Annotated in this window: 51 protein-coding genes, 1 tRNA gene and 1 other RNA gene (2 of these 53 running past the window's edge); 35 read left to right on the top strand and 18 right to left on the bottom strand. The window is 70.8% G+C overall.

Annotation, left to right across the window (positions count from 1 at the left end; genetic code table 11):
- The 3 genes in view from gnd to ABTU82_RS11310 are tightly spaced (at most 19 nt apart) and all read left to right on the top strand, a layout consistent with a single transcriptional unit that may run on beyond the window.
- A protein-coding gene (gene gnd / locus ABTU82_RS11300) for a phosphogluconate dehydrogenase (NAD(+)-dependent, decarboxylating) (RefSeq protein WP_407173538.1) crosses the window boundary here: on the top strand, positions 1 to 1,012 show its 3' portion. The gene continues 44 nt to the left of window position 1, outside the view; 1,012 of the gene's 1,056 nt are visible here — the last part of the coding sequence; its start codon lies beyond the left edge, outside the window; it ends in the stop codon at positions 1,010 to 1,012.
- Positions 1,009 to 1,311 (top strand): putative quinol monooxygenase, encoded by a 303-nt coding sequence (locus tag ABTU82_RS11305; RefSeq protein ID WP_116647847.1) that lies wholly within the window; start codon positions 1,009 to 1,011, stop codon positions 1,309 to 1,311. The genes gnd and ABTU82_RS11305 overlap by 4 nt, the downstream gene beginning before the upstream one ends.
- Positions 1,312 to 1,330: 19 nt before the next feature.
- Positions 1,331 to 2,122 carry a hypothetical protein gene (locus ABTU82_RS11310; protein ID WP_407173539.1) on the top strand — a complete coding sequence of 264 codons (792 nt, stop codon included), beginning with the start codon at positions 1,331 to 1,333 and terminating at the stop codon, positions 2,120 to 2,122.
- Positions 2,123 to 2,127: 5 nt separating this feature from the next.
- Here the strand turns inward: ABTU82_RS11310 and ABTU82_RS11315 are convergent, their stop codons facing one another.
- Entirely contained in the window at positions 2,128 to 2,838 is a 711-nt protein-coding gene (locus tag ABTU82_RS11315) for a hypothetical protein (RefSeq protein ID WP_116647849.1), read from the bottom strand.
- A 138-nt stretch (positions 2,839 to 2,976) separates the two neighbouring features.
- Between ABTU82_RS11315 and ABTU82_RS11320 the strand changes: the two genes are divergently transcribed.
- Positions 2,977 to 3,654: a hypothetical protein gene (locus ABTU82_RS11320; protein ID WP_116647850.1), complete on the top strand. Its 678-nt coding sequence runs from the start codon at positions 2,977 to 2,979 to the stop codon at positions 3,652 to 3,654.
- Here the strand turns inward: ABTU82_RS11320 and ABTU82_RS11325 are convergent.
- Both ABTU82_RS11325 and ABTU82_RS11330 read right to left on the bottom strand, forming a co-directional pair.
- Positions 3,618 to 4,916, bottom strand: coding sequence for a glycosyltransferase (locus ABTU82_RS11325; RefSeq protein WP_407173540.1), 1,299 nt, complete (start codon positions 4,914 to 4,916; stop codon positions 3,618 to 3,620). The two genes, ABTU82_RS11320 and ABTU82_RS11325, sit on opposite strands and share 37 nt — an antisense overlap.
- Entirely contained in the window at positions 4,913 to 7,063 is a 2,151-nt protein-coding gene (locus ABTU82_RS11330; protein ID WP_407173541.1) for a glycosyltransferase, read from the bottom strand. Before ABTU82_RS11330 ends, ABTU82_RS11325 begins: the two co-directional genes overlap by 4 nt.
- Positions 7,064 to 7,177: 114 nt before the next feature.
- Here ABTU82_RS11330 and ABTU82_RS11335 point away from each other — a divergent pair, with 114 nt between their 5' ends.
- A complete protein-coding gene (locus ABTU82_RS11335; RefSeq protein WP_407173542.1) occupies positions 7,178 to 8,353 on the top strand; it encodes a polysaccharide pyruvyl transferase family protein in 1,176 nt (391 codons plus the stop codon).
- Positions 8,354 to 8,546: 193 nt separating this feature from the next.
- Positions 8,547 to 9,080, top strand: coding sequence for a bifunctional nuclease family protein (locus tag ABTU82_RS11340; RefSeq protein WP_240606897.1), 534 nt, complete (start codon positions 8,547 to 8,549; stop codon positions 9,078 to 9,080).
- 60 nt (positions 9,081 to 9,140) lie between these two features.
- Here the strand turns inward: ABTU82_RS11340 and ABTU82_RS11345 are convergent, their stop codons facing one another.
- The 4 genes from ABTU82_RS11345 to ABTU82_RS11360 form a co-directional block, all read right to left on the bottom strand.
- A complete protein-coding gene (locus ABTU82_RS11345; protein WP_407173543.1) occupies positions 9,141 to 9,869 on the bottom strand; it encodes a hypothetical protein in 729 nt (242 codons plus the stop codon).
- Positions 9,866 to 10,762, bottom strand: a complete 897-nt coding sequence (locus ABTU82_RS11350) for an ABC transporter ATP-binding protein (RefSeq protein WP_407173544.1) — start codon at positions 10,760 to 10,762, stop codon at positions 9,866 to 9,868. Before ABTU82_RS11350 ends, ABTU82_RS11345 begins: the two co-directional genes overlap by 4 nt.
- Positions 10,759 to 11,121 carry a GntR family transcriptional regulator gene (locus ABTU82_RS11355; protein ID WP_407173545.1) on the bottom strand — a complete coding sequence of 121 codons (363 nt, stop codon included), beginning with the start codon at positions 11,119 to 11,121 and terminating at the stop codon, positions 10,759 to 10,761. Before ABTU82_RS11355 ends, ABTU82_RS11350 begins: the two co-directional genes overlap by 4 nt.
- Positions 11,122 to 11,253: 132 nt before the next feature.
- Entirely contained in the window at positions 11,254 to 11,553 is a 300-nt protein-coding gene (locus ABTU82_RS11360) for a hypothetical protein (protein WP_407173546.1), read from the bottom strand.
- A gap of 164 nt (positions 11,554 to 11,717) precedes the next feature.
- Between ABTU82_RS11360 and ABTU82_RS11365 the strand changes: the two genes are divergently transcribed.
- Together ABTU82_RS11365 and ABTU82_RS11370 are read left to right on the top strand one after the other, a co-directional pair.
- Entirely contained in the window at positions 11,718 to 12,452 is a 735-nt protein-coding gene (locus tag ABTU82_RS11365) for a hypothetical protein (protein WP_407173547.1), read from the top strand.
- A 433-nt stretch (positions 12,453 to 12,885) separates the two neighbouring features.
- On the top strand, positions 12,886 to 13,296 hold the full coding sequence (locus ABTU82_RS11370) for a hypothetical protein (protein WP_407173548.1): 411 nt from the start codon (positions 12,886 to 12,888) through the stop codon (positions 13,294 to 13,296).
- Positions 13,297 to 13,578: 282 nt separating this feature from the next.
- On the opposite strand, the gene ABTU82_RS11375 is transcribed toward ABTU82_RS11370, so the two are convergent.
- A complete protein-coding gene (locus tag ABTU82_RS11375) occupies positions 13,579 to 14,616 on the bottom strand; it encodes an LLM class flavin-dependent oxidoreductase (RefSeq protein ID WP_407173662.1) in 1,038 nt (345 codons plus the stop codon).
- 83 nt (positions 14,617 to 14,699) lie between these two features.
- Between ABTU82_RS11375 and ABTU82_RS11380 the strand changes: the two genes are divergently transcribed.
- A complete protein-coding gene (locus tag ABTU82_RS11380) occupies positions 14,700 to 15,653 on the top strand; it encodes an aldo/keto reductase (RefSeq protein ID WP_407173549.1) in 954 nt (317 codons plus the stop codon).
- A gap of 20 nt (positions 15,654 to 15,673) precedes the next feature.
- Here the strand turns inward: ABTU82_RS11380 and ABTU82_RS11385 are convergent, their stop codons facing one another.
- The 3 genes from ABTU82_RS11385 to ABTU82_RS11395 are packed head-to-tail and all read right to left on the bottom strand — an operon-like array spanning position 15,674 to position 18,872.
- Entirely contained in the window at positions 15,674 to 16,999 is a 1,326-nt protein-coding gene (locus tag ABTU82_RS11385) for a glycosyltransferase family 2 protein (RefSeq protein WP_407173550.1), read from the bottom strand.
- Positions 16,996 to 17,976 (bottom strand): glycosyltransferase, encoded by a 981-nt coding sequence (locus ABTU82_RS11390; RefSeq protein ID WP_407173551.1) that lies wholly within the window; start codon positions 17,974 to 17,976, stop codon positions 16,996 to 16,998. The genes ABTU82_RS11385 and ABTU82_RS11390 overlap by 4 nt, the downstream gene beginning before the upstream one ends.
- Complete coding sequence (locus ABTU82_RS11395; protein ID WP_407173552.1) at positions 17,973 to 18,872, bottom strand: WcbI family polysaccharide biosynthesis putative acetyltransferase; 900 nt, start codon at positions 18,870 to 18,872, stop codon at positions 17,973 to 17,975. The genes ABTU82_RS11390 and ABTU82_RS11395 overlap by 4 nt, the downstream gene beginning before the upstream one ends.
- Before the next feature lie 237 nt (positions 18,873 to 19,109).
- Between ABTU82_RS11395 and ABTU82_RS11400 the strand changes: the two genes are divergently transcribed.
- The 6 genes from ABTU82_RS11400 to ABTU82_RS11425 are packed head-to-tail and all read left to right on the top strand — an operon-like array spanning position 19,110 to position 24,340.
- Positions 19,110 to 20,120 (top strand): glycosyltransferase, encoded by a 1,011-nt coding sequence (locus tag ABTU82_RS11400; protein ID WP_407173663.1) that lies wholly within the window; start codon positions 19,110 to 19,112, stop codon positions 20,118 to 20,120.
- Positions 20,117 to 21,235 (top strand): glycosyltransferase, encoded by a 1,119-nt coding sequence (locus tag ABTU82_RS11405; protein ID WP_407173553.1) that lies wholly within the window; start codon positions 20,117 to 20,119, stop codon positions 21,233 to 21,235. Before ABTU82_RS11400 ends, ABTU82_RS11405 begins: the two co-directional genes overlap by 4 nt.
- Positions 21,232 to 22,230, top strand: a complete 999-nt coding sequence (locus ABTU82_RS11410; RefSeq protein WP_407173554.1) for a glycosyltransferase — start codon at positions 21,232 to 21,234, stop codon at positions 22,228 to 22,230. The genes ABTU82_RS11405 and ABTU82_RS11410 overlap by 4 nt, the downstream gene beginning before the upstream one ends.
- Entirely contained in the window at positions 22,227 to 23,021 is a 795-nt protein-coding gene (locus ABTU82_RS11415) for a glycosyltransferase family 2 protein (protein ID WP_407173555.1), read from the top strand. Before ABTU82_RS11410 ends, ABTU82_RS11415 begins: the two co-directional genes overlap by 4 nt.
- A gap of 27 nt (positions 23,022 to 23,048) precedes the next feature.
- Positions 23,049 to 23,675 carry an SRPBCC family protein gene (locus ABTU82_RS11420; protein ID WP_407173556.1) on the top strand — a complete coding sequence of 209 codons (627 nt, stop codon included), beginning with the start codon at positions 23,049 to 23,051 and terminating at the stop codon, positions 23,673 to 23,675.
- Positions 23,672 to 24,340 (top strand): DUF4166 domain-containing protein, encoded by a 669-nt coding sequence (locus ABTU82_RS11425; protein ID WP_116647866.1) that lies wholly within the window; start codon positions 23,672 to 23,674, stop codon positions 24,338 to 24,340. Before ABTU82_RS11420 ends, ABTU82_RS11425 begins: the two co-directional genes overlap by 4 nt.
- A 139-nt stretch (positions 24,341 to 24,479) precedes the next feature.
- Here the strand turns inward: ABTU82_RS11425 and ABTU82_RS11430 are convergent, their stop codons facing one another.
- The 5 genes from ABTU82_RS11430 to ABTU82_RS11450 form a co-directional block, all read right to left on the bottom strand.
- The gene (locus ABTU82_RS11430) at positions 24,480 to 24,986 is read right to left on the bottom strand and encodes a 2'-5' RNA ligase family protein (RefSeq protein ID WP_407173557.1); all 507 of its coding nucleotides are present in this window, start codon (positions 24,984 to 24,986) and stop codon (positions 24,480 to 24,482) included.
- 204 nt (positions 24,987 to 25,190) lie between these two features.
- Positions 25,191 to 25,275: transfer RNA gene (locus ABTU82_RS11435), tRNA-Ser, on the bottom strand.
- Between the two features lie 70 nt (positions 25,276 to 25,345).
- Positions 25,346 to 27,664, bottom strand: coding sequence for a transglutaminase TgpA family protein (locus ABTU82_RS11440; RefSeq protein WP_407173558.1), 2,319 nt, complete (start codon positions 27,662 to 27,664; stop codon positions 25,346 to 25,348).
- Positions 27,651 to 28,898 carry a DUF58 domain-containing protein gene (locus ABTU82_RS11445; protein ID WP_407173559.1) on the bottom strand — a complete coding sequence of 416 codons (1,248 nt, stop codon included), beginning with the start codon at positions 28,896 to 28,898 and terminating at the stop codon, positions 27,651 to 27,653. Before ABTU82_RS11445 ends, ABTU82_RS11440 begins: the two co-directional genes overlap by 14 nt.
- A gap of 8 nt (positions 28,899 to 28,906) precedes the next feature.
- Complete coding sequence (locus tag ABTU82_RS11450) at positions 28,907 to 29,932, bottom strand: AAA family ATPase (RefSeq protein ID WP_116647870.1); 1,026 nt, start codon at positions 29,930 to 29,932, stop codon at positions 28,907 to 28,909.
- Between the two features lie 113 nt (positions 29,933 to 30,045).
- On the opposite strand from ABTU82_RS11450, the gene ffs reads away from it, so the two are divergent.
- Positions 30,046 to 30,142, top strand: an RNA gene (ffs, locus tag ABTU82_RS11455) — signal recognition particle sRNA small type.
- A 7-nt stretch (positions 30,143 to 30,149) separates the two neighbouring features.
- Here the strand turns inward: ffs and ABTU82_RS11460 are convergent.
- Positions 30,150 to 30,851 carry an NUDIX domain-containing protein gene (locus ABTU82_RS11460; protein ID WP_407173560.1) on the bottom strand — a complete coding sequence of 234 codons (702 nt, stop codon included), beginning with the start codon at positions 30,849 to 30,851 and terminating at the stop codon, positions 30,150 to 30,152.
- Between the two features lie 121 nt (positions 30,852 to 30,972).
- Here ABTU82_RS11460 and pta point away from each other — a divergent pair, with 121 nt between their 5' ends.
- From pta to ABTU82_RS11500, 8 genes are all read left to right on the top strand, one after another.
- On the top strand, positions 30,973 to 33,126 hold the full coding sequence (gene pta, locus ABTU82_RS11465; RefSeq protein WP_407173561.1) for a phosphate acetyltransferase: 2,154 nt from the start codon (positions 30,973 to 30,975) through the stop codon (positions 33,124 to 33,126).
- Positions 33,123 to 34,397 (top strand): acetate/propionate family kinase, encoded by a 1,275-nt coding sequence (locus tag ABTU82_RS11470; RefSeq protein ID WP_116647873.1) that lies wholly within the window; start codon positions 33,123 to 33,125, stop codon positions 34,395 to 34,397. Before pta ends, ABTU82_RS11470 begins: the two co-directional genes overlap by 4 nt.
- 74 nt (positions 34,398 to 34,471) lie before the next feature.
- Positions 34,472 to 35,209 (top strand): HAD family hydrolase, encoded by a 738-nt coding sequence (locus ABTU82_RS11475; RefSeq protein ID WP_116647874.1) that lies wholly within the window; start codon positions 34,472 to 34,474, stop codon positions 35,207 to 35,209.
- A 42-nt stretch (positions 35,210 to 35,251) separates the two neighbouring features.
- A complete protein-coding gene (locus ABTU82_RS11480; protein ID WP_116647875.1) occupies positions 35,252 to 37,789 on the top strand; it encodes a glycoside hydrolase family 65 protein in 2,538 nt (845 codons plus the stop codon).
- A gap of 159 nt (positions 37,790 to 37,948) precedes the next feature.
- Positions 37,949 to 39,379, top strand: a complete 1,431-nt coding sequence (locus ABTU82_RS11485; protein WP_407173562.1) for an ice-binding family protein — start codon at positions 37,949 to 37,951, stop codon at positions 39,377 to 39,379.
- A gap of 51 nt (positions 39,380 to 39,430) precedes the next feature.
- Positions 39,431 to 41,644, top strand: coding sequence for a DNA polymerase III subunit gamma and tau (locus ABTU82_RS11490; RefSeq protein WP_407173563.1), 2,214 nt, complete (start codon positions 39,431 to 39,433; stop codon positions 41,642 to 41,644).
- Between the two features lie 2 nt (positions 41,645 to 41,646).
- Positions 41,647 to 42,240 carry a recombination mediator RecR gene (recR, locus tag ABTU82_RS11495; RefSeq protein ID WP_116647877.1) on the top strand — a complete coding sequence of 198 codons (594 nt, stop codon included), beginning with the start codon at positions 41,647 to 41,649 and terminating at the stop codon, positions 42,238 to 42,240.
- Positions 42,237 to 43,187 carry a DMT family transporter gene (locus ABTU82_RS11500; RefSeq protein ID WP_407173564.1) on the top strand — a complete coding sequence of 317 codons (951 nt, stop codon included), beginning with the start codon at positions 42,237 to 42,239 and terminating at the stop codon, positions 43,185 to 43,187. Before recR ends, ABTU82_RS11500 begins: the two co-directional genes overlap by 4 nt.
- Before the next feature lie 18 nt (positions 43,188 to 43,205).
- Here ABTU82_RS11500 and ABTU82_RS11505 read toward each other — a convergent pair whose 3' ends face one another.
- Entirely contained in the window at positions 43,206 to 43,694 is a 489-nt protein-coding gene (locus tag ABTU82_RS11505) for a hypothetical protein (protein ID WP_407173565.1), read from the bottom strand.
- Between the two features lie 176 nt (positions 43,695 to 43,870).
- Here ABTU82_RS11505 and ABTU82_RS11510 point away from each other — a divergent pair, with 176 nt between their 5' ends.
- From ABTU82_RS11510 to ABTU82_RS11560, 11 genes are all read left to right on the top strand, one after another.
- Entirely contained in the window at positions 43,871 to 44,422 is a 552-nt protein-coding gene (locus tag ABTU82_RS11510; RefSeq protein WP_116647879.1) for a YegP family protein, read from the top strand.
- Positions 44,415 to 46,082 carry a serine/threonine protein kinase gene (locus tag ABTU82_RS11515; protein WP_407173566.1) on the top strand — a complete coding sequence of 556 codons (1,668 nt, stop codon included), beginning with the start codon at positions 44,415 to 44,417 and terminating at the stop codon, positions 46,080 to 46,082. The genes ABTU82_RS11510 and ABTU82_RS11515 overlap by 8 nt, the downstream gene beginning before the upstream one ends.
- Positions 46,083 to 46,254: 172 nt before the next feature.
- A complete protein-coding gene (gene pstC, locus ABTU82_RS11520; RefSeq protein WP_116647881.1) occupies positions 46,255 to 47,322 on the top strand; it encodes a phosphate ABC transporter permease subunit PstC in 1,068 nt (355 codons plus the stop codon).
- Positions 47,319 to 48,812, top strand: coding sequence for a phosphate ABC transporter permease PstA (gene pstA, locus ABTU82_RS11525; protein ID WP_407173567.1), 1,494 nt, complete (start codon positions 47,319 to 47,321; stop codon positions 48,810 to 48,812). The genes pstC and pstA overlap by 4 nt, the downstream gene beginning before the upstream one ends.
- Positions 48,809 to 50,437 carry a phosphate ABC transporter substrate-binding protein PstS gene (gene pstS, locus ABTU82_RS11530; RefSeq protein WP_240606903.1) on the top strand — a complete coding sequence of 543 codons (1,629 nt, stop codon included), beginning with the start codon at positions 48,809 to 48,811 and terminating at the stop codon, positions 50,435 to 50,437. The genes pstA and pstS overlap by 4 nt, the downstream gene beginning before the upstream one ends.
- A gap of 210 nt (positions 50,438 to 50,647) precedes the next feature.
- On the top strand, positions 50,648 to 53,242 hold the full coding sequence (locus ABTU82_RS11535; RefSeq protein WP_407173568.1) for a hypothetical protein: 2,595 nt from the start codon (positions 50,648 to 50,650) through the stop codon (positions 53,240 to 53,242).
- Positions 53,243 to 53,310: 68 nt separating this feature from the next.
- Complete coding sequence (locus tag ABTU82_RS11540; protein ID WP_165817969.1) at positions 53,311 to 54,432, top strand: substrate-binding domain-containing protein; 1,122 nt, start codon at positions 53,311 to 53,313, stop codon at positions 54,430 to 54,432.
- A gap of 32 nt (positions 54,433 to 54,464) precedes the next feature.
- Entirely contained in the window at positions 54,465 to 55,526 is a 1,062-nt protein-coding gene (locus tag ABTU82_RS11545) for a WxL domain-containing protein (protein ID WP_407173569.1), read from the top strand.
- Between the two features lie 123 nt (positions 55,527 to 55,649).
- Positions 55,650 to 56,777, top strand: a complete 1,128-nt coding sequence (locus ABTU82_RS11550) for a COG1361 family protein (RefSeq protein ID WP_407173570.1) — start codon at positions 55,650 to 55,652, stop codon at positions 56,775 to 56,777.
- Positions 56,774 to 57,592: a COG1361 family protein gene (locus ABTU82_RS11555; RefSeq protein ID WP_407173571.1), complete on the top strand. Its 819-nt coding sequence runs from the start codon at positions 56,774 to 56,776 to the stop codon at positions 57,590 to 57,592. Before ABTU82_RS11550 ends, ABTU82_RS11555 begins: the two co-directional genes overlap by 4 nt.
- Positions 57,589 to 57,671 carry the 5' end (the start) of a sortase gene (locus tag ABTU82_RS11560; protein ID WP_407173572.1) on the top strand. The gene runs 928 nt beyond the window's last position, so 83 of the gene's 1,011 nt are visible here — the first part of the coding sequence; the start codon lies at positions 57,589 to 57,591; its stop codon lies off the right edge, out of view. Before ABTU82_RS11555 ends, ABTU82_RS11560 begins: the two co-directional genes overlap by 4 nt.

Here is a 57,671-nt window from a genome sequence, read left to right on the forward strand (position 1 = left end):
CGTCCGACGGCTGATGAACGACGGACACGAAGCCGTCGTCTACGACGTGAACCCCGACACGGTGACCGCGCTCGCCGACGAGGGCGCCACCGGTGCGTCGTCGTACGCCGACCTGGCGTCGAAGCTGCAGTCCCCGCGCGTCGTGTGGCTCATGATCCCCGCCGGCCTCACCGGTCAGGTCGTCGACCAGATCGCCGAGGTGCTCGAGCCCGGCGACATCATCATCGACGGCGGCAACTCGAACTACAAAGACGACGTGCGGCGCGCAGCCGCCCTCGCCGACAAGGGCGTCCAGTACGTCGACGTGGGAACGAGCGGCGGCGTCTTCGGCCTCGAGCGCGGCTACTGCCTCATGGTGGGCGGGCCCGACGAGGCCGTCGCCACGATCGAGCCGATCCTTCGCACCATCGCCCCGGGCGTCGGCGAGATCGCCCGCACGCCCGGGCGCACCGGGGAGGTCGCACCCGAGGAACAGGGGTGGCTGCACTGCGGGCCGTCGGGCGCCGGACACTTCGTGAAGATGGTGCACAACGGCATCGAGTACGGCATCATGGCCGCGCTCGCCGAGGGACTCAACATCCTGCACAACGCCGACGCGGGCAAGCGCGAGGCCGAGCACTCGGCCGAGATCGCTCCGCTCGAAGAACCCGAGTTCTACCAGTTCACGATCGACACCCCGAAGGTCGCCGAGCTGTGGCGTCGCGGGTCGGTCATCTCATCGTGGCTGCTCGATCTCACCGCCGCCGCGCTCGAGCAGAACCCCACCCTCGACGGCCTCGCCGGCCGCGTCTCCGACTCGGGCGAGGGCCGATGGACGGTGAAGGCCGCCGTCGACACCGGTGTTCCGGCTCCCGTGCTCGCCGCGTCGCTGTTCGAGCGTTTCGCCTCGCGCGGCGAAGACCACTACGCGAACCAGATCCTCTCGGCGATGCGCCTGCAGTTCGGCGGACACCAGGAGCTCCCCGCCGGCGACGTTCTCGAAGCCGGCGCCCGGAAGGCCGATCAGGGATGACGTTCGTCAACGCGGGCACCCTCGGCGCCGAGCCGGGAAAGCGCGACGAGCTCGCCGCGCACCTCACGCGGCGAAGCCCCGCTCTCGCCGACGCCGGATGCCTGGCATACGAGGTGGGCGTGATCGACGATGAGCCCGACACGGTGTTCGTCGTCGAGATCTGGACGGATGCCGCGGCGCACCGCGCCTCGCTGGAGCTGCCCGACGTGCAGGCCTCGATCGCGGCGGCGCGGCCGTTGCTGTCGGGGGAGTTCGGCGGGTTCCGCTTCGACGCGGTCGGGTCGCCGCTGCGCGACTGACCGAGGTGGACGAGGGGTCATGGACGATCGGACGAGCGCGGAGCTGACGTCGCTGCGCGCGCGGGCGTACGGTCGGGGGACCGGTCTCGAGGACGATCGCGAGGCGCTCGACCGGCTGGCGGAGCTGGAGGAGCTCTCGCTCGCCGAACGTGCGCCGGCGCCGCCCCCGAGCGAGACGTACGCGCCCGATGCCGCGGGGGAACCCGTTCGTGGCGCCGATCCGGAGGTGTCGATCGACGGCGCCGTCGTCGGCCCCGAGGCGGAGGAGGAGGCGCCCGAGCCTCGGCGGCCCCTCATCTGGTGGACGCGTCGGCGGATCGCCGCGGTGGGTGCGTTGGGGCTGGTCGCGGTGATCGTCGCGGTCGCGGCGATCTCGGCCGCCTTCACGTACCGGCTGCAGGCCGACCCTCGTGAGATCGCGGTGCTGCAGATCGACCCGAGCGCCGAGTGGCCGGAGATGATGGGGAACCGTCCGGACGGGAGCGAGATCTTCGAGGAGTTCTACGGTCTGCGGGCCTTCGTCCAGGACAACGCACCGCGCTTGTCGGCCGTCGACGTGTGTCTGTCGGTGATCGAGGCGTCGGCGGTGACCGGGCGGAGTTCCTATAGCAACTTCTACATCGGTGCGTGCGGGGCCGGCGAGTTCCCGGCCACGGTCTCGATGCTCGTCAACAGCACCGCTCCCGACGAACTGCAGGAGCGCTTCCCGGCGGGCACCTCGTTGCAGTTCATCCTGCGCGGCGACGAACTGGCCGTCTTGAGCTCCCCGCCGGCGCCCGTCGCCGTCGACGAGGCCGCCGACGCGGGCTGAGCCAGTCAGACCACGTAGGCGACGACGTTCTCGGAGAGACGTACCGGGTCGCCGAAGGCGGATCCCTGCACGTCGCCCACGTAGACGGTCACGCCGCCCACGCCGCTGAAGCCGACGCTTCCGCGGCCCGTGGGGTTCTCCGAGCAGCCCGCGCCCGAGAGCACGTCGGAGCCCGCGACCCGCACGAAGACGCAGACGCCGGCCACGTCGGCCGGTCGCGCGAGGAAGACGTCGTAGCCGTTCAGTCGGGCGATGAAGCGGGTCGACGACAGGTCGATCGATTCTGCGACGGGATCCTCGGGTGCCGCGGCGATCACGTCCTCCTCGGTCTGCGGCAGGAGGAGCTCGGAGAAGTCGTCGGGGGCGGCGGGAGTGGCGACGACGAGGCCGGCGGCGAAGGCGGCGCCGCCCACCGCCGCGGCCACGACCGTGGCCGAGACCGCGGCGCGCCACCGGGAGCGGCGCGGCGCGTGCTCGGCCGGCGCGGGGGGTGTCGGCTCGTAGCCGGACGTGTCGGGGATGTGCTCGTCGCGCATGGCCGGAGTCGTCTGGCTGGTCGCCGGGTCGGCGGCAACGGATGCGGCGTCGCTCAGCGCCCCCGGGTCCCGGAATGCCGCTTCGAGCTCGTGGAGGCGTGCGATGTCGGCGTCGCTCGGGTGACCGCCGGTGCCGTAGACGCGCTCCCGCAGCCGTCGGAGTTCGTCGTCAGGCGTCATGCGACCAGTCTCGCGCAGCATCCCCTCTCGCGAACACACGGGTTCGGCGCCAGCGCACGGCCTGCGCACGGGCCGCGGCCGTGTGCTCGGGCACAAGCCGTGTGCGGGGGCGATGGGGCGCGCGACTACGCTGGTGCAGTGACCCGAGCGATCGTCGTGCTGCCGTGGCGCCCCGCGCCCTCCCGCATCCCCGCCTACGAGCGCGTGCGCGACTGGTACGCGATGCAACTGCCGGAGCTCGAGGTCACCACGATCGACACCGACGATCAGCCGTTCGTGCTCGCCGCGTGCCGCAACAAGGCGATGCGCGACGCGCCCGATGACACCGTCGTCGTCATCGGCGACGCCGACACCCTGCCCGAACCCGCCCCGCTGCGCGCCGCGATCGCGGCCGCACGGCACAGCGACCGCGTGCACCTGCCCTACGACGAGTACCGCTGGCTGGGCCGCCCCGGGTCCGCGCAGTTCGACGCCGGTGTGCCGCTCGCCGACTGCGAGTACGAGCTCGTGCTCGGCGCCTGCTCGGGCGTCTACGTCGCGACCCCGCGCACGTGGGCCGCGCACGGCGGGCAGGACGAGAACTTCCGCGGGTGGGGTTTCGAAGACGCCGCCTGGTTCCTCGCGCACGAGACCCTCCTCGGCGGTCCTCCCGTGCGGCACGCGGGCCGTGTCTACGCGCTCCACCACACCGGGGAGGTGCGTGCCGGAGCGCAGTACGACCTGAACGCCGCCCGCATGGAGCGATACCGGCAGGCGGCGGGCGACCCGGCGGCGATGGCTCAGCTGGTCGCCGAGGTGCCGGTCAGCGCCGCGTAGGCGATCGCCGGACCCGGTCGCTCCTGCTGCGCGCGGGCGATGTCGGCGAGGGGCGAAGACCTCGACCGCAGCACGGCGTCGATCGCCGCCGCAAGGTCGGCGGCATCCGCCCGGTTCGGGTCGAGTGCACGCCCGAGTCCGGTGCGTTCGATCGCCGCTGCGCCGGCGAACTGGTCGGTCGAGAAGGGCAGCACCATGAGCGGCACCCCCTGGCCGACGGCCTCGGTCACGGAGTTGTTGCCGCCGTGCGTGACTCCCGCCGCCGCTCGCCCCAGGAGGCGCACCTGGGGGAGGAACCCGCGCACGAGCCAGTTCGAGGGGATCGGGCCCAGCGCCGACGTCTCGGTGGCCCCCGTCGCTATCGCCGCACGCAGCCCGAGGCTGCGGAGCGCATCGGCCACCCGCGCGAGCACGTCGTCGCGCACCGAGAGGAAGCTGCCGAAACTGACGTAGACGAACGGTTCGTCGTCGGCGAGCCAACGCTCGACCTCGGCGTCGGCGGCCTCGTCGCGGCGCGTCGAGCCGAGGAAGGCGTGGGCCGGCAGTGCGCGTCCGTCGCCGTTCGCGAGCTCGGCGGGGTAGTTGTACAGCACGAGGTCGCCGTGGGAGGCGAAGGCGTCGGGGATGCCGGATGCTGAGGGGTCGAGCTCTCTCGCCGCGGCGTTCCACTGGTCGGTGAAGCGTCGCGAGACCTCGGTGCACAGCATCCGCAGGTCTTCGAGCTCGGGGGCGTCGGGCGCGAAAGCGGCCGGCCAGGCGGGAGGGAAACCGTAGACCTCGCCGGCGACCGGGAGGGCGCTCGGGTGACCCAGCACCACATCGGCGTAGGAGATGCCCGCCGTCTGCAGCGCCAGACGCGCACTGAAGGCGAGATGGTCGACGACGATCGCGTCGGGGGCGACGTCGTCGATGACCTCGAGCGTGCGTCGGGCGCGCCCGACCGGGTCCCACATCAGGTCGGTCAGTCGCTCGCGGGCCTGGTAGGCGAGGGTGGGCACCATGCCGCGTCGCGTCGCGTCGAAGAATCCCTGGAGCGAGGCCGCTTCGTCCGTGGGCTGTTCGCCGGGGCGCATCACGCCCGCGTTCGAGCCGCGCCCGAGCGGCAGGTCGACGCGGCGCAGTCCGAACTCGTGAACGATCGGCTCCGTCGCCGGGCCGGTCGCCACGACGACGTCGTCACCGGCGTCGCGCCAGGCCGTGGCGATCGTCGCGAGCGGCAGCAGGTGCGAGGCGTAGTCGGGCGTGATGACGAGCAGTGTCATGCGACCGGACCCACGGTGCGCAGCAGCTCCGCCTCGGAGGCGGCGACGCCGCGGTAGACGGGGCCGAGGGCGGCGGCCATGCCCTGGATCGTGAAGCGCGCGGCGACCATGTCGTGGGCCCGCCGGGCGAGGTCGTCGTCGCCGCGTGCGGCGAGGTCGAGTGCGGCGGAGATCGCCGCCGTCAGCATCGCGGGATCCCACGTGGCCGTGAGCACCCCGGTGAGCCCGTCCTCGACATAGGTCGCAGGCCCGCCGGCGTCGGGGGCGACGACCGTGAGCCCGGTCGCCATGGCCTCCAGCAGGGCGATGCCGAACTCCTCCTTCAGGCTCGCGCAGACGTACACGCCGCGCGGTGCGATGATTCCGGGGATGCCGAACCGCACCGCCGCGAGCCACCGGGCGGCGACGTCGTTGGGCTGATGTCCGGCGAGCAACAGCCCTGCCTCGGCACGACGGTCGGGGGAGACGACGGCGTCGATGCGCTCGAGCTGCTCGCGCTCGTCGAGCGAGGGGTGCTCGAGGTCACCGCCGATCACGAGCAGATTCACGCGTTCGGCCAGGGCGCTCGTCGCCCACGCCTCGACGAGGGTCGCCATGCCCTTCACGCGATGCAGGCGCCCCACGGTGGCGATGATCGGCAGCCCGCGACGGTGCGCGGGGAGGGCCTGGATCAGAGCGTGCAGGTCGGCGAATCGATCGTCGCCCGCCGGGGTGATCGCGTGAGCGGATGCGTCGACCACCGCGCGGTCGACGACCTCCAGGTCGACGCCCTCGGCGACGATGGTGTGCCGCTCGGGGTAGGAGGCGATATCGATCCCGACGAGCTCGCGCATGTCGCGGGCGAGTTCGGGCCGGGGGAAGAGCACCGTGTGCGCGGCGTTCGCCGCCAGGTTCTGCACCAGCCGGGTGCGGAACCAGAAGTGCTCGCGCAGATCGGTCTGACCGAACGTCGTGCGGGTGAGGTCGCCCGAGCGGTCGAGCGCCTGGATGATCGAGTGCGGGTCGGGCGCGACGGTGAACACCACGGGGATGCCGAGCTCGCGGGCGACGTCGACCGCGGCGAGGCTGCCCACATCGGCCATGCGCAGGTGCAGCACGTCGACGCGACCGGCGGCGCGAAGGAGGCGCCGGATGCCGCGACGCGCGGTGACCCGCAGGGGCCAGGCGGCGGCCGACGGCACGGCGGACGGAGCCAGCGGCACATGCCCGTAGACGTGGCCGGTGTCGCCGCCGACGGAGAGCAGGTCGGCGGCCGCGCGCGGCACGGCGCCGCGAGAGAGAGTCAGCACGCGATCGACGTGCGCCGCGGGATCGGCCACGAGCGCGTCGCCGAGGCGGACGAGCAGGGTGGCGATGCCGCCGTTGTCTCCGGCGCCGGCCGACGACAGGGTGGGGTCGATGTCGGCGTGGAGGAAGAGCTGGGCGACGGTGAGTGCGCCCTCCGTCTCGATGTTGCGCTGAGGAACCACCTGCAGGTCGATCACCGACAACCGCGCCACTTCGGCGAGGCGTCCCTCGCGCTCGATGAGGTGCTCCAGGCGATCGGCGATGTAACGGGCCCCCGTCCGCTGACCGAGGGCGGCCACCGCTGCAACGCGGACGTCTTCGTGCTCGGCTTCGTCGAGCGCGATCTCGAGCAGCTGACGCTCGGCGATCGACTGGCGAACGAGTCCGAGCGTCTCGACGAGACGCGTGCGCGCGGGAACGTCGGCGACGCCGAGGAGAGCGCTCTCGATCGCGACCGCGAGGGTCTCGCCGATGGCGCCCGACCAGTTCTCGAGCGTGGTCTGTGCCAGCATCCCGGTGAACCCGCCATCGGTGACGAGACCGAGAAGCCGACCGACCGCGTCGTAGCGCGGGAGCGTCTCGGCCAGCGCCCACGCGGCGTGCTCGCGGATGAACGGACGTTCGTCGGAGAGGAGGTTGCTCAAGCTCTTCGATGCCTGCTCATCGAAGACGGCGGCCAACGCGTGGACGGCGGCGATCGCGACGACCTGGTCGGATCCCGCCACGGCCCCCAGCAGGATGCGGAGCGTGCGCACGCCGGGATCGCGTCGCGCCTCGAAGGCGAGATCGTCGGCGAGGCGTATCGCGTCGATGATGCGGGGAGCGCCGGCGACGGCGTCGAGCGTGGTCTGAATGCCCATGTGCGGCTTCTTCTGTAGAGCGTGCCGCGATCGCGGTCGTTTCGAATGGTATCCGGCGAACCTGACGCACAAGTAGCGTGGAGAGGTTCTTCACATCTACCCGGAGGTTGTTGTATGTCCGTCATCGTCATCGGAGACATCGGCGTGGTCGATGGGATGATGCACATCGGCGACGAGGCGATGTTCGAAGCCGCCGCGACCGAGCTCTCCGCCCGGGGAGTCGACGTCGTGGGGGTGTCGTCCGCGCCCGACGAATCGGCCGCCCGTTACGGCGTCGGCGCCGTCCCCCGCCTGGGCTTCGCCGGTCTTGATCGCGCCGCAGCCGCCGCACGGTCGGAGCTGCTGGTGGCCGCCGCATCCGGTCGTCTCGCACTTCCGACAGGCGACCCCGCGACCGCCGTCGTCGAGGCCGTCCAGGCGGCGACGGGCGTGCTCGTGGCCGGCGGCGGCAACCTCGCCTCGCGGTGGCCGGTGCACATCCACGAACGCGGCACCCTCGCCGCGATGGGGCGGAGCCTCGGCCTCCCCGTCGTCGTGAGCGGCCAGACGCTCGGCCCCGACCTCATCGATACCGACGCCGCGGCCGTGCGCGAACTCCTCGGCACCGCGGCGCTCGCCGCCGTGCGCGAGCCGACGTCGGCAGCGCTCGCCGCGTCGTGGGACGTGCCGGTGCGCCTGGGCGTCGACGACGCGTCGTTCCTCGGCGGCGACGGAGCGGACGAGCGGTCGGGCATCGTGGTGAGCGTCTCGGGCTGGTTCGACCATCGCCCGCCGGCCGAGGTCGAAGCATCCATCGCCCGTCTCATCGACCACGCGGCGAGCGTCGTCGGAGGTCCCGTGCGCTTCCACGCCCACTTCGGCCCGCTCGATGCCGACGCCGAGCCGCGCGGCGACGCGGCGCTGCACGAGCGCATCCGCGCGCACCTCACGGCGCCGAGCGAGGTGGTGCCCACCGGCGACTCGCTGCATTCCGCCGCGCTCGCTCGCAGCGCCGCCCTCTTGATCACGAGCCGGTACCACCCGGCCGTCTTCGCGGCGCCGGCCGGTGTGCCGACGCTCGGGCTCGTGGCCGACGCCTACACGCAGATCAAGCTCAGCGGTGTGCTGGGCCACTGGGGCGAGCCTGCCACGGCCACGCTCGACGAACTCGACACCCGCGCTCGCACCCTCGTCGAGGGGCTGGATGCGGCGCGCCCCCGCATCCGCGACGAGGCCGACGCGCGGCGACCCGCCCACCGCGCCGCGTACACCGCCTGGTGGGACGACGTCGCCGGCGTGCTCGCCCCCTGACCCCCGTCCCTCTTCCCCAGCCCCGTCCCTCTTCCCCTGTCGCGAATGGCGAGCGGCACCCACCATCTGCGACGGGCGAGCGTTCCACAGTGCGCTCGCCTGTCGCGAATAGTGGGACTGGCCCGCCGAAAGCGACAGGGGAGCGCCGTCCGCGACGGGCGAAGCCACCCCACCCAGAGGGAACGGTCGTACGATGGCTGACAATCGCAGTTCGAGCGCGACGGGAGGCACCATGGTTCAGGTCAGGGTGATCGGCGTCGCGCGCGACACCGAGCAGCAGCACGTCATTCTGCTCAAACCCGTCGACGAACCCGCAGCCGAGGGGCGGATGCTGCCGGTCTGGATCGGCGAGCAGGAGGCCACCGCGATCCTCGTGGCCGTGCAGGGTTCGATCACGCCCCGGCCGCTCGCACACGATCTCATGGCGAGCATGCTGCACGAGCTCGAGGCCGAGGTCGAGCGCGTGGAGGTCACCCGCATCGAAGACGGCACGTACTTCGCCGAGATCACGCTGTTCACCCCTCACGGGCTCCGCGTGATCGACGCCAGGCCGTCCGACGCGATCGCGCTCGCGTCGCGCACGCACACCTCCATCTGGGTGGCCGACGAGGTGCTCGACGTCGCGGGCGTCGAAGACACGGTCTCGGAGCCGGCGGCCGACGAGCACGAGGTCGACGAGTTCCGCCGGTTCCTCGAGGGCATCGACCCCGAGGACTTCAGCGACTGACCCGCTGTTCGTGCCGTGATGAGTCGGCCCGGAGAGGTGCGACGAGCCCCGCCTCGGATCTCACCGCACCGAGGCGCGACGCAGGAACACGTACTGACCGGCGATCGACAGAGCGATGACCACGACGGAGGCCACCGCGAGCCACCACGGCTGGAACGCGTCGAAGACGGGTACGAGCACGATGGCGACGATGCCGAGGGCGATCACGGCGGCGGCGGCGAGTGCGGTGGGTCCGAGAGCACCGAAGCGCACCCAGGCGGCCGCCATGGCGCCGCCGACGGAGAGCACCAGCAGCGCGCCGAGGAACGCGGTGACGGCCAGCTGGAACGGGTTGCCCGAGCCGAGCACCACCACATCGGTCACATAGATGTGGAAGAACCAGTGGCCCGTCGCCTGTTCGAGGCCCAGCAGCACGAGCAGCAGCGCCGTGACGTAGAGCGAGAGAGCGATGTGCGTCAGCACCGTCCCCGCGACGAAGGTGCGCCGCGTGCTGCCGAGAGAGAGCGCGAGCGGGAAGGTCAGCGAGACGGTCTGCACGCCGATCCAGCCGAAGAATCCCGGGAGAGCCCACGTGACGGCCGGATTGTTGCGGCTGTTCGCGACCCATTCGGCGCTGCCGGGCTCGAACCCGAGACGCCAGAAGACGACCGCGATGATCGCGGTGATCACCAAGACCAGGAGCATGATGCCGGGAGGGGTGAGCAGCAGCATGGCGCGCTGGGCGAAGTGCAGCCGGAAGACGTCGACAGGCCCGGAAGCGCGGGAGGGGGCGAGGGCTGTGGCGGTCATGCGTGCGTTCCTTCCAGGGATTCGGCCTCGACGCCGTAAGCCGCGACGAGGTCTTGCAGGGTCGCGGGGGAGACCTGCGCACCGGCGCGGGTCGCACGCTCCGTGATGCTGTCGGCGTCGGTCGCCTCGACGACCACCGAGCTGAGTCCGCCGACGGTCCGGCGCTGCAGCACGCGATGCCCGGCGGCGAGGTCGTCGACGGTGGCGGTCAACCCGCTCAGAGTGATCGCGCTGCCGCGGAGCTCGTCGGCGGCGGCCTCGCGTACGAGTCGGCCCCCGTCGACGATCACGACGTGCTCGAGCAGCGGTTCCATCTCGTCGATGAGGTGCGTCGACACGATGATCGTGCGGGGGTGGTCGATGTAGTTCTGCATGAGGGCGTCGTAGAAGAACCGGCGGGCCGTAGCATCCAACCCCAGATACGGTTCGTCGAAGATCGTCACCGGGGCGCGGGACGCGAGCCCGAGCACGATGCCGAGCGATGACGCCTGACCTCGCGACATCTTCTTGACCGTGGTCTTGCGAGGCAGCCGGAACCCCGACACCAGCTTCTCGGCGACGTCGGCGTCCCAGCCCGCGTGGAAGAGGGGCGCGACCTCGAGCAGGTGACGGAGCGTGAAGTCCTCCGGGTAGCGCTGGTTGTCGCGCACGAAGCTGATCGACGACATGACCGCCGCGCGCTCGAAGGGATCGGATCCGAGCACCCTCACCGAGCCGGAGTCGGCGCGGTCGTGCCCCGCGATGATCGACATGAGCGTGGTCTTCCCCGCTCCGTTGCGACCGAGCAGCCCCGTGATGGCGTTCTGGGGGATGTCGACGGTGATGGCGTCGAGGGCTCGGACCCGGCCGAAGTGCCGGGAGACCTCCGACAAGCGGATGGCGGGCTGTGTCATGACGCGGACCCTTCGTGATCGATGATGCGGTGGACGTCTTCGAGGTCGAGGCCGAGCGAGCGTGCCTCGGTGAGCAGCGGGGCGACGAACGCCGCGCGGAACGCGGCGGTGCGTTCGTCGCGCACGCGCTGGCGGGCGCCCGCGCTGACGAACATGCCGAGACCGCGGCGCTTGTGCAGCACCTCGCGGTCGACCAGCACCCCGAGGCCCTTTCCCACCGTGGCCGGATTGATGCGGTGGAAGGCGGCGAGCTCGTTCGTCGAGGGCACCTGCGTGCCCTCGGGGTAGGTGCCGGCGAGGATTCCGTCGGCGATGCTCTCGGCGATCTGCTGGAAGATCGGCTTACCGTCGTCGAGCATGCAACCCCTTTGGTTCGTTACTTGAGTAATGAACCTACGAGGCTCGACAGGGTGTGTCAAGTCCCCCCAGCCGAAGGCGCCGTGGGAGTCGAGCAGGCGCGGACGAGCGGCCCGCCGATGCGCGGTGCGGCCTCAGGGGTCGGAGAGGTATCCCGTGGCGGGGTCTATCCCGGCCAGGAAGTCGCGGATGGCGCGCACATGCCACTCCTCGCCGACCGGCGCGCCACCGCCTGACACGCTGAAGCCGTACCCGGGATTCGGCCCCGATATCCAGTCGTAGTGGTGCGACCCGTCGCTCTCACGTCGGCGCACGCCGAACGTCTCGCCGTCCACGATGACCGCGCCGAGATCGGTGTAGGTCTCGGGGTCGGGCAGCGCCGACGACGGGACGTAGACCCAGGCGTCGTCGGAAGGGCCTGCGTCGCTCGTCATGCGCCCGACCCTACCGAGAGGTCGATCGTGGCTTATCCGCTGAGAGTCGCCGTCTTCGACGTCCATCCGAGTGCGGGCGCGACGTACTTCGCGAACGACTCGACGATGCGGAGGTTGAACTCCACGCCCAGCTGCGTTGGGATTGCGTAATGCGTAATGGGCATATGGCATCGGAAGCGTTAGTTGAGGACGCCCGTAAGCGTGCGGTTATCTATGCGCGCATTAGCAACGATAAAGAAGGCCGCGAGGTCGGTGTTGATCGACAACAGGCCCCGACGTACGGTGACACGGCCACGGGGGCAACCGTATACACAGACGAGTCCCACGGGTATGTCGTGGGCATTGGGGCGGGCGGAACTAACGCAGGGTACGTCGTCCTCGAGAACGACTCTGCGCCTACCAGCCACGAATTTGCTATCGGTACGGATGGTGACTCGCTGTCGCTCCTCGAGGACGGTAGCGCGCTGGTGTCCGATAGCAGCGGTGCGGGTATCAACCTGATCGCGGCACCTTGGGCTCGGGATGCGAACGGTGTTGAACTGCCGACGCATTACACAGTCGAGGGCAACGTGCTTACGCAGCACATCGACACCGCCGGCGCCGTTTTCCCCGTCGTAGCAGACCCAACAAGCGAGTGTGGCATCGGATGGTGCTCGATTTACTTCAACCGCACCGAGACTTCCGCGATTGCCGCTGGCTCAGCAGAGGGTGCCACCGCGGTCGCCGCAGGCTGCGCCGCGGTCAACATCATCATTGGCGGTCTCTGCGCAGCGGGGTTTGGTCTTACCGCCGCCGTCGCTAAGGGGATCAATGATGCTGGAAACTGCTTGGGCTACAACTTCAATCCGATTTATCATGGGCCGTTCGTCGAGCCGCGAGGCACGAACCACTGCCCGTAATTTCGATAAGATGGAGAGATGATTATGCTCGTTGATCGGATCACTCCGCGGCTGTACCGATGGGCGTTTATTGTGATCGGTGTGCTAGCGGCTATCGCTACGGTTCTTGGCGTCATGGGAATGACGCCTCCCTACATCGGAATAGCTCTTTTCGTTCTCTTCGCAGTAACGCTCGCTGCCGCAGCGGCAGCGGAAGCGCGTCGTCGCTCTGCGTCGAGGCCGTCTAGTACGCGCTAGTTCCGCTCGAGTAGTACGCCCAGCTAGCTGCATCTGTATGCAGCTAGCTGGGCGTAGCTCTGTCTCCGGAAGCGTCGGTCCAGTGGCGACGGCATCACGTTGCCAGCCGCATCGCCGTCCTGAGCCTGAACGGTCTCCCGCGCTGGTAGCTCAAGCCCGCTGATATTCCTCTTATCCACACAACAGGAGGACTTTCATGGATACCAAGAGAACGAACGCAGGTGATTACGCTGACCGATCGCGTGCCGACGCTGCCGACGACCAGCGCGAGCAGCGCCACCTCAACGAGGCGAAGACCAAGCGCCGGGTGACTCTGATCGCTATTGGCATCGGCTTACTCAGCTTCAGCCTCATCGGCGTGCTGGCTGCCGCGACCCTCACCCCCGCTACACCGCAACCGAAGCCGGGTGCAACGGCCACCCGCATCCCCGAGGCGACCAACCCAGATGGTAAGCCCGGGCAGACCGTCATCACTGGCGAGAAGGAGTTTTGGGAAGCCGATGGCAAGGCCTATGCGGTTGACCTCGAGAAATGGCACCTCGCGCCCGCACCGACCGCGCCGACCTCTAAGGACTTCACTGCCGTTGAACAGCGAGCGAGTCGCTAACAGCAGGACAAAGTGGGACTCCGCACGGATGCCCATCCCCGACACCACTCCCCATCTACTCGCAGCTTCTGAGCAAGACCTCGCTCTGGAGGCCTTCCTGTGGGAGGGGGGGAGAGCGATGAAGGACTGGGAAAACTGTGGGGCGGACACCAATGTGGGTGTCCGCCCCTTCTTCTGTCCTCACGCCGCACGCCGCTCAAATGCGCTCCACCCGCGGACTACGGCGGTCTCGCAGGGTGAGTGCGAAAAGTGCGTGGATGTGCGGGCGCGGCGCACGTGCTGTTAGGTCGTTGCCTGCCGTGTCCCCTGCCATCCGAGTGCGGGCGCGACGTACTTCGCGAACGACTCGACGATGCGGAGGTTGAACTCCACGCCCAGCTGGCTCGGGATCGTGAGCATGAGGGTGTCGGCGGTGCGGATCGCGGCATCGTCGAGCAGCTGCTCGACGAGCACATCGGGCTCGGCCGCGTAGGTCTTGCCGAACGTCGAGCGGGTGCCGTCGATGATGCCGACCTGGTCGCCGTCCTGGCGGCCGCCGAAGTACATGTGGTCTTCGGCCGTCGTCAGCGGAAAGATGCTGCGGCTCACCGATGTGCGGGGAGTGCCCGCGTGGCCGGCGTCGCGCCAGGCGGCGCGGAACGCGTCGATCTGCTGCGCCTGCAGTTCGTCGAAGGGCAGGCCGCGGTCTTCGGTCAGCAGGGTCGACGACATCAGGTTCACACCCATGCGTCCGGCCCATTCGGCGCTGTCGCGGTTACCCGCACCCCACCAGACGCGCGACCGCAGGCCCGGCGATTGCGGCTCGATGGCCTGGCGGCCCACGCCGCCCCCGAACGGGCTGTGCGGATCGCGGTCGGCCAAGCCCTCGCCGTCGATCGCGCGAAGGAACGTGTCGAAGTGCTCGCGAGCGATGTCGGCACCGCGCGGGTCGGTCGACCCGGTGTAGCCGAACGCCTCGTAGCCGCGCACGACCGACTCGGGTGACCCACGGCTCACGCCGAGGGCGAGCCTTCCGTCGCTGATGAGATCGACCGCCGCGGCCTCTTCGGCAAGGTAGAGCGGGTTCTCGTAGCGCATGTCGATCACGCCGGTGCCGAGCTCGATGCGCTGCGTCTTCGCGGCGATCGCCGCGAGCAGCGGCATGGGCGATGCCTGCTGGCGCGCGAAGTGGTGCACGCGGAAGTAGATGCCGTCGGCGCCGAGCTCGTCCATGCCCTGGGCGAGGTCGATCGCCTGATGCATCGAGTCGCGGGCGGTGAGCTGATGGCCCCCGCCGAGCGGGCCGTAGTGACCGAACGAGAGTGTGCCGAAACGTTCCATGCTCACGACAACGGTCGCGGCCGCCGGAGTATTCCGATGAATGGATGCGGGAATAGCCGCGCGTCACGCGCGTTGACGCGAACATGTCACGAATCGGTAACAGCGACCTCGACGTCCTTCCTCTCTCCCTCGGCGGCAACGTGTTCGGCTGGACGGCCGACCGCGACACCTCGTTCGCCGTGCTCGATGCGTTCCACGCGGGCGGGGGAGACTTCATCGACACCGCCGATGCGTACAGCGCCTGGGCGCCGGGCAACTCGGGCGGCGAGAGCGAAACCCTCATCGGCGAATGGCTGGCCTCGCGCCGCCCCGAGAACGTCGTCGTGGCGACCAAGGTGAGTCAGCACCCGCAGTTCCGGGGGCTGTCCGCAGCGAACGTCCGCGCCGCCGCCGAAGCCTCGCTGAAGCGCCTGGGCGTCGACACGATCGATCTCTACTACGCCCACTTCGATGACGAGAGCGTGCCGCTCGAAGAGACCGTCGCCGCGTTCGGCGACCTCGTGAAGGACGGGCTCGTTCGCTACACGGCCGTGTCGAACTACACCGGCCCCCGTATCCGCGAGTGGATCGGCTACGCGCAGGCCGCGGGCAGCGCCCTCCCCGTCGCGGTGCAGCCGCACTACAACCTCGTGCACCGCAACGAGGTCGAGGAGGGCGTGGTGCCCGTGGCCGAGGAATTCGGCCTCGGACTCGTGCCGTACTCGGCATTGGCGAGCGGCTTCCTCACCGGCAAGTACCGCTCGACCGACGCGACGGGCCAGTCGTCGCCGCGCGCTCAGGGGGCGGCGAAGTACGCCACCGCGCAGGGACTGACGATCATCGACGCCCTCGAGGGCATCGGCAAGGCGCACGGCGTCTCGATCGCATCGACCGCTCTCGCGTGGCTGCGCGCGCAGCCGACGGTCGTCGCGCCGATCGCGAGCGCCAGCCGCGTCGACCAGGTCGGCGGCCTCCTCGACAGCGCGCGCGTGGATCTCACCGCCGACGAGATCGACGAGCTCACCCGCCTGTCGGAGTGGAACGCCGACCAGGGCTGACCCGGTCAGGCCCGACCCCGCTAGCGCAGGTGGTCGGGCCCGGCCCAGCCGCCGACGTGCGGCTCGACGCGCGGGTGCGGGCGGAGCGGGAAGGCCCCGTCGATCGCGATCGAGCCGACGCGCACCGCCGCCTCGTCGCCCCAGCGGGCACGCCGCGCGCGCGACCGACGACTCACGGCTCGAGCGAGCACGACGCCCTCGCTCGAGCGGATCTCCAGTTCGTCCTCATCGCCGGTGCCGAGCGCGCGCAGACGCTCGAGCAGGGCTTGGTCGGCCGGGAGCACGACCGGGCCCGCCAGGTCGACCTCGACGCGAGCGGCGGGAGAGGCGGGGTCGATCGCTCTGACGCGAGGGTCGGCGGCGAAGACCGGAGCCGGCGCCCCGTGCTCGAGCTCGACCCGGGCGCGCGGAAACGCCGCGAGCAGCGCATCCACGCAGACGAACGTGGCCGCGTCGTCGAACCGCCCGTGGAGGCGGAACACGATGTCGGCGACGGGGGAGAGCACTCCCGTTCCCCGCGAGCCGTCGACGGGGATGCGTCCGCTCAGCAGCAGCGTCTGCACGTTGCCCCGGCGCACCCGTTCCTCGGGGTCGGCCATCCGCCCCGCCCACTCCGGACCGTCGTGCCACGCGACCGCGTCGGGCACGTGGGCGAAGATCGCCCCGATCTGCCACGCTCGGTGCGCCCACTCCCAGTCTTCGCCGCCGTACTCGTCGAAGCTCTCGTCCATTCCGCCGATCTCGTCGAAGAACCAGCGGGTGCAGGCGAAGGCGGCCCCGATGATGTACCGGTACGAGCGGTCGTCGGCATCCAGCAGATCTCGCGAGCGCTCGTAGGCCTCGGAGAGCCACGCGGGTTCCGGCAGCCGGTGGGCCGGTCCGGCCGTCTCGATCGGCGCGTCGACGGGCTGCTCGGCGAGCTCTGCGTGGCGACGGCGTCCGACCGTGACGGTCTCGGGCAGCAGCGCCGGAAGCCGCGTCATCCGCCGCACGTAGCCCGGCTCTGGCGACGTGTCGGCGTCGAGGAAGCAGAGCACGTCGCCGGTGGCCCGGGTCACCCCGAGGTTGCGGACGGCCGCGGCACGGAATCCGCGATCCTCCTGGCGCACGAGGTCCACTCCGGAGGGCACGTCGGGCGCCACGGCCGAGCCGTCATCGGCGACGACCACCTGCATGAGGGCGGCCGGATAGTCCTGGCGGGCGAGGGCGGCGAGGGTGCGGGCGAGCTCCCCGGGCTGCTCGAAATGCGTGACGATGACCGTGACCGACGGCCAGGGGTTGGGCGCCGCATCCGCCACCAGATCCCACCGGTTGCCGGGCACCGTCGTGCCGAACGGAGGTCTCACCACGCGAGCCCCGCCCACCAGTCGAGGTAGGCCTCGGCGACATCGCGCCGTCCGTGCGGCACCGTCGCGGTCGACAGCCAGGTGGATTCCGGATGCTGCGCCGCCCGGCCGACCGCGGAGGTCAGCGCTTCGGGGTCGGCGACGGTCACCGTGCCGGGGCGGAGCGCGGCCATCTCGGCGATGTAGCGGTTCGCGCTCGCCACGGGCCGGCGCCCGGCCGCAATCCACGAGCCGAGCGAGCCCGAGGCCGAGACGTGGCGGTGGGCAACGACGGGAACGCCGGTCGTCCGGCAGCGTCGCAGCAGTTCGCCGTCGTCGAGGTACCCCGTGACCTCGACCGCGACGCCCTGTGACGCGGCTCCCCGCACGAAGGCCTCGAGGTCGGCGGCGTGGCCGTCGGAGGCACGACCGAGGATCGACAGCGATCCGATCCCGGCGCCGGCGGCCGCCCGCAACGCTTCGTCGTGCCCCTTACCGGGGTAGAAGAACCCGAGCACTCCGACGCTCGCGTGGGTCGCGTGGGGCTCTCCGGCGGCAGCCAGGTCGACCGGCAGCGGGATCACGCCCACGCGCTCCGCACGCACGTCGTGCTCGCGGAGCAGCTCGGCCTCGTGCCGGCTGTTGACGACGACCCCCACCGCGCTTCGCGCGACGGCGCGGTAGCACGCGAGGCGGCGCGGGAGGTTGCGCTCGCCGTCGGACGGCTGCGGCACGTCGTGGAACGTGACCGAGAGCGGATGCTGCGCGGCCAGCCGCGTCACGATCGTCGCCGCGTCTTCGGGCGAGCCGGCCCACAGCCGATCGGTGAACTGCAGGTGGAGGGGAGTGCCGACGGCGAGGGATGCCAGCTCGCCGCGGAGCACCGCCAGGTCGGAGAATCCCGCGTCGGCGATCGCGTCGGCCACGTCGCGCGCGTAGGTCGCGACGCCGTGCTGATCGACGTCGTGCACGACCACCCGGGGGAGCCGTGCCGTCATCCGCGCCACCTCCGCAGCAACGGGGCGAGGCGGCCCACGGCGCGCTCGACGTAGATCGGGTGGTCGCGATACCAGGCGCCCTGTGCCTCGCGCACCTCGGCGGCCGCGACCCGCTCTCCTGCGATCAGCCAGAAGTCGGTGGGTTCGTCGGCAAGGCCCCAGGCGTCGGCGACCCACGCCTCTCTCGGCGCCTGCACGCCCGCCAGCAGCGGGCGACCGGGGTCGGTCGGCGAATGGGGCGAACCGAGCGCCTCGAGCACGCGCGCCCCGAGCCCGAGCCAGATCGGGTTGCCGGGGTGGTTGACCGTGCGCATGTGATCGAAGGTCGGCCGGGAGAACAGATCCGATGCGGCGACGTCGAGGTCGTCCTCGCGGCGACGCAGCTCGGCCAGCGCGTCGCCGGCGACCGCGCGCACCGCATCGCGATCGAGTCGCTCCGCAAGCGGAAGACCGGCGGCGAGCGCCAGTTGCCGGACGTCGAGGTAGTCGACGTACGGCGGGAGCTCGGGCACCTCCGGCACCCGGATCACCCATTGGAAGGGCTGCAGCCCGGTGTAGCGCACGATGGGAACGGTCACCGCGCGTGCCCCGGCAGGCAGGAGCGCGCGCAGCTGCCCGGTGCCCAGGGGCAGGCCGTGGTAGTCGTCGCGCACCGGTTGAGCGACGAGGAACGGCGCCCGCGAGATCAGTCGGTGCAGGAGCGGCACCTCGCTCGGGGCGATCTCGTGCACGGGCGGCACCCGCACCGTGGGAGTGCCGGGCGTGTCGATGACGATCCGCAGCGACTCCGCCTGGCAGTTGCCGACCACGACTCCGGCGCCGGCGGGGGCGTCGCGGAGACCGTAGAACTCGCCGTAGTGGAGTCGTCGCCCCTCGTCGTCGGAGGCTTTTACCACCGGGGTCGCCGATACCGCAACCGCCGGATGGGGAAGTGACGCCGGACTCATAGTGAGAAACGTATATCGTCGGAGTCGTCGCCTCCCTCGCCGAGGGATCGCGTTGCGAGGACTCCGCCCGTGCGGTAGGCCGCACGCGAGAGCTTCACAGCGAGGAGGACGACCATCGGTTCCCAGGCTCAGCCGTTCGTCCGCGTCGCCGCGGTTCCCGCGCAGCATCCGTACTCCCGGGCGATCATCGATGCCGATCGTGTCGCCGTCCTCGCCGACCCGCCCCCGCCGGGCGCCGCTGCCGGCCAGTGGTGGCCGCCGCAGATCCTCGATGCCGAGTGGATCCGTCGGCACAGTGACGAGTTCGACCTGCTGCACCTGCACTTCGGCGCGGAGTCGTACACGCCCGAGCACGTGCTCGCCGCCGTCCGGGCCGCCCAGCAGGCCGGCAAGCCCGTGGTCTACACGGTGCACGACCTCGAGAACCCGCAGCTGGCCGACCAGTCGGGGCACGTCCGCATGCTCGACGCGATCATCCCTGCCGTCGACGTGCTGGTGACCCTGACACCCTCGGCGCGCGATGAGATCGCCGAGCGCTGGGGGCGCGAGGCCGTGGTCATCTCCCACCCCACGCTGCTCGAGACGGGCGCCGTGACGGGGCGCCCGCGCCACGGTCGCCGGATCGGCGTGCACCTGCGCGACCTGCGTCCGAACATCGATGCCGTCGGCGTGGTCACGACCCTGGTCCGCGCCGTGGCCGAGCTGCGAGCAGCCGGGGGCGACGTCGTCGGGATCGTCCGGCTCAACGAGAGCGTGCGCGACGAGGAGACGGCGCGCATTCTCGAACACCTCGCCGGTGACGGCGTGGAGATCGTCCGCGCCGCGCGGCTCTCCGACGACGACCTCGCCGCGGCGCTCGCCGATCTCGACGCGTGCGTGCTGCCCTACGCGCACGGCACCCACTCGGGGTGGCTCGAGCTGTGCTACGACCTTGCGGTACCCGTGATCGGGCCGCGCGGCGGACATTTCCGCGATCAGCATCCATCCGACTACACCCGGTACGACATCGGCGACCCGCTCTCTCTCGCCGCCGCGATCGAGCACGCCACGCTCCCGGCGTGGTCGGCCCCTGGCTCCACGGCCCGCATCGCCGAGGTCGCGGCGCGTGCCGTCGACCGCGCGGCGCAACGCGTCGACGTGCGCGCAGCGCACGCCGATCTGTATCGAGACCTGACGACGCACAGGTCTGCCGCGTGACGGGGCGGGCACTGCGCGTCGCCGTCATCGCGCCGTCGCGGCATCCCATCCGCCAACCGCACCCCGGGGGCCTCGAGGCGTGCGTGTGGGAGCGCGTGCGGGGTCTGCGCGCGCGGGGTCACGAGGTCACGCTCTGCGGGCCCGACGGGTCGGACTTCCTCGACGGACCACCCGAGTTCGTGCTGCCGCGTCCGCACTGGGCGAGCGACGAGGAACCCTCCGACACCGCCTACCCCCGCGGCTACCTCGAGCGGATCGACGACGCGATGGAACGGGCCATGGGCCACCTCGCGCGCCACCGCACCCGCTTCGACGTGATCGACAATCACAGCCTCCACGGCGCCCCCATCGCGTGGCGCGACCGGGTCGGCATCCCCATGGTCACGACCCTCCACACCCCGCCGCTTCCCGACATGATCGCCGCGGCGCGGTCGACGGCGGGCGCCGAGCACCGGTTCCTCTCGGTCAGTCGGCACACCGCTCGGGAGTGGGACGCCGCCGGGGTCGAGTCCACGGTCTTCCCCAACGGCGTCGACACCGACCGGTGGACGGCAGGACCCGGTGGCGACCGCTGGGTGTGGTTCGGCCGCATCGTGCCCGAGAAGGCGCCGCACCTCGCCATCGACGCCGCCCTTCTCGCCGGCAAACGCATCGTGCTCGCCGGCCGGGTCGGCGACGCCGAGTACTTCGAGACCGAGGTGAGGCCGCGTCTGGGCTCGCAGGCCCGCTACGTCGGGGCCCTCCGCCAGAGCGCCCTCGCCCGACTCGTCGGCCGAAGTGCCGTGGCCCTCGTCACCCCGATGTGGGACGAACCGTTCGGGCTCGTCCTCGCCGAGACCCTCGCCACCGGCACACCGCTGGCCGCGTTCGACGCCGGGGGCGTGCGCGAGGTCGTCGCCGCGGCGCCCGGGGCCATGGTCGTTTCGCGCGGAGACATCGACTCGCTCGCGCTGGCGGCCGCCGAGCTCGCCGAGAGGTCGGCCCTCGAACCGGGTTTGCGGGTGCAGATCCGGGCGGCCGCCGTCGCGCAGTTCTCTCTCGAACGGCGCCACACGCAGCTCGAGGGGCTGCTCGCCTCGGTGTCCGTGGGCGCCCAGCGTCTCGAGGTCGCATGACCGCGGTCGGCTGGTACGTGCACCATCACGGGCGCGGTCACCTCACGAGGTTCGAGGCCGTGCGTCCGCACCTGCCCGGTCGGGTCGTCGCGTTCTCCTCGCTCGAAGCGCCGTCCGACCTGCCGCCCGACACGCGATGGGTCGAGCTGCCCCGTGATGACGCTGCGTACGTCCGCAACGGCGAGAGCATCGATCCGCGCTCGTCCGACCCGACGGCGGGGGGTCTGCTGCACTGGGCGCCGCTCGACCACCCGGGGCATCGGCGACGGCTCGCCGCGATCGCCGCAGCATCCATCGATCTCGACGCGTTCGTGGTCGACGTCTCGGTCGAGGTGGCGCTGTGGGTGCGGCTGCTGGGTCTTCCGACCGTCGTCGTGACGCAGCCCGGAGACCGCACGGACGGCGTGCACGCCCTCGCCTATCGCGCGGCAGACCGCATTCTCGCGCCCTGGCCCGAGGGGTCGGTGCCGTCGGTCGCCCTCGACGAGGCGCGCGACCGTGTCGCGTGGGTGGGCGGCGTCTCGCGGTTCGCCGGGCGCTCCCGCACCGTCGCGCGCGAGCCGCGGTCGGTGCTGGTGCTCGGCGCCGCGCTCGCCGGCGGGGCACTCGAGCGCGCCCGCGCCGAGGCCACGAACGCCGGGTGGACGTTCCGCACGGTCGGAACGGATGCTGCGCAGTGGAGCGCCGACCCGTGGGACGCCCTGTGCGCGGCCGAGGTCGTCGTCAGCGCAGCCGGCCAGAACAGCGTGGCCGACCTGGCCGCCGCCGGCGCGCGCGCCGTGGTGATCGCGCAGGAGCGCCCGTTCGACGAGCAGGCGGCGACCGCGGCGGAGCTCGACCGAGCGGGGCTCGCCGTGGTGTCGCACCCGCCGGAGCCCGGCGAATTCGTCGATCTGCTCGACCGGGCCCGCGCGCTCGACCCGCGGTGGGAGCGGTGGCGCACCGACGGTGCGCCCGAGCGCGCCGCGGCCGTGATCGCGTCGGTGAGGCGATGACGACGGCGGTGCTGACCGTCGCCTCGCGGGCGAGAGCCGCGCACGTCGAGCGTCAGCGCGCGTTCCTCGCGCAGCTCGATCGCTCCGACGTGCTGCGGGTGGAGGCCTGGCTCGACCCCGAACCGCCCACCGGCGACGGCGTTCTCGTGCACGTGCCGCCGGGGGAGTTCGGGTTGCGCGTGGGCGAGGGGCGAAACGCCGCTGCCGCCACGGCGATCGCCGCCGGCGCAGACCTGTTGATCTTCCTCGACGCCGACTGTCTGCCGGGTCCGGGCCTGATCGAGCGCTACGACGCGGTGGCTCGCGAGCCCGGCCTCTACGCCGGGCCCGTGACGTACCTCGCCGAGGGCACCGTGCCCGAGAACCTCCGCGCGCTCGAGGGGCTGACGCGACCGCACGCGGCGCGACCGTGGCCGGCCGACGGCGAGGTGATCCGCGCCGACCCGGCGGCCTACGACCTGTTCTGGTCGCTCTCGTTCGCCGTGTCGGCGTCGACATGGGAGGAGCTGGGCGGCTTCTCCGAGGCGTTCCAGGGCTACGGCGCTGAAGACACCGATTTCGCCTGGCGCGCGCGAGAGATGGCCGTGCCGCTGTTGTGGGTGGGTGGCGCGCACGCCTACCACCAGTGGCATCCCACCTCCGATCCGCCCTGGCAGCACCTCGACGACATCCTCCGCAACGGTGCCGTCTTCGCCCACCGATGGGGTCGCTGGCCGATGAGCGGCTGGCTGGAGAAGTTCGAGCAGGCCGGCGCGATCACCCGCGACGGGGAGGGCTGGCGCCGCGTCTGACGCGTGGTCGCGGGCTACGCTCGAGACGTGGGGCGCTCCGGGATCTACGTCGAGACGACGATCCGGGCACCGATGGAGACCGTGTGGTCGCTGTCGCAGGACGCCGCGGCCCACCCCCGCTGGGACGTACGGTTCTCGCGGATCGTGCCCGTCCCCGGTGACGACGGACCGACCCACTTCACGTACGAACGGGGCGTGGTGGTCCACACCGTGCGCGGCACCGGCGTGAGCATCGGCGAGACCGAGCGCCCCGACGGCTCACGCACCTCGGCCCTGCGGTTCTCGACCGAAGATCGGCTCTCACCCATCCGCGAGGGGCGGGGGTACTGGCGCTACATCCCGACCGCAGGCGGGGTGCGCTTCGTGACCGGATACGACTACGACCCGGGGTGGGGGCGGGTGCTGGACGCCCTCGTGCGCCCGGCCCTCGGCTGGGCCACGGCGTGGAGTTTCGACCGCCTCCGCATCTGGGCCGAACGCGACGAGCCGCCCGAGCGGTGGCCGCTGCGCAGCATCCTGTGGTTCTGGCGTCCCGACCGTCCGCGGGCGGCCCGCTGCCGTCGCGCGCCGGCGGGCGGTCGTCGCCGTGATGACCAGCTGACGGATGCGCCCCCGACGCTCGACGACCTGCCCGCGCCGAGGCGGCGACGATGACCTCGATCTTCGAGACCGCCCTGGGCGCCGACTTCCAGCGGCTCCACCCCATGCTGCAGCGACGGTTCGGCGTCGGTCTCGAGACCGGCGAGGCGTGCGTCGGACGCGGGGTGATGGATCACATCCGTCGTGGTCCGTGGTGGACCGTGCCTTTCCTGCAGATCGGGCGACTGCGCAACATCCTCATCCCCGATACCGGTGTCGCGGTGCCGTTCGTCATCGAGAACTACCCGTACCTCGACCCGTTCGGCCGTGAGACGGTCACCTTCGTGCGCGAGTATGCGGTCGGCGAGCGCGTGAGCCGCTTCGACGCGACCATGATCCTCGACGACGGCCGCATCATCGACTATCTGGGCACCCACCAGCACCTCGCGGTCGACCTCGATCTGTCGGTCGACGACGACGGCTCGCTCGTGCTCCGCTCCGAGGCCCAGCGGTTCTACGAGGGGCCGATCGCCTTCCGCTTCCCGATGCTCTTCAGCGGACGCGCGCGCCTGCGCGAGACCTATGACGACGTCGCCGGGGTGTTCCGCATCGACCTCGAGGTGCACAACGATCGCCTCGGCTTCCTCTTCGGATACCGCGGCTCCTTCGCCTGCGAGTGGGTGGCCGCCTCCGACGCGCCGGAACGACTCAAGCCCCGCCGTCACGAGCACCGCACCTGAGCGGCGTCCCGCCCCGGCGAGGCGGCGACATCGGTTCAGAACGCAGGAGGAACGGCGTCGATCTGCGCCCGACCCGGCTCTCTTGCCGCATCCTTCCTGGATTCTGAACGCAGGCGGCGTGCGAAGTACCGTGGCCGCCTCACCGCAGGTCGGTGACGGTGGCGGAGGCGGCGTCCCATCGCCGGAGCGACAGCCCGAATCCGACGTGGGGGCCGCCGAGCAGGGCGAGCGCCTGGGGGAGGGTCTCGAGCCGCAGCCGGCGCGCGAGGGTGACGTGCGGGGTCCAGTCGCCGGGCGCGGTGTGCGCCGCATCCGCTCCCGGTCCGGCGGCGGCGTGGACGGCGGCGTGGAGGGAGACGAGCTCGGCGCTCGGCGCGACCCGCCACGCGAGGACTCCGCGGTCGCCGTGGCCGAAGACGACCGGTTCGGCGAGGGTTACGGGGACGGGCAGCCGGGCGATGGCGTCGTGGAAGGCGAACGTCGCGAGCTCGGGGCGCACGAGCAGCGTGACGTGCGGGCGGTTCGTGGGGGAGTGGTACGCGCCGAGGCTCGACATGCCCGCCGCAGCAAGACCGTGCCAGTCGGCGCGCACCCGCGCCTCGGTGTCGGGGTCGAGAAGAAGCTCGATGCTGACGACGTCGCTCATGTCTCCAGCGACAGTACCGTCGCCTGCCGCTGCCCCGGCCGGCCTGAGTCGAGGGCAATCGGCCCGCGCGCGGGCAAACGGCGCCTGATTGCCCGCGCCCGGGCCGAAAGCCCGCGTCTCGGGAACGCTGCCCGCCAGGAACAGCCGCAGGCCCGATACAGAGAAGAAGACGCCGCCCCTGACGGGACGACGTCTTCTCTGCGGCGGAGGATAGGGGATTCGAACCCCTGAGAGCTTTCACTCAACACGCTTTCCAAGCGTGCGCCATAGGCCACTAGGCGAATCCTCCATGGCCTCGAAGGGCCGACGAACATCCTACCCCGGGTGCGGCACCGACCCGTGCCCGGCCCGGCGGATGCTCAGGCCGTCGTCTCTCGCGGGGGCCGCGTCCTCCCGCTCGCGAAGGCGCTGCCGGGCCGGATCACGAGCGAGCGTGGCAGCACTCGCGCCACGAATCGGCGGAGGGGCGAGGCGGCGCCGAGCAGGCTCGCGCGGGTCGACTCGACCGCATCCGCCCAGTGCGCGCCGTCGGCCGTGCGGTGATCGCCGGCGTAGCTCACGCGTTCGATGGCGCCGACCAGCGTCGCCACCGCCGCGGCATCTGCGCCGTCGTCGACGAGGCGGGCGCCGAACACGCGCGGCGATTCCGACGCGGGCGCCGGGATGCCCAGGTCGATCGCGAGCTCCTGCACCGATCCCCACGCGGCGGTCGCCTCGCCGCGTCCTGCGGCCGACAGCAGCCTCCGGCGCCGCACCTCGCGCGTCACGCCGGGCGCCGCCAGCACGAGCAGCAGGGCGAGCGACGCCGCGAGGGGCCAGAGGGCGACGGATGCGGCGGAGCCGCCCCGCCCCGCCGACGTGCCGTCCTGGTCGTCGAGGGGGTCGAGACCGGCCGAGGAGGTCGGCGTCGGAGTGGCCGTCGGCACCGGTGCACTGGGCGCCGTCGTCGGGATCGAACCGGGCGCCCCGGTCGTGCCGGAGGCGAAGTTCGTCGGGCTTCCGAGGCTGTTGGTCGGCTCGAAGGCAATCCAGCCGATCCCCTCGAAGTGCACCTCCGGCCAGGCGTGCAGCTGGGTGCTCTCGACCGAGTAGACGGTCTCGCCGTCGTCCTGGGTTCCCGCGCTCGTGCCCGGAAGGTAGCCGACGACGATGCGCGAAGGCATGCCGAGGGTGCGCGCCATCACAGCGAATGCCGAGGCGAAGTGCACGCAGTAGCCCCTGCGGGCATCGAGGAAGTCGGCGATCGCGTCGACTCCCGTGCCGTCGAAGCCGTCCGAGACGGGGGCGTCGAGTGAGTACCCGAACAGCGGACCGCGGAACCACGACTGCAGCGCGACGAGGGCGTCGTAGTCGCTGCGGGTGTCGGCGGTGACCTCCTGGGCGGCCTCGGCGATCACCGACGGGATCTCGTCGGGAAGGTCGTAGAGCGTGAGGTCGCCGGTGCCGCCGGCCGACCGCGCGCGGATCTGCTCGAGGGTCGGCCGCGGAAGCGACGCCGAGACGTCGTAGGACTGCCCCTGCACCGACCCCGACGGCGTGTCCACCGTGCGGTTGTCGGTCTGGATCGACCATTCGCCGTCGAGTCCCGATACGTCCGTCGCCGGATACGACACCGGCGCCCACCGGCTGTTGAGGTTCACGATGTCGACCGTCGTCGACGAATCGACGATCTCGATCCCCTCGTCGACGGTGACGGCCGCGAGATCGGATGCGGCGTCATCGAGCCCGACGGCATCGCCCCCGTCGGGCTGCCAGACGGCGCCGTCGAACTCCGACAGCGTCGCCACCCGCAGGTAGGGCGCTCGCGCCTCGGTCGTGCTCAGTTGCAGCACCTCGACCGCACCCGGCTGTCGCAGGTCGTCGCCGAGCTCGAGGGTGGGGTCGATCGTGGCGCCGCCGATGTTGCCGCCCGATCCGCCCGCGCGGGCGACGGGCGAGGGGAGGAGGGGCGCCGCGACCATCGCGACGATCACGGCGACCGCACCGATACCGAGGGCCGCGCCCGGCGCCACCGGCGATCGGCGGGCCGCAGCGGCGGTTGCGGGCGCGGCGGCGATCGCGGCCGCCCGTTGCCGCGCGCGCGTGTCGACGGCGAGGAGGAAGAGGATGCTGCCGGCGAGGAAGACGAACGCGATGATGTCGACGTCGCCGGGCACGGCGATCGACGGGATGATCGAGACGGCGATGACGCCCACCGCGGCCAGGAGCGGCATGCGGGCGGTCACCACGACGTGATCGAGGGCGACCGCGAGCAGGCCGATCGAGGCGACGATGAGGAACGACAGCGCAGCTCCCGCCTCGAGGGGAGCGGCTCCGAGGGTCACGTCGTCGACGGCCGTGCGCACCAGCACGTTCACGAGGGAGACCGTCTCGGGGGTCGGCACGACGCCGAGCAAGCCCGTGCCGCGGCCGAAGACCGCCGTGACGACGGCGACCCAGACCACGAGTTCGACGATGCTGACCACGACCGCAGGCAGGCGCAGGCGCCGCAGCGCGAAGCCGACGCCCAGGATGATGCCGATGAGGCCGACGCCCCCGGCGACCCACGCCCCCGGGTCGACGACGCGCAGGAGCGGCATCATGGCGGCCGCGAGCGCGAGCCACAACCCGAGGGCGAGCGCGAGGTCGACCGTCGCCGGCCGCGGTGCGGCGGGCGGGCGCCGCTCAGGCCCCGACATGCGTCGCCCCCCGCTGCATCGCCGTCTCCCAGGCGTCGCCGAGCTCGGCTTCCGAGAACGCCGCCCCCGTGTGCCAACCGCGGTCGTGCAGGCGCGCCAGCGCATCGGACGACGGAGAGGCGGCGATCACCACCGGCATCGACGAGTGGTGCGCGAGAGGCGCGAGGGACAGGGCGTCCTCGACGCGGAGGCGACCCGTGACGACGATCACCGGACCCGTCTGGTGGCCCGCGAACATTCCCGCGGTGCGCGCGATGCCGTCACCGCGCCGGGCGGTGAGGGTCGCGAACTGCGTCGCCAGAGCGTCGATCTCGTGCAGATCCCCACCGGGCACGGGTTCGGCGAGGGCGGCGCCGTCGGTGTCGAGCACCTCGACCGTGTAGCCGTCGCGCACCAGCCGGGCGATGATCGAGACGGCGGCGGCCACCGCGGTCTCGAACGCGTCGTCGGCGCCCGGGGCCCGGAGGGCCTCGGGACTCCACTGAGCGGCGCTTCGGTCGAGGATCACGGTGGCCTCGGGGCTCGTCTCCTCCTCCTCCTGCCGCACCATGAGGGTGTCGCGGTGAGCAGTGGCACGCCAGTGGATGCGTCGCATCGAATCGCCGGGGGCGTACGGCCGGGCGACGAGGTTGTCGGCGCCCTGCCCCAGCTGGGTGCTGGCGGTCTCACGGGTGCCGCCCGTCTCGCCCGACGACCCCCGGAAGAACGGGAGATCGACCACGCGCGGGGCGACGGTGACCTGCGTCTTCCCGCCCAGCCGCAGGCGCCGGCGCGCGAGACCGAACGGGTCGGTGACGGTGAGCCCGAACGGGCCGAGGGGATGGATGCCGCGCACTCGCCCCTCGACGGTGTAGCGCAGCTCGACGGCGCGCTCGCCGCCGCGCATCGCCGACCCGACCGCGGGGAAGACGCCGCGGGCGCGGGCGACGAGGCCCGCCGGCACCGTGTCGTCCCAGGTGCCGGGCGAGGTCGGCAGGGCGTTGCGCACGGCGATGCGCACGGTCACCGTGCTCTCGCGCCCCACGGTGGCGACCTCGGGGGAGAGCGAGCGCGAGACCGCGTCGATGCGGCGCGTGAACCAGAGCGAGACCACGCTGAGAACCAGCACCGCCACGAGCAGCGCGGCGAAGTAGACGAGTTCGATGAGCCCGGCCTCGTGTGCGACGACGAAGCCCACGACGGAGAGCGCGAGCGCGCCGGTCCCTCGCAGCGTGAGCGGCCAGACCCGCCGCACGAACCCCCTCATGTCCGGACGGCGAGGGGCACCCGGACGCTCGCGGCGACCTGGGCGAGGACGGCGGCGACCGCTTCCGCGCCGGATCGTCCGCCGGCCGCCGCGCGGGTGGGGATGAGGCGGTGGGCGAAGACGGGGGCCAGCAGCGCGGTGAGGTCATCGGGGATGACGAACCCGCGCCCGTCGAGGGCGGCCCGCACCTTGGCGGCGCGGATCAGCTGCAGCGTGGCCCGCGGGCTCGCGCCCAGGCGAAGATCGGGGTGGGTGCGGGTGGCGTGGGCGAGGGCCACCGTGTATTCCTCGAGCGAGGGGGCGACGTGCACGGCGCGCGCCCAGGCGATGAGGTCGCGCACGCGTGACGCGGTGACCACCGGCTCGACGCTCTCGAGGGGGTTGATCGTGTCGCGCTGGCGCAGCATGAGCGCTTCGGCCGCAGCATCCGGATACCCCATCGAGATGCGCATCATGAAGCGGTCCCGCTGCGCCTCGGGAAGGGCGTACGTGCCCTCCATCTCGAGCGGGTTCTGCGTCGCGACGACGAGGAACGGATCGGGCAGCACGTGGGTGCTGCCGTCGACGGTGACCTGGTGCTCCTCCATCGCCTCGAGGAGGGCCGACTGCGTCTTGGGCGAGGAGCGGTTGATCTCGTCGGCGATGACGATGTTGGCGAACACCGCCCCGCGCTTGAACTCGAACTCGCGCGCGACGGGGTTGAACACCGAGACCCCGGTGATGTCGCCCGGGAGGAGGTCGGGGGTGAATTGGATGCGGTGCACACTCGCATCGACGGAGGCCGCCAGGGCGCGCGCGAGCACGGTCTTGCCGACGCCCGGCACGTCTTCGATGAGGAGGTGCCCCTCGGCGAGCAGGGTGATCAACGCCGTGCGGACGGCTTCGGGCTTGCCGTCGATCACCCGCTCGACAGACCGCGTGATCCCGCCGGTGAGGGCTTCGAACGAATCGGCCGTGATCGGCTGGCCGTCCGACTCCTCACGCGTGATTCGGCGTCGAGTGGCCGAGACGGTCTGATCCATGCGTCTTCCCCCGGGTGCGGACGGCGGGGCCGTTCCCACCGTTACGCAAGCGTAACCTCTGGCCGCGGGCCGGGGCCGGGAGGTGCCTGTGTGCGAAGTCGGTTAGACTCGTCGTCGGCTCTCCGCGTGGCGGCATCCAGGCCAACTCCCCCAGGACGGAAACGTAGCAAGGGTAACCAGGCTCTACCGGGTGCGCGGAGAGTCTTTTCTTTGCCCGTCAGCCGGTCGTCGAGCCCGTCGGTGCGTCCGTCCGGAACGGGCCGTCGAGCACCGCCCACTGCAACAGCATGATCGTCTTCGCGTCCTGGATGCGGCCGTCGCGGATGCGGGCGAGGGCCTCGTCGATGTCGAGCTCGATCAGTTCGATGTCCTCGCCCTCCTCGACGAGGCCCCCGCGGTCGCCGTCGCGCGATCCGCCGTCGTAGGCCGCCGCGTAGAAGTGCAGCCGCTCGGTGACCGAGCCCGGGCTCATGTAGACGTCGAAGACGTGCGCGATCTCCCCGATCGCGACCCCCGTCTCCTCCTCCGCCTCGCGCCGGATCGCCGTCTCGGGATCGTCGTCGTCGAGGAGCCCGGCGGCGGTCTCCACCAGCATCCCGTCGGGGTGGTCGTTGACGTAGACGGGGTAGCGGAACTGCCGGGTCAGCAGAACAGTGCGCCGCCCGGCGTCGTACAGCAGCACGGTCGCGCCGTTGCCGCGGTCGTAGGTCTCGCGCTGCTGGGTCGTCCATTCGCCGTCGGAGTCCTGGTAGTCCAGCGTCGTCTTGCGCAGCACGTGCCAGCTCGACGCCAGCAGCTCGACGTCGCGCACGCGCACCCGGGGGTTGCGGTCGAGGTCGAGCCCCGTGCGGTGCAGGCCCGTGCGCCCGCGCGCGTCGGGAACGTCGGCGCCGGGGCGTACTGAGGAATCCGTGCTCACGAGGTGCTCCCGTCCGGCCCGCCGTTGCGATCGTGCGTGCGCCGTCTCACGCTACCGAGTGTTCTCACGAGGTCGAGAGATCCCCAGGTTCGCGCGGCCTGTCGCCGCCTACGCTGGAGTCGTGGCGCAGAGCATCTACATCACCTCGGCCGAAGGACACTCCGGCAAGTCCAGCGTCGCGCTGGGCGTGCTCGACGCGCTCAGCCGCGCGACTCCGCGGGTGGGGGTGTTCCGGCCGATCGCGAGATCGACCGTGGAGCGCGACTACGTGCTCGAGATGCTGCTGGCCCACGACGGCGTCGACCTCGACTACGACGAGTGCGTCGGCGTCACCTACGACGACGTGCGCGCGGATGCCGACGCCGCTCTCGCTCGCATCGTCGAGCGCTACAAGGCCGTCGAGGCGCAGTGCGACGCGGTCGTCATCATCGGCTCGGACTTCACCGACGTCGGCAGCCCGGCAGAGCTCGCCTACAACGCGCGGATCGCGGCGAACCTCGGGGCGCCCGTGCTCCTGGTCGTCGGCGGGCGTGCGCATCAGGGGCTCAGCGAGCACCTCGGCGCGAGCCTTCCCCGCACACCCGACGAGATGGGGCAGATCGCCTCGCTCGCGCTCGTCGAGGTCGTGCACGAGCGGGCCGAGATCTTTGCGGTGATCGCCAACCGCGTCGACCCCGAGGCGCTGGACGAGACCATCGCCGCCGTGAAGGCCGTCGCCGACGCTCAGCCGTTGCGCACCGCCGCGTCCGCAACGGGGATCCCCGTGTGGGCACTCCCCGAAGACCGGTTCCTGATCGCCCCGTCGGTGCGCGGCGTGCTGCGTTCCGTCGACGGCGAGCTGCTCAAGGGCGACCCCGAACTCCTCACCCGCGAGGTGCTGGGCGTCGTCGTGGCGGGCATGTCGATGGTGAACGTGCTGCCGCGCCTGACCGAGTCGGCGATCGTGGTCATCCCCGCCGATCGCACCGAGGTGGTGCTCGCCACCCTGCTCGCGAACGCGTCGGGCACGTTCCCCTCGCTCGCCGGAATCGTCCTGAACGGCGGGTTCGCGCTCCCCGAGACGATCGACACGCTCATCGACGGGCTCGGCTCGTCTCTTCCGATCATCGCCACCGACCTCGGAACGTACGAGACCGCGGTGCGCATCATGAACACGCGCGGCCGGCTGGCGGCCGACTCGCAGCGGCGCTACGACACCGCGCTCGCGATCTTCGAGAAGCACGTCGACATCTCGGAGCTGACCCGCACGCTCGGGGTCGCGCGGCCGTCGGTCGTCACCCCGCTGATGTTCGAGTACGCACTGGTCGAGCGCGCGCGCTCCGACAGACGGCGCATCGTGCTGCCGGAGGGCGACGACGACCGCGTGCTGCGTGCCGCGGCGACGGTGCTCGCGCGGGGCATCGCGGATCTCACGATCTTGGGCGAGGAGATCGAGGTGCGCAACCGCGCGATCGAGCTCGGGATCGACATCCGCGACGCGGAGGTGCTGAGCCCCTTCGACGCGGTGCACGTCGCGAAGTTCGCCACCGAGTACGAGCGCCTGCGCGCCCACAAGGGCGTGACGTATTCGCAGGCGGCCGACACGGTGACCGATGCGTCGTACTTCGGCACGTTGATGGTGCATCTGGGCATGGCCGACGGAATGGTCTCGGGTGCGGCGCACACCACGGCGCACACGATCCGGCCCGCGTTCGAGATCATCAAGACCCGACCCGGCGTCTCGGTCGTCTCGAGCGTCTTCCTCATGGCGCTCGCCGACCGCGTGCTGGTGTACGGCGACTGCGCGGTGATCCCCGATCCGACGAGCGAGCAACTCGCCGACATCGCGATCTCGTCGGCCGCGACCGCCGAGCAGTTCGGCATCGAGCCTCGCGTGGCCATGCTGTCGTACTCGACGGGGGAGTCGGGCACCGGCGCCGACGTCGAGAAGGTGCGCGCGGCGACCGCGCTCGTCCGCGACCGCGCCCCCGAGCTGCTCGTCGAAGGCCCCATCCAGTACGACGCGGCCGCCGACGCCGCCGTGGCGAAGGCCAAGATGCCCGATTCCGACGTCGCAGGACGCGCGACGGTGTTCGTCTTCCCCGACCTCAACACCGGCAACAACACCTATAAGGCGGTGCAGCGCTCGGCCGGTGCCGTGGCGATCGGCCCGATCCTCCAGGGGCTGAACAAGCCGATCAACGACCTCTCGCGCGGCGCTCTCGTCGACGACATCGTCAACACGATCGCGATCACCGCCATCCAGGCCCAGAGCGAGAAGGGGGATGCTGCGTGAGCGCGGTCCTCGTCGTCAACAGCGGTTCCTCCTCGCTGAAGTACCAGCTGCTCGATGCCGACACCGAGGAGGTGCTCGCCTCCGGTCTGATCGAACGCATCGGCTCGTCGACGGGCGCGGGCGGCGATCAGGGCATCGCCACGCACACGGTGACCTCCGCCGCGTTCCGTCGTGCCGATTCGGCACTCGCCGACGGCCCGGCGGCGGCGCCGACGGTGCTCGACGCCACATCGACGATCGAGCGCGCGATCCCCGACCACTCCGCCGCGTTCGAGGTCATGCTCGACGCCTTCGCCGAGTACGGACCCACCCTCGACGAGTACCCGCCGGTCGCGGTGGGGCACCGGGTCGTGCACGGCGGAGCCCGCTTCTTCGAGCCGACCCTCATCACACCCCTCGTCGAGATCAACATCGACGAGCTCTCGGTGCTCGCACCACTGCACAACCCCGCGAATCTCGCGGGCATCCGTGCCGCTCGGAAGGCGTTCCCCGACGTCCCGCACGTCGCCGTCTTCGACACCGCCTTCCACCAGACCCTCGCCCCGGCCGCCTACACCTACGCCATCGACGCCGCACTGGCCGAGGCGCACCGCATCCGGCGCTACGGGTTCCACGGCACCTCGCACAAATTCGTCAGCGAAGCCGCCGCCGCCTTCCTCGACCGCCCGCTCGGTGAGCTGAAGCAGATCGTGTTCCACCTCGGCAACGGCGCCTCCGCGACCGCGATCGACGGGGGCCGCTCGGTCGACACGTCGATGGGCCTGACCCCGCTCGAGGGACTCGTGATGGGCACGCGGTCGGGCGACCTCGATCCGGCCGTTCTCTTCCACCTCGCCCGCCGTGCCGATATGTCCACGGGTGACCTCGACGACCTCCTGAACAAGAGGTCGGGCATGCTCGGCCTCGCCGGGGTCAGCGACATGCGCGACATCCAGGCGGGGGTCGCGCGGGGCGAGGGCGCCGCCACGCTGGCATGGAACGTCTACATCCATCGCCTGCGCGCCTACGCCGGCGCGTACCTCGCCCAGCTCGGGGGTGTCGACGTCATCTCGTTCACCGCCGGGGTCGGCGAGAACGCGCCCGATGTGCGCGCCGGGGCCCTGGCGACCCTGGGGTTCGCCGGGATCGAGATCGACCACGAACGCAACGCGGCCCGCAGCCGCGGCATCCGCGTCATCTCCACCGATGCGTCGCGCGTGACCGTGCTGGTCGTCCCCACGAATGAGGAGCTCGAGATCGCCCGTCAGACCCTGGACGTGGCCCGCACCTGACCGCTTGCCTCGGGCCGCTACGCTGTACGCACGGCACGACGGAGAGCCGCCGCATCCGTTCCCCAGGAGGTCCCGTGCCCGACGAGCTTTCCGCGCTGCCCGACCTCGCCGCGTACGAGGCGGTGCTGTTCGACCTCGACGGCGTGCTGACGCCGACCGCCGAGGTGCACATGCACGCGTGGCGGGTGATGTTCGAGAAGCTCTTCGCCGACTGGAACATCTCGCGGCCCTACACCGACGCCGATTACTTCGAGCACCTCGACGGCAAGCGCCGCTATGACGGGGTTGCGAGCCTGCTGCGCAGTCGCGACGTCGAGGTGCCGTGGGGCGAGCCGAGCGACCCGTCCTCGGCCGACACCGTGAGCGGCATCGGCAACCGCAAGAACGACGTCTTCCGCGAGGTGCTCGAGAACGACGGCATCGCCCCCTACCCGGGCTCGCTCGCTCTCGTCGAGCAGCTGCGCGCCGCCGGAGTTCCCGTCGCGGTGGTGTCGAGTTCGAAGAACGCCGAGGACGTCCTGACCGCCGCCGGCATCCGCGACCTCTTCCCCGTCGTGATGGACGGTCTGATCGCCGAGCGCGACGACCTCGCCTCCAAGCCCGCCCCCGACGTCTTCCTCGAGGCGGCACGGATGCTGGGGGTCGACCCCGCCCGCTCCGCCGCCGTCGAGGACGCCATCAGCGGCGTGCAGTCCGCAGCATCCGGGGGCTTCGCCCTCGTGGTCGGCGTCGACCGCGGCACCGGCGCCGAGGCGCTCCGCGAGGCCGGGGCGACCGTCGTCGTCGACGATCTCGCCGCCTTCGTAGACTGACCCACCGAGGAAACCCGAATCTCCCTCACCGGAAGGCATTCCATGATCGATCGCGGTCGCTTCCCCGTCGACGAGTGGCGTCTCGTCGAGACCGAGGGGTCGCTCGACGACGCCGGGGTCACCGAGACCCTGTTCTCGGTCGGCAACGGCTATCTCGGGTTGCGCGGCAACCATCCCGAGGGGCGGTTCGCGCACGAGTCGGGAACCTTCATCAACGGGTTCCACGAGACCTTCCCCATCCGCCACGCCGAGCAGGCCTACGGGTTCGCCGAGGTCGGCCAGACGATCGTCAACGCCCCCGACGCGAAGGTGATGCGGGTGTACGTCGACGACGAGCCGTTGTCGTTCGACGTGGCCGACGTCCGCGAGTACGAGCGGGTGCTCGACATGCGCGAGGGTGTGCTCCGTCGGCGCCTGCAGTGGTGCACGCCGTCGGGCAAGCTCGTCGAGCTCGAGGACGAGCGCATGGTGTCGTTCGACGAGAAGCACCTCGCCGTGCTGCGCATGACGGTGACGGTGCTCAACTCCGACGCCCCCGTCACGATCAGCTGCCAGCTCATCAACCGCCAGGACGGCGAGGGCATCTACGGCGGCCGCCCGCCCGGCAAGGCCACGGCCGGCTTCGACCCCCGCAAGCAGGACAAGCTCGAAGACCGCGTGCTGCAGCCCCTGGAGTACTGGCAGGACGGCGACCGCACGGCGCTGAGCTATCGCGTGGCGGAGTCGGGCATGACGCTGGCCGTCGTCGCCGACCACCTCATCGACACCGAGAACGACTACACCGCGCGTCGACTGATCGAACCCGACATCGCCAAGAACGTCTTCCGCGTGCAGGCCAAGGCGGGCGTGCCGACGACGGTCACCAAGCTCGTGAGCTACCACACGTCGCGCGGCGTGCCCGCCGGCGAGATCATCGACCGCTGCCGCCGCACCCTCGACCGCGCCCAGTCCCAGGGCGTGGGCGCGGTCTTCGCGCGGCAGCGCGCGTGGCTCGACGCGTTCTGGGAGCGCTCCGACGTCAAGATCGGCGGCCACCCCGATCTGCAGCAGGCCACGCGCTGGTGCCTGTTCCAGCTCGCGCAGGCCGCCGCCCGCGCCGACGGGCAGGGTGTGCCCGCGAAGGGTGTCACGGGATCCGGGTACAGCGGGCACTACTTCTGGGACACCGAGATCTACGTGCTGCCCTTCCTCGCGTACACGACCCCGCTCTGGGCGCGCAACGCGCTGAGGATGCGCTATCTGATGCTGCCGGCGGCGAGGAAGCGCGCCCACCAGCTGAACGAGGCGGGCGCGCTCTTCCCCTGGCGCACGATCAACGGCGAAGAGGCCTCCGCGTACTACGCCGCCGGCACCGCGCAGTACCACATCAACGCCGACGTGGCCTTCGCGCTGGCGAAGTACGTGCGTGCGACGGGCGACGTCGACTTCCTCGATTCCGAGGGCGTGGATATCGCGGTCGACACCGCTCGACTGTGGGCGACCCTGGGCTTCTGGCGATCGAGCGACGGCGTCCACGACGGCGACGGCGACTCGTTCCACATCCACGGGGTCACCGGCCCCGACGAGTACACGACGGTCGTCAACGACAACCTCTTCACGAACGTCATGGCGCGCTTCAATTTGCGCTTCGCCGCGCGCACCGTCCGCGAGATGGAGGAGGCCGACTTCCACGCGTACACGCGGATGGTCGAGCGTCTGAACCTCGATCCGTCCGAGCCCGAGCTGTGGGACCGCGCCGCGGACGCGATGCACATCCCGCACAGCGACTCCCTCGGCATCCACCCCCAGGACTCCGTGTTCCTCGAGCGCGAGATCTGGGACCTGGAGCACACCCCCGCCGACCAGCGGCCGCTGCTCCTCCACTTCCACCCGCTGGTGATCTACCGCTACCAGGTGCTGAAGCAGGCCGACGTGGTGCTGGCGCTGTTCCTGCAGGGCAACCACTTCACGGCGGGGGAGAAACTCGCCGACTTCGAGTACTACGACCCGCTGACGACCGGCGACTCCACGCTGTCGGCGGTCGTGCAGGCGATCCTCGCGGCCGAGGTCGGCTACCAGGACCTCGCGCTGGAGTACTTCCGGGAGTCGATCTTCGTCGACCTGGCAGACCTCCACAACAACGCGGCGGACGGCGTGCACGTGGCGTCGGCCGGAGGGGTGTGGACCGCACTGGTCTCGGGATTCGGAGGCATGCGCGATCACTTCGGCGACCTGACCTTCGACCCGCGTCTCCCGGCCGCGTGGCCGTCGCTGTCGTACGTGCTGCACTGGCACGGCACACGCCTGAACATCACGTTGACGGCCGACGCGATGACGGTGGAGGCAGGCGAGGGAGATCCGGTGGACTTCTCGGTGCGCGGTGTCGGGTATTCGGTGCACGGTGGCTCCACCGTCGTCGCGCCGCTCGACGGGCAGGGGCCGATCATCCCCGGAAAGCCCTCGATCCGGCAGTTCGCCGATGCTCGACGCGAGGACGGGTCGCTCCTGTCGGCGTCTGTGCCCACCGTCACCGCGTCCATCCCGATCATCACCGATGAGGCCGACATCGCTGCAGAGCCGTCGCTCGGCGTCGACGCCTGATCGGCTGTGCGCCGTTTCCGCGGGATCACACCAGCCTGTGAGATCGCCTGTGATCTATGAATTCCCTGAGTATTTGACGAGGCCCCCGCTAGCGTGATAGATGGCCCATCTCGGGTCATTGTTCCCTCGCATTTCACGGGGGCTGATAAGGCGGTTCCCATGGGGACCCAAATATTCGTACGCCGTCAATCCGTGGGTTCCGTGCGCGCCGCGCAATCGGCGGCCGTCGCGCTCATCGTGAGCGGCCTGGTGCTCGTGGGTCTCACGGTCGGTGGCTCGAGCGCCGTGGCCGCGACGAGCGTCGGACTCGGCACGACCGAGCCCTACGTCGTGCTCGGCGGGCAGTCGGTGACGAACACCGGAAACAGCACCCTCGACGGCGACCTCGGCGTGTACCCCGGCACGTCGATCACCGGCTTCCCGCCTGGACAGGTCATCGGCGGTGGCGCGCTCCACCAGACCGACGCTAACGCCCAGCAGGCCCAGATCGACCTCGTCACGGCTTACAACTCCGCGGCCTCCCAAGCGCCCGACGCCACCATCACGGCCGACCTCGGCGGCCAGACCCTCGTCGACGGGGTCTACTTCTCCGCCTCGACGGTGGGACTCACCGGCACGCTGCGCCTCGACGGCCAGGGCGACTCCGGATCGGTGTGGGTGTTCCAGGTCGGTTCCGCCCTGACCACGGCCACGAGCAGCGTGGTGGAACTCATCAACGGAGCCCAGGCGTGCAACGTGTTCTGGCAGGTGGGCTCGTCGGCCACCCTCGGTACCGATTCGACGTTCGTGGGCACGATCCTCGCGCTGACGTCCATCACGCTCGAGACCGGCGCGACCGTCGACGGCCGAGCGCTCGCCCGCAACGGCACGGTGGCCCTCGACGACAACACGTTCGTCGATCCGGGCTGCGACGCCGGCCCGAGCCCGTCACCGACGGTGACGCCTACCGTGACGCCGACGGTCACCCCGACGGTGACGCCTACGGTGACGCCGACGGTGACGCCTACCGTGACGCCGACGGTGACGCCTACCGTGACCCCGACGGTCACGCCGACCGTGACCCCGACGGTCACGCCGACCGTGACGCCGACGGTGACCCCGACCGTGACGCCGACGGTCACCCCGACGGTCACGCCGACCGTGACGCCGACGGTCACGCCGACGGTGACGCCGACGGTCACCCCGACGGTGACGCCGACCGTGACCCCGACGGTCACGCCGACGCCGACGGTCACCCCGACCGTGACCCCGACGGTCACGCCGACGGCGACGGTCACCCCGACCGTGACACCGACGGTCACCCCGACGGTCACGCCGACGGTGACCCCGACGGCCACGCCGACGGTGACGCCGACCGTGACGCCGACCGCGACACCGACCGCCACGCCCACGGCCGGTATACCGCTGCTGCCCACGTCCGGCCCGACGGCCGGTGCGCCCACCGGCCCGGTGGTCGACGGCGGCGGCATGCTGCCTGCCACCGGTAGCGACGGCAGCAGAGCATGGATGCTGCTGGGCGCCGCGGCCGCGTTCCTGCTCGGCGGTTCGATCCTCTTCACGTCGCGTCGTTTCACGTCGCGTCGAGGCTGAGGCAACGCCCCCTCCGGACGGTATGTCGGCGGCAGGTCGTAGGCTGGGTACGTGACCACAGCCCTCTACCGCCGCTACCGCCCGGAGGCGTTCGGCGAGATGATCGGGCAGTCCCAGGTCACCGATCCGCTTATGACGGCGCTCCGGGGCGACAGGGTCGGCCACGCCTATCTGTTCTCCGGCCCGAGAGGGTGCGGCAAGACGACGTCCGCCCGCATCCTCGCCCGGTGCCTCAACTGTGCGGCAGGACCCACCGACACTCCGTGCGGCACCTGCGACAGCTGCGTCGAGCTCGGGCGTGGCGGCGGTGGTTCGCTCGACGTGGTCGAGATCGACGCGGCCAGCCACAACGGCGTCGATGACGCACGCGACCTGCGCGAGCGGGCGATCTTCGCCCCGGCACGCGACCGGTTCAAGATCTTCATCCTCGACGAGGCCCACATGGTCACCCAGCAGGGTTTCAATGCCCTGCTGAAGCTGGTCGAAGAGCCGCCCGACCACGTGAAGTTCATCTTCGCGACCACCGAGCCCGAGAAGGTGCTCGGCACCATCCGCTCCCGCACGCACCACTACCCGTTCCGGCTCGTGCCGCCGGCGGCCATGCTCGAGTACGTCCAGGAACTCTGCGAGACAGAGGGCGTCTCGGTGCAGGCCGGTGTCCTCCCGCTCGTGGTGCGCGCCGGCGGAGGGTCGCCTCGCGACACCCTCTCGCTGCTCGACCAGCTCATGGCCGGTTCCGATGTCGCCTCCGACGGCGCCGTCGAGGTCGCCTATGAGCGCGCCGTGGCGCTGCTGGGTTACACCCACGCCGAGCTCCTCGACGAGGTCGTCGACGCTTTCGGCGCGCGCGATGCGGCCGCCGCGTTCGCCGCGGTCGATCGCGTCATCCAGACCGGACAAGACCCGCGACGTTTCGTCGACGACCTGCTCGAGCGCCTCCGCGACCTCATCGTCGTCGCGGCCACGGGGCAGAGCGCCGGGTCGGTGCTGCGCGGCATCTCGGCCGAAGAACTCGAGCGCATGACTCGTCAATCGGGTCATTTCGGCACGCAACGGCTCTCGCGCACAGCCGATCTCGTCGTCACGGCGCTCGACGAGATGACCGGCGCGACATCGCCGCGTCTGCACCTCGAACTCCTCGTGGCCCGAGTGCTCGCCGACGCGGGTGCCGTGTCTGCCCCCGCGCCCGTCGCGGCACCGACGGCGGCCGCACCCGCAGCTCCCGTGTCGGCGCCGCAGACCCCGAGGGCGCCCGCGCCGGCGCCCGCGCCGGCTGAGGCCGGCCGTCCCTCGGCTACCGCACCCGAACCGGTGGCGCCGTCCGAACCGTTCAGCGAACCCGAGCCGCCCGCCGACCGAGAGCCCCCGACCGATTCCGATGCGCCGCCCGAGCCCGAGCGCGAGTTCGCCCCTCCCGCCGCGGCGGGGCCGCTCACCGTGCAGCGCCTGCGCGACGCGTGGCCCGAGGTGCTCGCCCGACTCGAATCGATCAGCCGCACATCGTGGTTGATCGCGTCCGGTGCGCGGGTCGCGGCTCTCGACGATGACGTGCTCACCCTCGCGTTCGCCAGCGCGACCGACATCGCGGCGTTCAAGAAGCGCACCGCCGGAGCCGGTCCGAGCGAAGACCTCCGCCAGGCGATCATGGGGGTGCTCGGCATCCGCGTGAAGTACATCGCGAAGCACGAGGGCGATGCCGGCGGCCCCGGTGACGCCGGTCCTTCCGCCTCGCCGCCTCCCGCGCCCGACCGTCAGGCGCGCGAATCGCCTGTCGCGCCCCCCGCCCCGCGCTCGAGCGCGGTCTCCGCGCCGTCGGCAGCTGCGCCCGTGACGGACTGGGCGGTCGCGCCGATCCCCACCACTCCCGAGGTCGACCCCGGCACGGCATCGCCGTCCGCGTTATCCGGCCCGCGCACGTCCGCCGCGCCCGGCGCACGTGCGGTCGGCCAGTTCCCGGTCGACGACGAGCCCGAAGAGGCATCGTCGGTGCGGGTGGCCACGCTCGAGCCGGTGCGCGACGGCTCGGTGCTCCCGGATCGCGACGTCGAGGCATCCGCGGTCGTCGACGACGACCCCGAAGACGAGCTCCCGCCCCCCGACGACGCGGTCGACGCTCCGGTGCCGCCGGTCGTCGCACCGCGCATCGCCCCGGTCATCACTACTCGCGGCGGCGTTCAGCGAGTGGGGGAGGCTGTCGTGCGCCAGGTGCTGGGCGCAACGTTCGTGCGTGAAGAGCCGTTCGAGTCGCCCACGAGGTTCGTCTGACCATGTACGACGGCATCGTTCAAGATCTCATCGACGAATTCGGGCGCCTGCCCGGCATCGGTCCCAAGTCGGCGCAGCGGATCACGTTCCATATCCTGCAATCGCCGTCCTTCGACGTCTCGCGCCTGTCGATCCTGCTCGGAGAGGTGCGCGACAAAGTGCGCTTCTGCGAGATCTGCGGCAACGTCTCGGAACAGGATCGGTGCGGTATCTGCCGCGACCCCCGCCGCAATCCGACGCTCATCTGCGTCGTCGAAGACGCGAAAGACGTCGCGGCCATCGAGCGCACGCGCGAGTTCCGCGGTCTCTACCACGTGCTCGGCGGGGCGATCAGCCCGATCGCGGGCATCGGACCCGATGACCTGCGCATCACCTCCCTGATGCAGCGCCTCGCCGACGGAACCGTGCAAGAGGTCATCCTGGCGACGAACCCCAACCTCGAGGGCGAGGCGACGGCCACCTACCTCAGCCGGCTGCTGCACACGCTCGAGATCCAGGTGACGCGACTCGCGTCGGGGCTCCCCGTCGGCGGCGACCTCGAGTACGCCGACGAGGTCACCCTCGGCCGGGCATTCGAAGGACGACGCACGCTGTGACCCTGGCACCGGTGGCCGGGTTCCCGACCCGCTTCACCGCACGTGCGTGGTTGCTGTTCATCGCCATGGCGGTGCTCTGGGGCATGCCCTATCTCTTCATCAAGGAGGCCGTCGACTCGCTGTCGCCGCCGGCGGTGGTGTGCATCCGCACCCTCGGGGCGGCGCTGCTGCTTCTGCCGTTCGCGCTGCGTCGCGGCGTGCTGGGTCCTGCTCTGCGCGCGTGGAGGTGGGTGCTGGTGTTCGCCCTCCTCGAGATGGCGGGCCCGTTCGTGCTGCTCGCGCACGCCGAGCAGACGCTCCCCTCGGGGATCACCGGGCTCCTCGTCGCGACCGTGCCGCTGTTCGGGGCTCTCGTCGCCTTCACGCGCGGCGACCGCACCGCCGTGCGCCCCGCGCGACTGATCGGACTCGGCCTCGGTTTCGCGGGCGTCGCGCTCGTCGTCGCCGGCCCGGGACTGTCTCTCGGCGACGGTCCGCTCGGTGTCGTCGCGGTCGGCGAGGTTCTGCTGGTCGCCGTCTGCTACGCCATCGCGCCCTTCGTCGTCGCGAAGCATCTGCGCGACGTGCCCGCACTCGGGTCGATCACGCTCTCGCTCCTCATGGTCGGGGTCGGCTACCTGCCGATCGCGGTCCTCACCACCCACAGCATGCCGACGACACGGAGCATCGCGGCGGTCGCCGCTCTCACGGTGCTGTGCACGGCGGTCGCGTTCCTGGCCTTCTTCGCGCTCATCCGCGAGGTCGGGCCCGCTCGCGCGCCGCTCTTCACCTACGTCAACCCGATCGTCGCCATCCTGCTCGGGGTGGTCGTACTCGGCGAGGCGCTCAGCGTCGGGCTGCTCGCGGGCTTCCCGTTGATCATCGTCGGATGCTGGCTCGCCGCGACCGGAGGGTCGCTCCGCGTCCGGCGTCGAAGCGGCGAGATCCCGCCCGTCGCACCCGGCTGAGCGCGCAGCATCCGCTCGTCAGCGGAGCACCTCGACCAGTGCCACCCACGACATGACGATCGCCGAAACGATCGCGACGATGCAACCGACGGCCGCGATGACCAGCGCGGTCGACGGGTCGAAGAAGACCGTCACGCCGGAGGCCGCGTACGCCGCGATCGGCACGAAACCCAGAGCGGCCTTCAGCACCCGGGCATGGTCGTCCGGATCCGGGTCACGCGCGATGACCGCCGCTGCGTGTGCCTGGAAGGCACCCGCGCCGAGGGTGGAGACGAGGACGACCGTCCCGTACGCACCGGCGGGGATGCCGGGGATCAGCGCCACGCCCGCGACGACGATCGCGAGGACGAGTCCGGCGATCGCGGCGGCGAGACGGGACGTGATCGTGGGGGCCTTCACGATCTGAGCGATATTCACACTCGAGGCGACGATCACGAGACCCGCGAGCGCCGCGGTCGCCCCCACCATGGCGACGTGGAAATCGGTCCACCCCTCGAGCGCGTCCATGCACGGATGCTAGCGCCGACCCCGATCGACCGCGACGCACGAGACGATCACCCTTCGTATACCGGGCGGCCATCTTTCGATGTGCCGCCGTACATGACGTGCGGCCAGCTTCGAGCATCGACGGTTCTGGAGAATCTCAAGGGGAGTTCTCAGAGGGACCGCGCGATAGGACGACAGTGAGCGACGCGCTCCCACGACGAACGACCCATGCCGGCCGTATCGTCTTCGACACGTTCCGGTCGGCGTACGACCCGATGCTCAACTCGTGGCTCGTCTTCCGCGCGCAGATCCTTCAGGAGGTGCTGACCGTGCCGGCCGATGTGGCGGCGGCCGACACCGACGAGCGCGAACGCGCTCGGGCTGGCCGCTTCGGAGTGTGGCGCATCCTCGCCACCAACAACCGCGAACTCGGCCGAGGCTCGGGACTGTTCCCGACGCCGTCCGAGGCACTGGCCACCGTCGAGGCGCTCCAGCGCGAGGCCATGTCGCTCGTGGCCTCCGTCGTTCGCGGCTCGACGCCCATGACGCACGGCTGGGTGCTGCGTCGCGACGGCGAGGCCGTCATGACGTCGTCGCGGTGGTACGAGTCGGCGTCCGAGGCTGCCGCCGCAGCGCGAGCCGCGCGCGCGGTGCTGGCGACGGCGGCGATCGCGACGGGCGTCAACATCGGCACTCAGTCCGGGCGGCGCCTGCGGCGTGCCATCGCTCCCGTGAACCAGATTGTCTGACGCGGGCGACGGCGCGATGACCGACGGGCTCGTCGCGGGGCGCTTCCGAGTGCTCGGACTCCTCGGCTCGGGGGCGACGGCATCGGTGTACGACGCGCTCGATACCCGCGACGGTGGTCGCGTCGCGGTGAAGGTGCTGCATCCGCACCTCGCCGCGCGGCCAGAGATGCGGTCGGCATTCTTGAGGGAGGCCGAGCGGGTGGCGGCGCTGTCGCATCCGGCTCTGTGCGGCGTCGTCGGATCGGGGTCGGACGGCATCGGCGCAGAGGGCGAGACCTGGACGGCGTGGCAGCTCGCGCCCGGACTCACCCTTGGCGAGCAGGTGCGCGAGCGGGGGACGCTCTCGGCGCGCACCGCCGCGGACGTGGGGGCCAGGGTGCTCGACGGGCTGGCGGTGCTGCACGCCGCGGGGCTCGTGCACCGTGACATCTCGCCGTCGAACATCGTGGTCGACGTGGACTCGGCGGGGCATCTGCGCGACGCGCGCATCATCGATTTCGGGCTCGTGGATGAAGCGGGGACGACCACGCGCGGGGGCGACGTGCTGCGCAGCGAGGACGGCGACGGCGTCGTCGGCAACCTGCAGTACGCGGCCCCCGAGCTCTTGCGCGGTGAGGGCGTGGGGCCTTCCGCCGATCTGTACCAGCTCGCCGGGGTGCTCTACTTCGCCCTCGTCGGTTCGCCGCCCTTCGCGCGGGACTCGTCGGAGGCGACCATCCGCGCGCATCAGAGCGCGGCCCCGCCGACGGTTTCGGTGAGCGTCGGCGGGGTGCCGGTCGCGTTCGACCGTGTGATCGTCCGGGCCATGCTGAAAGACCCCGCCACGCGATTCGGTTCGGCCGGCGAGATGCGCGACGCGCTCTCGTCAGCGGTGGCGTCACGCAGCAACACGGTCGCGGTGCCAGTGGACCGTACGACGCGCACGCGGGTGTTCTCTCCCGCCGTGAGCCCGGCCATCGACGCCGCCCAGCACGCATCCGTCGAGCCCGAGGGGCGGGGAGGATCGCCCTGGCTGTGGGGCCTCGGGCTCGTCGCGGTCGGGCTGGTGGTCGCCGTCGTCGTCGCGCTGTCGTCGGGGAGCCAGCCCACCACCGCGCGGGAGACCCCGGCGCCCGTCGTGTCGAGTCCGGCCGTGACGGCATCGCCTCCTGCTCCGACGCCAGTCGTGCAGACGCCGCCCCCGCCCGTGATGGCAATGGTCCCCTCGCTCGAGGGGATGGATGCGGATGCGGCGACTCGCGCGCTCGCGGCGGCCGGCCTCGCGGTGGGCGAGATCATGAGTGTCGACTCGGTGAGACCGATCGGCACGGTTCTGGCGAGCCAGCCCGCCGTCGGCACGACCCTGGCGGCCGGAGGGTTCGTGGCGCTGACCGTTGCCAGCGGGGCGAACGCCGTTCCCGACGTGGTCGGTGCTCCCGAGCAGTCGGCGATGGACGCCGTCGTGGCCGCGGGCTTCGTGCCCGTCGTCACCCGGCAGAGCAGCAGCGCACCCACCGGCACGGTGACCGCCGTGCAGCCTGCCGGTTCCGCGAGTCTTCCTCTGGGGACGACCGTCTCGCTCGTGGTGGCCGCGCCCCTCCCGGCTCCGTCGCCGACCACCCCTCCGGTCACGCCGACGCCGACGCCGACGCGCACGCCGACACCGGGGGCAACGCCATGACGTCCCGCGCTCACGACCGCGACAGCCGTCCTTCTCCGATCCTTCGTGGGTTGTTCACCTTCGGCGCCCACGATGGCGAGGATCCGGCCGGAACCCGCCGCCGGTCGTTCTGCTCAGGAAGCCCCATGAGACGCGCTTTCCGCCTGCCCTCGCGCACGTCCGAGGTATGCGCATGACGAATGTCGGCTCCGACGACCTCACGCAGCTGCTGACGCCGACCGAGCCCGAACAGTCGTCCGTGGCGGATGCTGCGGAGCAGAAGCCGAAGGTCGCGGCGCGCTCGCTCAAGGCCGCGCCCTCGGTCTCGGACGCCATCTTCCGCTCGGGGTCGTTCCTCGCCGGCGGGATCACCGTGGCGATCATGCTCGCGGTCGGACTGTTCCTGACCCTTCGCAGCGGAGAGGCGCTGGGAGTCGCGGGGCTGTCGTTCTTCTGGACCCAGGAGTGGTCGCCCGAGACCGGTCAGTTCGGCATCGTCGCCGTGCTGTTCGGCACCGTCTCGATCGCGCTGGTCGCGATGGCGTTCTCCGTGCCGCTCGCCCTCGGAACGGCGCTGTTGATCTCGGAGATCGCCCCGCCTCGCCTGAAGTCGATGCTCATCACCCTGGTCGACCTGATGGCCGCCGTGCCCAGCGTCGTCTACGGCCTCTGGGGGGTCTTCTTCCTGCAGGAGGCGGTCATCCCGGTCGCCCAGTGGATCTCCACCTACTTCGGATGGATCCCGGTCTTCGCGGTCACCGATCCGGAGGGTGCGCGTCTCACCGAAGCGGGCGCCTTCACCTCCTCGGCGTTCATCGCGGGAATCGTCGTCGCACTCATGGTGTCTCCGACGCAGACTTCGGTCATGCGCGAGGCCTTCTCGCAGGCCCCGGTGGGGGAGCGCGAGGGCGCGCTCGCTCTCGGCTCGACGAGATGGGGGATGATCCGCACGGTCGTGCTCCCCTTCGGGCGAGGCGGCGTCATCGGTGGAACCATGCTGGGTCTCGGACGAGCTCTGGGCGAGACGATCGCCGTCTACATGATCATCTCCCCGATCTTCACGATCAACTGGGAACTGCTCAGCAAGGGCACCAACTCGATCTCCGCGCTGATCGCCCTCCGATACGGCGAGGCGAGTCAGTTCGGGCTCTCGGCGCTGATGGCCGCCGGTCTCACCCTCTTCGTCATCACCCTCATCATCAACTTCACCGCTTCGTCGATCGTCGCCCGATCGCGTTCCGGTGCAGAGAGCGACGGATGACCGTGACCATCGACACCACCATCACCACCGTCATCGATCCGCTCGAAGCCCGATGGGACACGGCTGACGAGGGTCTCGCGACCGAGCGCGTCGCTTCGGCCCCGCTGTCGTCGTCGGGCGGAACGTTCCGCCCCGATCCGGGCGACGCTCCGATCGGACCCCGCCGCCAGATGCGCGGGACCCCCGCCGAGGAGCGATTCAACCTGGTGGGTGCGCTCGCCGCAGCACTGGCGGTGGCGACCCTGCTGTTCGGCTGGCTGACACCGATGACGGGCGCGGTCGGCTGGGCAGTGGTCGCCTATCTGTCCTTCATCGCGATCTACGCGCTGCTGATCATCCTGCGGGCCGACCGGCTCGAGGTCGCCGACCGGGTGATGACCGCCCTGCTGTACAGCGCCGGGGCGATCCTCCTCGCCGCGCTCGTCTTCGTCGTCGTCTTCACGGTCGTCCGGGGCATGCCGGCGATGTTCTCGACGTCATGGCCGTTCATTCGTTTCAACTTCTTCTTCGAGACGATGCAGTATGCGGGTCCGCTCGACCCGCTCGAGGTCGGCGGGATCGCGCACGCGATCGTCGGAACCCTGATCCAGATCTCGATCGCACTGCTCATCTCCGTGCCCCTCGGCATCGCCACCGCCGTGTTCATGAATGAGATCGGCGGGCGCTTCGCCCGCTTCGTCCGCACGATCTCCGACGCGATGACGGCGCTGCCCTCGATCGTGGCCGGCCTGTTCATCTACGCCGCCGTCATCACGCTCGTCACCCAGGAGCGCTCCGGCTTCGCCGCATCCCTCGCGATCACGGTCATGATGCTCCCGATCATCATCCGCGCCTCCGACGTCGTCCTCCGGCTCGTGCCCGGCAACCTGCGCGAGGCGTCGTACGCGCTGGGCGCCTCGCGGTGGCGCACGGTCTGGACCGTCGTGCTCCCCACGTCGCGTTCCGGCCTCGCGACCGCGGTGATCCTGGGCACGGCGCGCGGGGTGGGGGAGACGTCCCCCGTGCTCCTCACGTCCGGCGTGACCGCGGTGATGAACTGGAACCCGTTCTCGGGCGCGATGATCTCGCTTCCGCTCCAGGTCTTCGACATGGTGAAGTCGCCCGAGCCGACGATGATCGCCCGGGGATTCGGGGCTGCCGCGACCCTCATCGCCCTCGTCCTCGTGCTCTTCGTGATCGCTCGCATCGTCGGCGGGAAGGGACCGGGGCAGCTGAGCCCGCGGCGACGCCGGGCGCGCGCAGCGGCGTCGCTCGCCGACCTCGAGCGGATCGAGAGCGGGGCCGCCGTGAGCTCGTCGATCGAGGCCGCCGTGTTCGCCCCGGTCGCCACGCGCGCACCGGTCTCGGCCGAACCGCAGCCGCTGGAGTCGTCCGACGAGGACGACGCGCCCGACACGCCCTCCGATCCGACGATGACCTCGCACGACATCACCGACGTGATTCGACCTGATTCTTCCGACACCCCCGACACCCCGAAGGAGCGCTCGTGATCCGCCGACGTTTCCGCCCTCTCGCGACGGCGCTCGTCGCGCTGCTCGTCTCGACCGCCGCCGTCACCGGCGGCACTGCATCGGCGCAGGCCGCGGCGGAGCCGTATGCGAACATCTCCGGTTCGGGATCGACATGGTCGCAGAACGCGCTGGACCAGTGGCGCCGCAACGTGCAGACGACCCGAGCGATGACGGTGGATTACCGCGGACTCGGCTCGACGGCGGGGCGCAGCGATTTCATCAACCGCACTGTCGATTTCGCGATCAGTGAGATTCCGTTCCAACTCCAGCCGACGGAGGTGGGTGCGCAGCCCGAACGCCCGGAGCCGGGGGGATACGCCTACATGCCGATCGTGGCAGGTGGTACCGCGTTCATGTACAACCTGAAGATCGGTGGCAAGCGCGTCACCAACCTCCGCCTGTCGGGCGCGACCGTCTCGAAGATCTTCGCCGGTCAGATCACGAACTGGAACCACCCCGAGATCCAGGCCGACAACCCCGGCCTCGCGATGCCCGACCGTGCGATCCAACGCGTCGCACGATCCGACGGCTCCGGATCGACGGCGCAGTTCACCATGTGGATGTCCAAGCAGCACGGTGACATCTGGACGTCGGGCATGACGTCGCAGTTCCCCGGCAACGTGGGAGCGACCCTGCAATCGGGTTCGCTGGGCGTTGCGGGATACGTCAGCCAGAACTACGGCGAAGGAGCGATCACCTACGTCGAGTACTCGTACGCCGTGAAATCGGGCTTCCCCGTCGCCAAGGTGTTGAACGCGGCCGGCTATTACATCGAGCCCACCGCGTCCTCGGTCGCCGTGGCCATGCTGAAGGCGCAGATCAACAACAACGCCAGCTCCCCCGACTACCTCACCCAGATCCTCGACGGCGTCTACGGCAACACCGACCCGCGCACCTATCCGCTGTCGAGCTACTCCTACATGATCGTCCCGACGACCGTTCGCGGAACCTTCGACCAGGCCAAGGGGCGCACCCTCGGGGAGTTCGCCCGGTACGTGTTGTGCGAAGGTCAGCAGCAGGCCGAGCAACTCGGCTATTCGCCGCTGCCGATGAACCTCGTCATGGCCGGCGCCGAGCAGATCAAGCGGATCCCCGGCGCGGAGGGCTCGGGCGTCGATATCAACAATTGCAAGAACCCCACCTTCGAGCCCGGGGATTCCCCCGAGAGCAACCGGCTCGCCCAGACGGCGAAACAACCCGCGGAGTGCGACCGGCAGGGTCCCGACCAGTGCACGACCGGAACGGCCGGAGCCTCCGACACCGACACCGACGTCACCGGGTCCGGTGGCGGCGGCTCCGCAGCCGGGGCGGAAGGAACGGGAGCGGCCGCCGCAGCATCGGGGGGTGCGGCCGCCGCCGACCCCGCTGCGGTGGACGCTGGCGCGGTCGGTGGAGACGCCGTGTACGACGCCAATGGAGCACTGGTCTCCGGATCGGTGGCGGGCGGTCGCACGGCGGTGTCGTCGCCGTTCACGATCCCCGATCCTGTCTGGGGCGGCCCGCAGCTGCTGATGCTCGCGGCCGCGATCCTTCTGCTCGGGTCGATCGTCCTGCCTCCGGTGCTCTCTCGCAGGCTCCGCGGGGGCGGGCGCAAGACGGGCTGACGCGCTCGCCGCACACGGTGACGACGTCACCGTCGATCGGCGTGCAAAAAGCCCGGTCGAGGGGCAGAAACCAGTCGCTCGACTCGCCGTTTCAGCACGCCATGCACACGCGGTCCGTCGTTGACGGATCGTTCATCTAAACGTCATGACCCGCCCATACTTTCATCGCTGTCGGCAGTCACCCGCTGCCGCGAATTCGTAGGAGAACCCTTGCGTACGGCTGCACCCGAACGTCGCGCGCGGCGAGGCCTCGTCTCCGGCCTCACCGGCGTGCTCATCGGCGGTCTCGTCTTCACGGCGATGACCGCCGGCGGTCTGGCGACCCCGCCTGCATCGGCCGCGGCCGACTCCGAGGCAGATCTGCGCCCGGTTACGATCTCGGCGACGGAGTACTACGCGAACAGTCCGTACGGTGGCTCGGCCGCCGAGGGCGCCCCCCTTCCCGACCTCGAGATCACGGTGTCGCAAACGGCCGGTCTGACCGCGCAAGGCATCGAGATCACGTGGAAGGGAGGGAAGCAGTCCAGCCCGCCGAGCAACCAGGTCGGCGGCGAGAACTTCCTCCAGTTCGCGCAGTGCTGGGGCGACGACCCGCTGAACCCGGGCACGCCCGACCGCACGACGTGCCAGTACGGCGGAACGGCGACACCCGGCACGGGGCGCGTCGGAAGCCGACCGTTCGACCAGGAGATCCCCGCGCAGGACCGCTACTACACCGTCGCCGGAACCGACCCGAACAACCCGGCCGAGACCGCGATCCCGTTCGTCTCCTCCACGTCGCGCGACGGCGTGAACGACAGGGTGGAGCGCATCGCCAACGGTGCGTACGTCGAGCCGGATCGCCTCAAGCGCGCCGACCTCAATCAGAACCAGTTCATCTCGCAGTACACCACCAACGAGGTCTCGTGGGCGGGGTCCGGCGCCAACGGCGAAGGCAGCGCGAAGTTCGAGGTGCAGACGGCCGTCCAGTCGCGCGGCCTCGGGTGCGGGCGCAGCACGCAGGCTGCCGACGGAACGGCGGCGGCGCAGCCGTGCTGGCTCGTGATCATCCCCCGAGGGACGGCCGACAACGGCGAGAACGCGATCACCCAGCCGGGCGTCTTCTGGGACAGCTGGCAGCACCACATCGCCGTGAAGATGAATTTCCGGCCGATCAGCGGCGCGTGCGAGGACGGTGCGAACGAGCGGCAGCTCGTCGGGAGTGAGTTGATGGCGGGAGCCGTGACGTCCTGGCAGCCGAGTCTCTGCGCGGGCGGCGGCGACATCTACAACATGATCACCGGCACCGAGTCCGACGCCGTGACGGCGGCGAACCTCGCCACGGTCTCGGCGCCGCTCGCGCTCACCTCTCGTCCGTACTCGGGCGAGGACGCCGATGACCTGATCTACGCTCCGGTCGCGCTCTCGGCCGTCACGGTCGCCTTCTCGATCGACCGGTTCCCCGACGGGTCGAAGGCGTCGGAGGAGGAGCAGGCGCGCGCGGGCCTGCCGTTCACCTCGATGAAGCTGACCCCGCGCCTGATCGCCAAGCTGCTGACGTACTCGTACGTCGACGCGCTTCCGTCCGAGACCTCGAAGGATCACCTCGCGGGCAACCCGCGCAATCTGCTGTTCGACGAGGAGTTCCTCGAGATCAACGACCCCGAGTGGAGGAAGCAGGCCATCGCGGGGGTCGGCGTGTCCGACATGCTCCTCCCGCAGGGGCGTTCGGACGTGGCACTCGCTCTGTGGAACTACGTGCTCGCGGATGCTGATGCCCGCGCCTTCCTGAACGGCGAGCCCGACGCGTGGGGGACGAAAGTCAACAAGTACAGCTCAACGAACGCCGACGTGAACCCGAGCGGTGCGCTGATTCTGCCCGTCGACAACTTCCCGAAGGCCGATCCGACCAAGCGCGAGGCGATCGCCGGCGGTGCGGGCGAGCTCAACCTCATCACCTGGCGGCCCTACACGAACGATCTCGATACGTCGGGCTACCTCGCTCTGCGCGGCGACGCGCAGCTCGTGGATCGGTGGGATGCGCTCGCCGCGCCGCCCAGGTACCTGCGGGTTCCGCGCAGCCTCCAGGGGAGCCAATCGGTCATCGCCCTGACCGACAGTGCAGCTTCGGAGAAGTATCAGATCGTCACGGCCGCGCTCGAGAATCCGGCCGGCGAGTTCGTCACCGCCTCCACCGGGGCCATGACGGCCGCCGCGGGGGCGATGACCTCAACAACCGCCCAGACCCAGGTGCGCGGGTTCGATGTGTCCTCCGACGCGGCACGCTCGGCGACGGGTGCCTACCCGCTGACGATGCCCGTGTACGCGGCGGCGAACCCCTACATGAGCGACGCCGACGCCCGGTCGAGCTACGCCGACTTCATCCGCTACGCCGTCGGGTACGGCCAGGTGCCCGGAGTGCAGGTGGGGCAGCTGCCGGTCGGGTACGCGCCCATCCCCGAATCATGGCGATCCCAGTCGATCATCGCGGCGAACGTGATCCAGGGCGGCCTGACGCGGTCCACCGCTCCTGTGTCGAGCGGCAGCAACGGCAGTGGCGGTGCCGGCCCCGCGACCGGGAGTATCCCGAGGTCGGCCAACAGCGCCGCATCCGCCGTTTCGGGCGCAGCGTCGTCGTCGGCCTCCGCGACCACCGACACCGGACCGACCGCGTCGGGCGCGGTGGCAGGTGCGCTCGCGGGGGCGCAGACCCCCGCCGACCCGAGCAGCGGCGGTCTCGGAACCGTGTTGCCGGTGAGCCTCCTCGCCGGGCTCATGAGCGCTGCCGCCGTTCTGATCATTCCCCGACTTCCGCGTCGTACCTGACGCGGACACCCGACTTCTCTCTCCGCATTACCCGTATGCACTACTCACCACACACAGTTAGGTATCCAGTGAAGCTCAAGAAGATCGCCGCGCTCGGCGCGGCTGTCGGCCTCGTCCTTTCGGGCATCGGCCTTGCCTCCACCGCCTCGGCCGAGCCGGTGTCGAACAGCTACGTGGCTGTCGGCTCCGACACTCTGCAGGACGCGATGAACGCGCTGACCAACGGCACCAACGCCTCCGGCTCCTACGTCCGCATCCTCGCGGACGGACAGACCATCGGAAACTTCGACGCGTTCGGCTCGCCGGCCATCCAGACGAAGTCGGGCGGCCCGTTCTTCGCACGTCCCAACGGTTCGAGTGCCGGTCGCGACGCTCTGCGTCGTTCGATCGACGGCGCGAACTGGTCGGCGTCGGGCAACACCACGCCCGCTCGTCCGATCACGGGTCAGGTCGACATCGCGCGTTCCTCGAGCGGTGCGGGCACGAACGCGAACGCCGAGGGTCGCCTCCTCTACGTGCCGTTCGGCCGCGACGCGGTGGCCTACGCCTACAAGGGCGGCAACGCCGAGTGGGCGAACCTCACCGCTACCCAGCTCAAGGGCATCTACGAGGGCACGATCACGTCGGTCGGCGGCGCGACCATCAAGCCGCGCCTGCCCCAGACGTCGTCGGGCACCCGCTCGTTCTTCCTCGGTGCGATCGGCGTGACCAACCCGTCCGGTGTGGCCGACGCGTCGAACACGACGGTCCCCGAGAACGACGCGACCATCCTCGGCGACGGCGAGATCATCCCGTTCTCGGCCGCCAACTGGGTCGCTCAGTCCAACAACGTCGCGAGCGTCAACACCATCGCCGCCTCGACGGGCGTCTCGCTGGGCTCGCCCGTCAGCGGCGCGGTTCCCTTCACCGGCACGGCCCCGTCGCTCGTGCCGAACGCCGCCTTCTACTCGAACACGACCTTCGGTCGCGACACCTACCTGATCGTCCAGCGCGCCCGCGTGCAGTCGAGCTTCACCTACACCGGCGCTCCCTCCTACGACCCGGTTCTCGCGAACCTCGTCAACTCGGCCTCCATCACGAGCCTGACCTCCTTCAGCCTGTCGCCGCTGGCGGCAGGTTCGGTCAAGCGCAAGTTCGGCTTCCTCGCCCCCAGCTCGACCACCCCTGTCGCCGCGTACGCGCAGGGCTGATCGGCACTGAAACGACTAGGACACACACACTCATGTTCAAGCTCACCACCGTCAAGGCCGCCCTCGTCGGCGCCGTCGCGGTCGCGCTGATCGGAGGCGGAGTCACCTCCGCGTCCGCCGCGATCACCCCCTCCGGTTCCACCTCCGCCTACTACGTCTTCGACGCCGCCACCGAGGCGCTCGTCGCCGACGGCGCGCCGATCGCGTTCGACCAGCTCGTCGCGGGTTACCCCAGCGACTCCGGCTTCTCGGACTACAACCAGATGTTCACCGGTCCGGCTGCGGCCACCGAGGTGTACGTCTTCGTCTCGCCGCGCGGCGACGAGCGCGACACCTCCAAGTGGCTCGGTCGCCAGATGAACGGCTTCAACGACCCCGCCGCGAAGACGGTCCTCACGCCGGCGATGCTGCTCAACAACCTGGCGGGCTCGAACTACGCGTCGGTCAAGGCGAACGGCGGCACCTTCTCGGCTGGTATCGCCTTCACCTCGAGCTACGGCGTGACCGTCGAGGACGCCGCGTTCGTGCACATCACGGTGCAGCCCGGCGGCAGCTGGAGCTACGTCGCGACCAAGGACGACGCGACCGGCCCGGTCGACCCGACCGACCCCAGCACGACGGGCGAGATCGATCTCGAGGCGACCACCATCGCCCCGACCGACGGCAGCCTGTCGCTCGTCGTCCCCGCCGACGCGAAGGCGACGTTCGGCGAGGCCACCCTCGTCAACGGCAAGTCGACCTCGACCGCGTCGCTCCCCGAGGTCACGGTGAACGACGAGCGCGTCGTCTCGCGCAAGGGCTGGACGCTCACGCAGTCCGTCGCCGACTTCACCAACGGCACGGAGACCATCGGAGCGACCAACCTCGGCGTCGCGCCCAAGGTGAACGCCACCGGCACCACCTCGACCGGTGTCTCGCCTGCTGCGGCTCAGGTCGCCGGCGCGGCGACCTACCCGGCCCCGTTCGCTCAGGCGGCCGTGGGTGCGGGCGTCGGTGTCACGAAGCTCGGCGCCGACCTCACGCTGGTCGCGCCGTCGGACGCCCCGGCGGGCACCTACACCTCGAAGATGACGCTCACGCTCGTCTCGAAGTAAGCCCCATCACGCGGGGGCGGCGCTTCGGCGCCGCCCCCGTCGTGCGTCTCTCGTCCGTTCCGAGTTCAACCCTCGTTCATCCGTGGGACCGATCGCGGCAAGCAAATTCTGTGGAGATAGAACGTGCTCAAGATCACCTTCTCCGCGCGCCCGAACGCGCGGGGCCCTCGCTCCCTCGCGATCGCTCTGATCGCCGGGATCGCGCTGTCGCTCGCCGCTCTCGCCCCCGCCGCCACGGCCGCCGACGAGGCTGCCCCCGAAGACACGATCGGCATCTCGGCGAAGCCGCAGGCCGCTGATGAGAACTCCGCCGGGCGCACGCGCTTCAGCTACCAGATGAGCCCCGGCCAGAACCTCGATGACGTCTACGTCGTCACCAACTCCGGCACGACCGCCCAGACCTTCACCGTCTTCGCCACCGATGCCTTCAACACCGCCGAGGGCGGCTATGGCCTCCTCGACACGGGTGTTCAGCCCGCCGATGCCGGCGCCTGGGTGCGGTTCGGCGGCGAGACCTCTGTCACGGCCGCCCTTCAGCCCGGCGAGTCCCGTGAGATCCCGTTCTCGCTGGTCGTCCCCGCCGACGCGTCACCGGGAGACCACGCTGCCGGCATGGTCGTGTCCGCGCTGGCCGATGACGGGCAGGTGCTCGTCGACCGTCGCGTGGGCACGCGACTCTACGTCCGCGTTCCGGGAGACCTCCAGCCGAATCTCACCGTCGACGGCATGAGCGCGTCGTACACCCCCAGCATCAACCCTCTCGCCGGCGAAGCGACCGTCACCTTCACCGTTCGCAACGCCGGGAACGTCGCGCTCTCCGGTGATCTCAAGACCGAGATCAAGGGTCTGTTCGGTATCGGCCTCGCCCCTGCGCTCGAGACCGAGGTCGACGAGATGCTCCCGGGGAGCACGCGGACGGTCACGACGACCGTGTCGGGCGTCGGACAGTGGGTCTTCCTCAACCCCGTGGTCACCCTCTACCCGTCGGTCGACGCCGAGGCGCTCAACCCCGGACCGTTGACCAGCGTCACTCGCGACACGATCCTGTTCGCGGTGCCCTGGGTGCTGCTCGGGCTGATCGTGCTCGGCCTCGGAATCTGGGGCTGGATCGTCTTCAGCCGCCGCCGCGACGCGCGTCGGGCGCGGGCGTGGATCGAGTACACCGAGGCCGAAGCGCGCCGCAAGGCGGAATCCGAGCGCGAGCCCGCCGTGGTCGCCGCTGGCAGCCCGACACGATCGGAATCCTCGTGAGGCACCGTGCGGCTCGCGCCGTTCGCCTGGGCCGCGTGGTCGCGATCCTCGCAGCATCCGTCATCGTCCTCGTGGCTCTTCCCCTGGGCTCGGCCGTCGCGTCCTCGCCGAGCACGGTGACCTGCTCGACATCGTCCAGCCCGGCACCGAGCGAGGGCGGGGTCGACATGTCGGCCACGATCGTCGGTCCTGCCACATCACCGTGCGACGCGAAGCCGAGCGGCACCGTGTCGGGCGGTTCCGGACCCGCCCCCGTCGGCACGTCGACGCGCCAGAACGGACCCGGCACCGGGGCGGGCGTCGATCCGGCGGGCGTCGTCACCGACGGCGAGCTGCCGTCCCTCACGCTCGACGAGGTCGACCTGGGCGGGATGCTGAGCATCGGCGGGCTCTCGACGTCGTACCGCCCGTCGTTCAACCCCTTCGGCGGAGATCTCGAGCTGTCGTTCACGGTGCGCAACATCTCGCAGTCGACGGTCGACGCGACGGCGGACTTCTGGATGGAGGGTCCGTTCGGGCTCCGCATCTCGTCGGCCGACGATGTCGCCGTCGCTGCCCTCAAGCCGGGGGAGACCCGCACCGTGAGCGCCTCGCTCCCGGGCGTCGGCCAGTGGACGGTCCTGACCGCCCACACCACCTTCACGCCGCCCGAGATGGTCGACGACGTGCAACTGACTCCCCTCACGCGGGACGCCACCGTGTTCGCCCTCCCGTGGTTCGTCGTCCTCCTCGTGGCGCTCGGGCTGGCTGCGTGGGTCGTCGTCCTGGTGCTGCGCCGTCGTGAGGGCGCCGAGCCGATCGGGGCGTGGGCATGACGATCGCCGAGTCGCCGGTCGAGCCGGAGGTCGCCGAGCCGGATGACGCCGCGCCCCCCGCGAAGAAGGGACGCATCCG

The organism is Microbacterium deferens (genome assembly GCF_045517775.1).
Taxonomy (GTDB): Bacteria; Actinomycetota; Actinomycetes; order Actinomycetales; family Microbacteriaceae; genus Microbacterium.

Excerpts from the sequence above, each read along its gene's own strand:
- ABTU82_RS11305 (WP_116647847.1), top strand. The coding sequence starts at position 1,009 with ATGACGTTCGTCAACGCGGGCACCCTCGGCGCCGAGCCGGGAAAGCGC.
- ABTU82_RS11310 (WP_407173539.1), top strand. The coding sequence starts at position 1,331 with ATGGACGATCGGACGAGCGCGGAGCTGACGTCGCTGCGCGCGCGGGCG.
- ABTU82_RS11315 (WP_116647849.1), bottom strand. The coding sequence starts at position 2,838 with ATGACGCCTGACGACGAACTCCGACGGCTGCGGGAGCGCGTCTACGGC.
- ABTU82_RS11325 (WP_407173540.1), bottom strand. The coding sequence starts at position 4,916 with ATGACACTGCTCGTCATCACGCCCGACTACGCCTCGCACCTGCTGCCG.
- ABTU82_RS11330 (WP_407173541.1), bottom strand. The coding sequence starts at position 7,063 with ATGGGCATTCAGACCACGCTCGACGCCGTCGCCGGCGCTCCCCGCATC.
- ABTU82_RS11335 (WP_407173542.1), top strand. The coding sequence starts at position 7,178 with ATGTCCGTCATCGTCATCGGAGACATCGGCGTGGTCGATGGGATGATG.
- ABTU82_RS11340 (WP_240606897.1), top strand. The coding sequence starts at position 8,547 with ATGGCTGACAATCGCAGTTCGAGCGCGACGGGAGGCACCATGGTTCAG.
- ABTU82_RS11345 (WP_407173543.1), bottom strand. The coding sequence starts at position 9,869 with ATGACCGCCACAGCCCTCGCCCCCTCCCGCGCTTCCGGGCCTGTCGAC.
- ABTU82_RS11350 (WP_407173544.1), bottom strand. The coding sequence starts at position 10,762 with ATGACACAGCCCGCCATCCGCTTGTCGGAGGTCTCCCGGCACTTCGGC.
- ABTU82_RS11355 (WP_407173545.1), bottom strand. The coding sequence starts at position 11,121 with ATGCTCGACGACGGTAAGCCGATCTTCCAGCAGATCGCCGAGAGCATC.
- ABTU82_RS11360 (WP_407173546.1), bottom strand. The coding sequence starts at position 11,553 with ATGACGAGCGACGCAGGCCCTTCCGACGACGCCTGGGTCTACGTCCCG.
- ABTU82_RS11365 (WP_407173547.1), top strand. The coding sequence starts at position 11,718 with ATGGCATCGGAAGCGTTAGTTGAGGACGCCCGTAAGCGTGCGGTTATC.
- ABTU82_RS11370 (WP_407173548.1), top strand. The coding sequence starts at position 12,886 with ATGGATACCAAGAGAACGAACGCAGGTGATTACGCTGACCGATCGCGT.
- ABTU82_RS11375 (WP_407173662.1), bottom strand. The coding sequence starts at position 14,616 with ATGGAACGTTTCGGCACACTCTCGTTCGGTCACTACGGCCCGCTCGGC.
- ABTU82_RS11380 (WP_407173549.1), top strand. The coding sequence starts at position 14,700 with ATGTCACGAATCGGTAACAGCGACCTCGACGTCCTTCCTCTCTCCCTC.
- ABTU82_RS11390 (WP_407173551.1), bottom strand. The coding sequence starts at position 17,976 with ATGACGGCACGGCTCCCCCGGGTGGTCGTGCACGACGTCGATCAGCAC.
- ABTU82_RS11410 (WP_407173554.1), top strand. The coding sequence starts at position 21,232 with ATGACCGCGGTCGGCTGGTACGTGCACCATCACGGGCGCGGTCACCTC.
- ABTU82_RS11415 (WP_407173555.1), top strand. The coding sequence starts at position 22,227 with ATGACGACGGCGGTGCTGACCGTCGCCTCGCGGGCGAGAGCCGCGCAC.
- ABTU82_RS11425 (WP_116647866.1), top strand. The coding sequence starts at position 23,672 with ATGACCTCGATCTTCGAGACCGCCCTGGGCGCCGACTTCCAGCGGCTC.
- ABTU82_RS11430 (WP_407173557.1), bottom strand. The coding sequence starts at position 24,986 with ATGAGCGACGTCGTCAGCATCGAGCTTCTTCTCGACCCCGACACCGAG.
- ABTU82_RS11440 (WP_407173558.1), bottom strand. The coding sequence starts at position 27,664 with ATGTCGGGGCCTGAGCGGCGCCCGCCCGCCGCACCGCGGCCGGCGACG.
- ABTU82_RS11450 (WP_116647870.1), bottom strand. The coding sequence starts at position 29,932 with ATGGATCAGACCGTCTCGGCCACTCGACGCCGAATCACGCGTGAGGAG.
- ABTU82_RS11480 (WP_116647875.1), top strand. The coding sequence starts at position 35,252 with ATGATCGATCGCGGTCGCTTCCCCGTCGACGAGTGGCGTCTCGTCGAG.
- ABTU82_RS11485 (WP_407173562.1), top strand. The coding sequence starts at position 37,949 with ATGGGGACCCAAATATTCGTACGCCGTCAATCCGTGGGTTCCGTGCGC.
- recR (WP_116647877.1), top strand. The coding sequence starts at position 41,647 with ATGTACGACGGCATCGTTCAAGATCTCATCGACGAATTCGGGCGCCTG.
- ABTU82_RS11505 (WP_407173565.1), bottom strand. The coding sequence starts at position 43,694 with ATGGACGCGCTCGAGGGGTGGACCGATTTCCACGTCGCCATGGTGGGG.
- pstC (WP_116647881.1), top strand. The coding sequence starts at position 46,255 with ATGACGAATGTCGGCTCCGACGACCTCACGCAGCTGCTGACGCCGACC.
- pstA (WP_407173567.1), top strand. The coding sequence starts at position 47,319 with ATGACCGTGACCATCGACACCACCATCACCACCGTCATCGATCCGCTC.
- ABTU82_RS11545 (WP_407173569.1), top strand. The coding sequence starts at position 54,465 with ATGTTCAAGCTCACCACCGTCAAGGCCGCCCTCGTCGGCGCCGTCGCG.